Annotated in this window: 56 protein-coding genes (2 of these 56 cut by a window edge); 30 read left to right on the top strand and 26 right to left on the bottom strand. The window is 52.3% G+C overall.

Annotation, left to right across the window (positions count from 1 at the left end; translation table 11 throughout):
* The 9 genes from AJE_RS15020 to AJE_RS14980 form a co-directional block, all read right to left on the bottom strand.
* A protein-coding gene (locus tag AJE_RS15020; RefSeq protein ID WP_008951548.1) for a DUF2919 family protein crosses the window boundary here: on the bottom strand, window positions 1-269 show its 5' portion. It extends 199 nt beyond the left edge of the window; only the first 269 of its 468 coding nucleotides appear in the window; its start codon is at window positions 267-269; the stop codon falls past the left edge of the window.
* A 78-nt stretch (window positions 270-347) separates the two neighbouring features.
* Window positions 348-2,384 carry an NAD-dependent DNA ligase LigA gene (gene ligA, locus AJE_RS15015; RefSeq protein ID WP_420167175.1) on the bottom strand — a complete coding sequence of 679 codons (2,037 nt, stop codon included), beginning with the start codon at window positions 2,382-2,384 and terminating at the stop codon, window positions 348-350.
* 59 nt (window positions 2,385-2,443) lie between these two features.
* Window positions 2,444-3,331, bottom strand: a complete 888-nt coding sequence (gene zipA, locus AJE_RS15010) for a cell division protein ZipA (protein ID WP_008951546.1) — start codon at window positions 3,329-3,331, stop codon at window positions 2,444-2,446.
* A 20-nt stretch (window positions 3,332-3,351) separates the two neighbouring features.
* Complete coding sequence (gene smc, locus AJE_RS15005) at window positions 3,352-6,765, bottom strand: chromosome segregation protein SMC (protein ID WP_008951545.1); 3,414 nt, start codon at window positions 6,763-6,765, stop codon at window positions 3,352-3,354.
* Window positions 6,766-6,825: 60 nt separating this feature from the next.
* A complete protein-coding gene (locus AJE_RS15000; protein WP_237709373.1) occupies window positions 6,826-7,482 on the bottom strand; it encodes a mechanosensitive ion channel domain-containing protein in 657 nt (218 codons plus the stop codon).
* On the bottom strand, window positions 7,483-7,977 hold the full coding sequence (locus AJE_RS14995; protein ID WP_008951543.1) for a YcgN family cysteine cluster protein: 495 nt from the start codon (window positions 7,975-7,977) through the stop codon (window positions 7,483-7,485). It abuts the gene before it with no gap.
* Window positions 7,978-8,640, bottom strand: a complete 663-nt coding sequence (locus AJE_RS14990) for a fumarylacetoacetate hydrolase family protein (RefSeq protein WP_008607675.1) — start codon at window positions 8,638-8,640, stop codon at window positions 7,978-7,980.
* Entirely contained in the window at window positions 8,640-9,665 is a 1,026-nt protein-coding gene (locus AJE_RS14985) for a lytic murein transglycosylase (RefSeq protein WP_008951542.1), read from the bottom strand. Before AJE_RS14985 ends, AJE_RS14990 begins: the two co-directional genes overlap by 1 nt.
* Complete coding sequence (locus tag AJE_RS14980; protein ID WP_008951541.1) at window positions 9,662-9,961, bottom strand: YcgL domain-containing protein; 300 nt, start codon at window positions 9,959-9,961, stop codon at window positions 9,662-9,664. The genes AJE_RS14985 and AJE_RS14980 overlap by 4 nt, the downstream gene beginning before the upstream one ends.
* A gap of 146 nt (window positions 9,962-10,107) precedes the next feature.
* On the opposite strand from AJE_RS14980, the gene minC reads away from it, so the two are divergent.
* Genes minC through AJE_RS14960 form a run of 4 tightly spaced genes read left to right on the top strand, consistent with a single transcriptional unit; the run spans window position 10,108 to window position 13,673 of the window.
* Window positions 10,108-10,830 (top strand): septum site-determining protein MinC, encoded by a 723-nt coding sequence (gene minC, locus AJE_RS14975; RefSeq protein ID WP_008951540.1) that lies wholly within the window; start codon window positions 10,108-10,110, stop codon window positions 10,828-10,830.
* A gap of 11 nt (window positions 10,831-10,841) precedes the next feature.
* Window positions 10,842-11,651, top strand: coding sequence for a septum site-determining protein MinD (gene minD, locus AJE_RS14970; protein WP_008951539.1), 810 nt, complete (start codon window positions 10,842-10,844; stop codon window positions 11,649-11,651).
* Between the two features lie 3 nt (window positions 11,652-11,654).
* A complete protein-coding gene (minE, locus tag AJE_RS14965; protein ID WP_008607670.1) occupies window positions 11,655-11,915 on the top strand; it encodes a cell division topological specificity factor MinE in 261 nt (86 codons plus the stop codon).
* Window positions 11,916-11,954: 39 nt separating this feature from the next.
* Entirely contained in the window at window positions 11,955-13,673 is a 1,719-nt protein-coding gene (locus tag AJE_RS14960; RefSeq protein WP_008951538.1) for a hypothetical protein, read from the top strand.
* Window positions 13,674-13,714: 41 nt separating this feature from the next.
* Here AJE_RS14960 and rarD read toward each other — a convergent pair whose 3' ends face one another.
* A complete protein-coding gene (gene rarD, locus AJE_RS14955) occupies window positions 13,715-14,608 on the bottom strand; it encodes an EamA family transporter RarD (RefSeq protein ID WP_008951537.1) in 894 nt (297 codons plus the stop codon).
* A gap of 101 nt (window positions 14,609-14,709) precedes the next feature.
* Window positions 14,710-15,924: a DUF4397 domain-containing protein gene (locus AJE_RS14950; protein WP_237709372.1), complete on the bottom strand. Its 1,215-nt coding sequence runs from the start codon at window positions 15,922-15,924 to the stop codon at window positions 14,710-14,712.
* 37 nt (window positions 15,925-15,961) lie between these two features.
* Here AJE_RS14950 and AJE_RS18825 point away from each other — a divergent pair, with 37 nt between their 5' ends.
* Window positions 15,962-16,213, top strand: coding sequence for a hypothetical protein (locus tag AJE_RS18825; RefSeq protein WP_237709371.1), 252 nt, complete (start codon window positions 15,962-15,964; stop codon window positions 16,211-16,213).
* A gap of 11 nt (window positions 16,214-16,224) precedes the next feature.
* Here AJE_RS18825 and rnd read toward each other — a convergent pair whose 3' ends face one another.
* The 3 genes from rnd to AJE_RS14935 all read right to left on the bottom strand — a co-directional run bounded on the left by rnd (window position 16,225) and on the right by AJE_RS14935 (window position 20,063).
* Window positions 16,225-17,370 carry a ribonuclease D gene (gene rnd, locus AJE_RS14945; protein ID WP_008951536.1) on the bottom strand — a complete coding sequence of 382 codons (1,146 nt, stop codon included), beginning with the start codon at window positions 17,368-17,370 and terminating at the stop codon, window positions 16,225-16,227.
* A gap of 47 nt (window positions 17,371-17,417) precedes the next feature.
* Window positions 17,418-19,073, bottom strand: a complete 1,656-nt coding sequence (gene fadD, locus AJE_RS14940) for a long-chain-fatty-acid--CoA ligase FadD (RefSeq protein WP_008951535.1) — start codon at window positions 19,071-19,073, stop codon at window positions 17,418-17,420.
* Between the two features lie 135 nt (window positions 19,074-19,208).
* Window positions 19,209-20,063 carry a class I SAM-dependent methyltransferase gene (locus tag AJE_RS14935; protein ID WP_008951534.1) on the bottom strand — a complete coding sequence of 285 codons (855 nt, stop codon included), beginning with the start codon at window positions 20,061-20,063 and terminating at the stop codon, window positions 19,209-19,211.
* A gap of 188 nt (window positions 20,064-20,251) precedes the next feature.
* On the opposite strand from AJE_RS14935, the gene AJE_RS14930 reads away from it, so the two are divergent.
* On the top strand, window positions 20,252-21,565 hold the full coding sequence (locus AJE_RS14930; RefSeq protein ID WP_008951533.1) for an alkaline phosphatase: 1,314 nt from the start codon (window positions 20,252-20,254) through the stop codon (window positions 21,563-21,565).
* Between the two features lie 3 nt (window positions 21,566-21,568).
* Here the strand turns inward: AJE_RS14930 and AJE_RS14925 are convergent, their stop codons facing one another.
* From AJE_RS14925 to AJE_RS14915, 3 genes are read right to left on the bottom strand one after another with little or no spacing between them, the layout of a single operon-like run.
* The gene (locus tag AJE_RS14925; RefSeq protein WP_008951532.1) at window positions 21,569-22,069 is read right to left on the bottom strand and encodes a chalcone isomerase family protein; all 501 of its coding nucleotides are present in this window, start codon (window positions 22,067-22,069) and stop codon (window positions 21,569-21,571) included.
* Window positions 22,062-22,547, bottom strand: a complete 486-nt coding sequence (locus tag AJE_RS14920; protein WP_237709370.1) for a DUF2878 domain-containing protein — start codon at window positions 22,545-22,547, stop codon at window positions 22,062-22,064. Before AJE_RS14920 ends, AJE_RS14925 begins: the two co-directional genes overlap by 8 nt.
* An 8-nt stretch (window positions 22,548-22,555) precedes the next feature.
* Window positions 22,556-23,293 carry an SDR family NAD(P)-dependent oxidoreductase gene (locus AJE_RS14915; protein ID WP_008951530.1) on the bottom strand — a complete coding sequence of 246 codons (738 nt, stop codon included), beginning with the start codon at window positions 23,291-23,293 and terminating at the stop codon, window positions 22,556-22,558.
* A gap of 155 nt (window positions 23,294-23,448) precedes the next feature.
* Here AJE_RS14915 and AJE_RS14910 point away from each other — a divergent pair, with 155 nt between their 5' ends.
* Together AJE_RS14910 and AJE_RS14905 are read left to right on the top strand one after the other, a co-directional pair.
* On the top strand, window positions 23,449-23,700 hold the full coding sequence (locus AJE_RS14910; RefSeq protein ID WP_008951529.1) for a type II toxin-antitoxin system ParD family antitoxin: 252 nt from the start codon (window positions 23,449-23,451) through the stop codon (window positions 23,698-23,700).
* Complete coding sequence (locus AJE_RS14905) at window positions 23,697-24,008, top strand: type II toxin-antitoxin system RelE/ParE family toxin (RefSeq protein ID WP_008951528.1); 312 nt, start codon at window positions 23,697-23,699, stop codon at window positions 24,006-24,008. Before AJE_RS14910 ends, AJE_RS14905 begins: the two co-directional genes overlap by 4 nt.
* Before the next feature lie 14 nt (window positions 24,009-24,022).
* Here the strand turns inward: AJE_RS14905 and AJE_RS14900 are convergent, their stop codons facing one another.
* On the bottom strand, window positions 24,023-24,343 hold the full coding sequence (locus tag AJE_RS14900; protein ID WP_008951527.1) for a hypothetical protein: 321 nt from the start codon (window positions 24,341-24,343) through the stop codon (window positions 24,023-24,025).
* 262 nt (window positions 24,344-24,605) lie between these two features.
* Here AJE_RS14900 and AJE_RS14895 point away from each other — a divergent pair, with 262 nt between their 5' ends.
* Entirely contained in the window at window positions 24,606-25,946 is a 1,341-nt protein-coding gene (locus tag AJE_RS14895; protein WP_008951526.1) for a hypothetical protein, read from the top strand.
* A gap of 78 nt (window positions 25,947-26,024) precedes the next feature.
* On the opposite strand, the gene tsaB is transcribed toward AJE_RS14895, so the two are convergent.
* The 3 genes from tsaB to AJE_RS14880 form a co-directional block, all read right to left on the bottom strand.
* Complete coding sequence (tsaB, locus tag AJE_RS14890) at window positions 26,025-26,723, bottom strand: tRNA (adenosine(37)-N6)-threonylcarbamoyltransferase complex dimerization subunit type 1 TsaB (protein ID WP_008951525.1); 699 nt, start codon at window positions 26,721-26,723, stop codon at window positions 26,025-26,027.
* Entirely contained in the window at window positions 26,723-28,669 is a 1,947-nt protein-coding gene (locus AJE_RS14885; protein WP_008951524.1) for a DNA repair helicase YoaA, read from the bottom strand. The genes tsaB and AJE_RS14885 overlap by 1 nt, the downstream gene beginning before the upstream one ends.
* Window positions 28,670-28,780: 111 nt before the next feature.
* Window positions 28,781-29,029: a hypothetical protein gene (locus tag AJE_RS14880; RefSeq protein ID WP_237709369.1), complete on the bottom strand. Its 249-nt coding sequence runs from the start codon at window positions 29,027-29,029 to the stop codon at window positions 28,781-28,783.
* 484 nt (window positions 29,030-29,513) lie between these two features.
* Here AJE_RS14880 and hisG point away from each other — a divergent pair, with 484 nt between their 5' ends.
* The 10 genes from hisG (at window position 29,514) to AJE_RS14830 (ending at window position 41,343) form a co-directional block, all read left to right on the top strand.
* On the top strand, window positions 29,514-30,422 hold the full coding sequence (hisG, locus tag AJE_RS14875; RefSeq protein WP_008951522.1) for an ATP phosphoribosyltransferase: 909 nt from the start codon (window positions 29,514-29,516) through the stop codon (window positions 30,420-30,422).
* A 4-nt stretch (window positions 30,423-30,426) separates the two neighbouring features.
* On the top strand, window positions 30,427-31,752 hold the full coding sequence (gene hisD, locus AJE_RS14870) for a histidinol dehydrogenase (RefSeq protein ID WP_008951521.1): 1,326 nt from the start codon (window positions 30,427-30,429) through the stop codon (window positions 31,750-31,752).
* Window positions 31,753-31,766: 14 nt separating this feature from the next.
* Window positions 31,767-32,891, top strand: a complete 1,125-nt coding sequence (gene hisC, locus AJE_RS14865; RefSeq protein ID WP_008607634.1) for a histidinol-phosphate transaminase — start codon at window positions 31,767-31,769, stop codon at window positions 32,889-32,891.
* Window positions 32,888-33,958 (top strand): bifunctional histidinol-phosphatase/imidazoleglycerol-phosphate dehydratase HisB, encoded by a 1,071-nt coding sequence (hisB, locus tag AJE_RS14860; RefSeq protein WP_008951519.1) that lies wholly within the window; start codon window positions 32,888-32,890, stop codon window positions 33,956-33,958. Before hisC ends, hisB begins: the two co-directional genes overlap by 4 nt.
* Entirely contained in the window at window positions 33,958-34,554 is a 597-nt protein-coding gene (gene hisH, locus AJE_RS14855) for an imidazole glycerol phosphate synthase subunit HisH (protein WP_008951518.1), read from the top strand. Before hisB ends, hisH begins: the two co-directional genes overlap by 1 nt.
* Window positions 34,551-35,288, top strand: a complete 738-nt coding sequence (gene hisA, locus AJE_RS14850) for a 1-(5-phosphoribosyl)-5-[(5-phosphoribosylamino)methylideneamino]imidazole-4-carboxamide isomerase (protein ID WP_008951517.1) — start codon at window positions 34,551-34,553, stop codon at window positions 35,286-35,288. The genes hisH and hisA overlap by 4 nt, the downstream gene beginning before the upstream one ends.
* Window positions 35,270-36,043: an imidazole glycerol phosphate synthase subunit HisF gene (gene hisF / locus AJE_RS14845; protein ID WP_008951516.1), complete on the top strand. Its 774-nt coding sequence runs from the start codon at window positions 35,270-35,272 to the stop codon at window positions 36,041-36,043. The genes hisA and hisF overlap by 19 nt, the downstream gene beginning before the upstream one ends.
* Before the next feature lie 473 nt (window positions 36,044-36,516).
* On the top strand, window positions 36,517-37,131 hold the full coding sequence (gene hisIE / locus AJE_RS14840) for a bifunctional phosphoribosyl-AMP cyclohydrolase/phosphoribosyl-ATP diphosphatase HisIE (protein ID WP_008951515.1): 615 nt from the start codon (window positions 36,517-36,519) through the stop codon (window positions 37,129-37,131).
* 162 nt (window positions 37,132-37,293) lie between these two features.
* Window positions 37,294-38,988, top strand: a complete 1,695-nt coding sequence (locus AJE_RS14835; protein ID WP_008951514.1) for a PocR ligand-binding domain-containing protein — start codon at window positions 37,294-37,296, stop codon at window positions 38,986-38,988.
* A 198-nt stretch (window positions 38,989-39,186) separates the two neighbouring features.
* Complete coding sequence (locus tag AJE_RS14830; RefSeq protein ID WP_008951513.1) at window positions 39,187-41,343, top strand: S46 family peptidase; 2,157 nt, start codon at window positions 39,187-39,189, stop codon at window positions 41,341-41,343.
* A gap of 74 nt (window positions 41,344-41,417) precedes the next feature.
* Here the strand turns inward: AJE_RS14830 and AJE_RS14825 are convergent, their stop codons facing one another.
* A complete protein-coding gene (locus AJE_RS14825; protein WP_008951512.1) occupies window positions 41,418-41,849 on the bottom strand; it encodes a CBS domain-containing protein in 432 nt (143 codons plus the stop codon).
* Window positions 41,850-42,009: 160 nt separating this feature from the next.
* Between AJE_RS14825 and AJE_RS14820 the strand changes: the two genes are divergently transcribed.
* The 3 genes from AJE_RS14820 to AJE_RS14810 are packed head-to-tail and all read left to right on the top strand — an operon-like array spanning window position 42,010 to window position 47,034.
* The gene (locus AJE_RS14820) at window positions 42,010-42,765 is read left to right on the top strand and encodes a TetR/AcrR family transcriptional regulator (RefSeq protein ID WP_008951511.1); all 756 of its coding nucleotides are present in this window, start codon (window positions 42,010-42,012) and stop codon (window positions 42,763-42,765) included.
* Between the two features lie 50 nt (window positions 42,766-42,815).
* Entirely contained in the window at window positions 42,816-43,934 is a 1,119-nt protein-coding gene (locus AJE_RS14815; RefSeq protein WP_008951510.1) for an efflux RND transporter periplasmic adaptor subunit, read from the top strand.
* 10 nt (window positions 43,935-43,944) lie between these two features.
* Complete coding sequence (locus AJE_RS14810; protein WP_008951509.1) at window positions 43,945-47,034, top strand: efflux RND transporter permease subunit; 3,090 nt, start codon at window positions 43,945-43,947, stop codon at window positions 47,032-47,034.
* A 121-nt stretch (window positions 47,035-47,155) separates the two neighbouring features.
* Here AJE_RS14810 and AJE_RS14805 read toward each other — a convergent pair whose 3' ends face one another.
* Window positions 47,156-48,013 (bottom strand): EamA family transporter, encoded by an 858-nt coding sequence (locus AJE_RS14805; RefSeq protein WP_008951508.1) that lies wholly within the window; start codon window positions 48,011-48,013, stop codon window positions 47,156-47,158.
* 287 nt (window positions 48,014-48,300) lie between these two features.
* On the opposite strand from AJE_RS14805, the gene AJE_RS14800 reads away from it, so the two are divergent.
* Complete coding sequence (locus tag AJE_RS14800; RefSeq protein ID WP_008951507.1) at window positions 48,301-49,578, top strand: DUF3422 family protein; 1,278 nt, start codon at window positions 48,301-48,303, stop codon at window positions 49,576-49,578.
* Window positions 49,579-49,590: 12 nt separating this feature from the next.
* Window positions 49,591-50,265 (top strand): lytic transglycosylase domain-containing protein, encoded by a 675-nt coding sequence (locus AJE_RS14795; RefSeq protein ID WP_008951506.1) that lies wholly within the window; start codon window positions 49,591-49,593, stop codon window positions 50,263-50,265.
* On the opposite strand, the gene AJE_RS14790 is transcribed toward AJE_RS14795, so the two are convergent.
* Genes AJE_RS14790 through AJE_RS14780 form a run of 3 tightly spaced genes read right to left on the bottom strand, consistent with a single transcriptional unit; the run spans window position 50,250 to window position 52,882 of the window.
* On the bottom strand, window positions 50,250-50,690 hold the full coding sequence (locus AJE_RS14790; protein ID WP_008951505.1) for a CBS domain-containing protein: 441 nt from the start codon (window positions 50,688-50,690) through the stop codon (window positions 50,250-50,252). The genes AJE_RS14795 and AJE_RS14790 overlap by 16 nt on opposite strands.
* 12 nt (window positions 50,691-50,702) lie before the next feature.
* Entirely contained in the window at window positions 50,703-51,821 is a 1,119-nt protein-coding gene (locus AJE_RS14785; RefSeq protein WP_008607609.1) for a PilT/PilU family type 4a pilus ATPase, read from the bottom strand.
* A gap of 8 nt (window positions 51,822-51,829) precedes the next feature.
* Window positions 51,830-52,882, bottom strand: a complete 1,053-nt coding sequence (locus AJE_RS14780) for a type IV pilus twitching motility protein PilT (RefSeq protein WP_008607607.1) — start codon at window positions 52,880-52,882, stop codon at window positions 51,830-51,832.
* A gap of 29 nt (window positions 52,883-52,911) precedes the next feature.
* On the opposite strand from AJE_RS14780, the gene AJE_RS14775 reads away from it, so the two are divergent.
* The 6 genes in view from AJE_RS14775 to hemW are tightly spaced (at most 15 nt apart) and all read left to right on the top strand, a layout consistent with a single transcriptional unit that may run on beyond the window.
* On the top strand, window positions 52,912-53,607 hold the full coding sequence (locus tag AJE_RS14775; RefSeq protein ID WP_008951504.1) for a YggS family pyridoxal phosphate-dependent enzyme: 696 nt from the start codon (window positions 52,912-52,914) through the stop codon (window positions 53,605-53,607).
* Entirely contained in the window at window positions 53,600-54,415 is an 816-nt protein-coding gene (proC, locus tag AJE_RS14770) for a pyrroline-5-carboxylate reductase (protein WP_008607604.1), read from the top strand. The genes AJE_RS14775 and proC overlap by 8 nt, the downstream gene beginning before the upstream one ends.
* Window positions 54,416-54,430: 15 nt before the next feature.
* The gene (locus tag AJE_RS14765) at window positions 54,431-54,970 is read left to right on the top strand and encodes a YggT family protein (protein ID WP_008607603.1); all 540 of its coding nucleotides are present in this window, start codon (window positions 54,431-54,433) and stop codon (window positions 54,968-54,970) included.
* Window positions 54,971-54,983: 13 nt separating this feature from the next.
* A complete protein-coding gene (locus AJE_RS14760; protein WP_008607602.1) occupies window positions 54,984-55,415 on the top strand; it encodes a DUF4426 domain-containing protein in 432 nt (143 codons plus the stop codon).
* Between the two features lie 9 nt (window positions 55,416-55,424).
* Window positions 55,425-56,030 (top strand): RdgB/HAM1 family non-canonical purine NTP pyrophosphatase, encoded by a 606-nt coding sequence (rdgB, locus tag AJE_RS14755; RefSeq protein WP_008951503.1) that lies wholly within the window; start codon window positions 55,425-55,427, stop codon window positions 56,028-56,030.
* Window positions 56,027-56,935 carry the 5' portion of a radical SAM family heme chaperone HemW gene (gene hemW, locus AJE_RS14750; protein WP_008951502.1) on the top strand. The gene runs 234 nt beyond the window's last position, so only the first 909 of its 1,143 coding nucleotides appear in the window; it begins with the start codon at window positions 56,027-56,029; its stop codon lies off the right edge, out of view. The genes rdgB and hemW overlap by 4 nt, the downstream gene beginning before the upstream one ends.

Here is a 56,935-nt window from a genome sequence, read left to right as displayed (position 1 = left end):
CGCCAGATGGCGCGCCAGGCGGCGCTGCGTTTATCGCTACGTTGACTTAATGCCGCCACGACCAACAGTACCGGCAAGGCAATGACACAGGCGATCAAAAAGTCCTGCTGTTGTGGATAGAACAGTTTCAGTAAATCCTTTTGCTGCGGCGGCAAGGTCAGGACTAGTACCCAGCTTAAATAAGGGCGCAGCAGCAGCGCCAGCAACCAGTAAAAGCGTTGTGGTATCGGCGTCAGACCGTATTTATCCAGCAGAGGCCAGTCTTTCATGCCTGTCGCTTATTTTTTTCATCGCGCACATAGGGGCGAAACAAGGCGCCCCAGTCCAGTAATAAGCTAACTAACCAATCAGGCATCCGGGCTGACTCCATACTGCTTAAACAAATCCAACATCTGTTGCTCATCCCAGACCGGTACCTGTAATTCACTGGCTTTCGCCAGTTTCGAGCCGGCATTTTCGCCGGCAATGACGGCATGGGTTTTCGCTGACACCGAGCCGGAGACTTTGGCTCCCAGCCGCTGTAATAACGCCTTGGCTTCATCGCGGCCCATACTGCTCAAAGTACCGGTTAATACGATGGTCTGGCCGCTTAACGGCTGTTCAGTAACCTGTTGCTGTGCTATCGCCGGCCAATGCAGGCCCTGCGCCAGTAAGGCGCTGACCACCTGTTGGTTATGCGGCTCGCGGAAGAAATGATACAGATGCTCAGCAACGACAGTACCAACATCGCTAACCTCTAACAGCTGCTCGATACTGGCGGCCATCAGGGCATCCAGGCTGGCAAAATGATTAGCCAGATTCAGCGCCGTCGCCTCGCCCACTTCCCGGATCCCTAAGGCATAAATAAAGCGCGGCAAGGTGGTACTTTTCGCGGCTTTAATGGCATTTAACAACTTCAGTGCTGATTTTTCGCCCATCCGCTCCAGGCCAACTAAGGACGGCATATCCAGGTCAAAGATCGCATCCGGTGTTTTCACCAGTTGCTGCTCTACTAACTGCTCAACCAGCTTATCGCCCAGACCTTCAATATCCAGCGCCTTGCGCGAGACAAAGTGTTTTAGCGATTCTTTCAGCTGTGCCGCGCAATATAAACCGCCACTGCAGCGGGCCACTGCCTCACCACTCACCCGCTCCACCGCTGAACCACAGACCGGGCAGGCCTCGGGGAAGATTACCGGCTTTGTCTGTGCCGGGCGCTGCTCGGTAACGACGGCAACAATTTGTGGGATCACATCGCCGGCGCGGCGCACTATCACTTTATCGCCAATTTGTACGCCCAGCCGGTTTATTTCGTCCTGATTGTGCAGTGTGGCATTACTAACCATCACTCCGCCGACATTAACCGGCTCCAGCCGCGCGACCGGGGTGATAGCGCCGGTACGGCCGACCTGAAAATCCACGTCCAGTAAGGTGGTTAGCATTTCCTGTGCCGGGAATTTAAAGGCAATGGCCCAGCGCGGCGCGCGGGCGACAAAGCCCAGCGCCTGTTGCTGCGCCAGATTACTGACCTTAATAACGACACCGTCAATTTCATAAGGCAGCGCCGCGCGTTTGGCCAGGATCTGCTGATAGTAGCTCAGCGCTGCCGCTGTACCCTCAACCAGACGGATCTCCGGGCATACCGGCAAGCCCCAGTCTTTTAGCTGCTGCAGGCGCTGATAATGGCAGCGGTTATTAAGCCGTGACTCGGGATCATCTACTTGACCAACCGCATAGGCATAAAACATCAGCGGTCTTTTCGCGGTAACGGCCGGATCCAACTGCCGTAAACTGCCCGCGGCGGCGTTACGCGGGTTGGCAAAGACTTTTTCACCGCGTGCCTTGGCATCGTTGTTCAGCCGTTCAAAGCCAGAGAGCGGCATAAAGACTTCGCCGCGCACTTCCAGTACCGGCGGTACTTCACCGGTTAAGCGCAGCGGGATCGCCCGGATGGTGCGGATATTGGCGGTAATATCTTCGCCGGTGCTGCCATCGCCGCGGGTTGCCGCCTGCACTAACACGCCGTGTTCGTAACGGATACTGACCGCCAGGCCGTCTAACTTAGGCTCAGCACAAAAGCTAAAATCGCCGGCAAAATCCAGCCGATCCTGCATCCGTTTTACAAAGGCCTGAAAATCGCTGTCATCAAACGCATTGTCCAGCGATAACATCGGTACCTGATGGCTAACCTGGGAGAATTTGGCTAAGGGGGCGCCACCAACCCGCTGTGTTGGTGAGTCGGCGGTAATCAATTCTGGATGCTGCTGTTCCAGTTGTTGCAGCTCGCGGTACAGCCGATCGTATTCGGCATCCGGCACACTGGGAGCGTCTAACACATAGTATTGATAGTTATACTGTTCCAGCTGCCGGCGCAGCTGAGCGATTTGCTGTTCAGGAGACATCATTTGCAAACTCACCAACAAAAACGGCAGGATAATCCTGCCGTTAGATTAAAGCCTGGCAATCAACCGCGGATCAGTTGTTGCCGCTGAAACTCGCGGATCCGCTCGACATAATGCCGCACGGTTTGCACCGTCAGCACACTGCGCTGACCGTCTAACACCTGACCACCGAACTCTTCCGCCAGCTTTTTCGCAGCGTTATTCATCAGGTTAAAGTTTTGCAGCGGTTCACCCGGTCCGGGTAGTGTCATAAACAGGCTCAGACCACGGGTGCTTAGCTCGTCCATGCGCTCAATATCAAAGGTGCCGGGATTAAACATATTGGCCAGACTAAACAGCACCTCACCGGTACCGGCACTGTCCTGATGTCGGTGGAAGATGTCCATATCGCCGTATTTAAAGCCCAGCATGGTTAACACCGATAACAACTCCTGACCGCGGATTTCCTTCTGTTCAGGCAGTAGTACATAGAGGATCAGCACTTCTGAGGGGGCAGCAGCGGCGTCGTCTGCCGGCTCGTCGGCCGCCATCTCATCGTAACCGTAATCGGTATCTTCCGGCAGCAGTTCATCCTGCTCCGGAATACTCGGCTCATCTAAGGCCGAGAAATTAAACACCGGCTCTTTCGGCTCAGCAAATAAGTCGGTTTGCTCAGCCGGACGCTTAACATCAATTGGCCGGCTGGTGGGTTTGGTTGCAGTACGGCTTGGGTGCAGCTTGGTGCGCTGCTCGGCACTGCCTTTGCCGGCGCCCTTTACCACCCTAACCTGACCAATACCGTATTCGTCAAAACCTTCACCCGGACGCTCGTCTTTGCTGTCCTGCTCCGGATGATAGCGATGCTGTACCTTGTTACTGTTTTTTCGCACCGTCCACAGACCATGCAAAAACAAGCCGCCCAACACCAGGGCCCCGATAATAATTAATACCAAACGCAACTCGCTAGCCATTTGTTATACCTTTTGCTCTTTTAGGCTACTGCCAGTTTGACAGCATCATCCACATCTACTGCGACCACGCGGGACACACCGGGTTCCTGCATCGTCACCCCCATCAATTGCGCGGCCATTTCCATGGCAATTTTATTGTGGCTGATATAAATAAATTGTACGGTATCCGACATTTCCCGCACCAGATTACAGAAGCGCCCTACGTTGGCATCATCCAGCGGAGCGTCAACCTCATCCAGCATACAAAACGGTGCCGGGTTAAGTCTAAATATTGAAAACACTAATGATAAAGCGGTTAAGGCTTTTTCACCACCCGATAATAAATGAATTGTACTGTTTTTTTTACCCGGTGGTCTGGCCATAATACTGACCCCGGTTTCTAGCAGGTCATCATCGGTCAGATCCAGATAGGCACTGCCGCCACCAAACACCTTTGGAAACAGCTGTTTTAAGCCGTCATTCACCTGATCAAAGGTCTCTTTAAAGCGTTGCCGGGTTTCGCGATCGATCTTACGGATCGCGGTTTCCAGCGTGTCCAGCGCCGAAGTCAGATCCTGATGCTGGGCATCCAGATAGGCTTTGCGCTCGGCCTGTTGCTCATACTCTTCAATCGCTGCCAGGTTAATGGCGCCAAGCCGGCTAACTGCCTCCACGGTTTTATCAAGCTGTTGCTGCCACTGTGCTTCATCGGCATCGGCCGGCAATTCAGCCAGCACCTCTTTCATATTCACCTGCTGCTCACGCAACAATTCCAGCATATTATTGGCGCGGATCCGGTAGCCTTCCGCATCCAGCCGCAGATTTTCCAGCGCTTTTTGCTGGCTGCTTAAACGCTGGGTAATGCCGCTTTGTCCCTGCTCCAGCTCACGGATCTGTTGCTGGATGGCAGCCAACTGCTGATTAGCATTGGTTAGCGCCTGTTCGGCGTCACTGCGCTGCAGCAAGCTTTCCTGTAACTCCTCTTGCAGTTGCAGTGCCGGATCCTGTTGTTCGTCCAGCTGTAGCTGCAATTCGGCCAGTTGCTCCAGCCATTGCTGTTGTTGCAAAGCCGCGCGGCTTAAACTCAGTTCGACACTTTGCAATTGCTGCTGACAGAGCCGTTGCTGCATTTGCAGCTGGCTGTGCTGACCTTGCTGTTGTTGCAATTGCTGGCGCAACGTCTCTTCCTGCGCCCTGGCCTGTTGCTGGCGCTGCTGTAACTGCTGCTCCTGCGTTACCGCCTGCTGATACTCTTGCTCCGCCTCTGCAAGCTTAAGTTCGGTTTGCTCTGCACTTGCCGCCAGCGCCTGTTGCTGTAACTGTAATTCTGCTAACTGCTGCTGCAGCTGTGTGCTCTGTTGCCTTAATTGCTGCAGCGCCTGCTGTTTTAACTGCACCACCGTATGCTGTTGCTGCCGGGCTTGTTGCTGGCTGCTGAGTGCTGCATTAAGCTGGCTAAGTTGCTGCTGTGCCTGTTGTTGCAATTCAAGCTGTTGTTGCTCTGCTGCCGCAGCTGCTGCGAGCTCCTGCTCAACGACAGCTAACTCCTGCCCTAATTGTTGTAACCGCTCCTGGCGTAACAAACGGCTATCGGTCAGCGACGCCTGGCTTTGCTGGCCCCAGTTAGTGCCGAACCATTTACCCTTAGCACAGATCACCGATTGTCCGGGCTTAAGCTGTGTCAGCATCGTTAGCGCCTGCGCTTCATCCGCCGCCAATAAAATCTGCCGGAAATAATCCGGATATACCCCTGAGCGCACCACGCTGGCCAGGGTATTAGCCGGCGCCGCGTTGTCGCCAGCCGTTGCGATCACATACAGCGCTTTGCCCGCCGTATGAGCAGCCAGCTCAGCCTGTTGTAATGCGCCCAGTGCCAGCGTAACAGCCAGCGCCCAGCCATCTGCAATTTGCAGCTGCTCTGCCAGTAAAGGCCCGCTGCTGCTGGCTTGTTGCTGACTGTGGCTAAGACGTTGATGCTCTATTCTCAACACTTGCTGTTGGTTTTGCCACTGTTGGCGCTGCTGGGTTGCCTGCGCGCTCAGCTGTTGCTGCTGCGCCAGGGCGGCAGTAAGCTCAGCCTGCTCTAGCTGCAATGCGGCGACTTGCTCTGCCAGCTCCTGGTGCCGGGCTTCTGCCAGCGCCAGCTCTTGCTCTGCCTGCTCAGGCTCCAGCCGGGCCAGCTGTTCAGTTAACTTATGTTGCTGTGCGGCCAACTGATGTTGTTGCTGCGCCCAATGTTGCAGCTGCAGCCGCCACTGCTGCAGTTGCTCGCGGCGCTGATAATGCTGTTGTTGCCAGTCTTGCCAGTTAAGTTGTGTCTCGGCTGCCTGCTCCGTCGCTTCCAGCAATTGTGCCTGTAACTCTTCCTGCTGCTCAGTCAACAGTAGCAGTTCCGGTATCAGCTCTTCCAACTGCGCTTCAAGCTCGGCGCGTTGCAGCTGCTCCTGCTGCTGTTGCTCATGAAAACCGGCCAGACTCAGCTGCTTTTGCTGGATCTGCTGGCTAAGTAACTGTTGTTGCTGACGCTGGCCAACAATTTGCTGCTCCAGCGCACTGATCCTGTTACCCAACTGATAGTACTGCTGCTGACACTGCTCCTGCTGTTGCCGTGCAGTATTGGCTTGTTCACGTAATTCGGTCAGCACCCGCTCATCGCCCGCCTGCGCCGCCTGATATTTCTGCAGCTCGGTTTCCTGCTCGCGCAGCTGCTGTTCCAGCTTGTTTAGCGTGTCATTAAAACCCAGCCATTTAATCGTTGTCAGCTGGGCACGCAGTGTGCGCTCCTGCGCTTTCAGCTCTTTATAGCGCTGTGCGGTAGCCGCCTGTCGCTTGAGTTTGTCGATATTTTTACCCAGCTCTTCGCGCACGTCGGTCAGGCGATCCAGATTATCCCGGGTATGTTTAATGCGGTTTTCGGTTTCGCGCCGCCGCTCTTTATAGCGGGATATGCCGGCGGCCTCCTCAATAAAGACCCTCAGCTCCTGCGGTTTAGATTCGATCAGACGCGAGATCATGCCCTGTTCGATAATGGCATAGCTGCGGGGGCCCAGGCCGGTGCCAAGGAAAATATCGGTAATATCGCGGCGGCGGCACTTGCTGCCATTTAAGAAGTACAACGACTGGGCATCACGGGTCACGACGCGCTTGATTGCAATTTCACTGCGATCCGCCAGATTGCCGGCCAGCCGGCCCTGCGTATTTTCAAATACCAGCTCGACGGAGGCCTGCGACACCGGTTTGCGCTGCGCCGAGCCGTTAAAAATCACGTCGGTCATTGCATCACCGCGCAGGTTTTTCGCCGAGCTTTCGCCCAGCACCCAGCGCACCGCATCAATCACATTGGATTTGCCACAGCCGTTTGGCCCCACTATGGCCGTCATCGCTTGCGGAAACGGCACTGTAGTGGGGTCAACGAAGGATTTAAAACCTGCCAGTTTGATCTGTTTTAAGCGCATCCGGCTGTGCTGAGCTGATTAGAGTATTAACGACAAATCTACCGGCTTTGTCTGCCAGTGTCACTTGCTAATTCGATTAACGGGCTGACTTTGCAGATTTTTTTTACGCCAACGTTCGGCCTTTGCCAATACATCGATGTTTTTACGCACCGGCGCCGGGGCCGCACTGATAATCACCACCGGCCGCGATACAATCAGGTTATTCGGGTAGATCACCCGCTCCTGCTCTTTGGTGCGCAGCACGGTGTTAAACAAATGGATCTCGGCAATATCGCCTTCCAGTGCATTATTACCATCAATGATCCTGACCTTACTGCCTTCGGCAAAGTCCTTCTGCCCCAGCAGGATAAAGAAGGCAGTGACATTGCTGATCAGCGACCAGGACGCAAATAAGGCGACACCGGCTACCGCGATAATTGAGGAGGCCAGTACCAGCAAACCACGGATATCCACACCCCAGATAATGCTTAGCACTACCAGTAGCAACAGCATGAGCAGGATATGGAAAACCACTATGGCTCTTTTATTCATCTCCGGCCGCATCCGGCCACCGGCCAGCAAGGCATAGATCAGTGGCACCAGCCGGCGACTGACGATGATATAAGCCAGTACCGCTAGCAGTGACAAACCTAACTGCACCATCATTGGGCTCATATAACCGCTGAGTTGTTTCAGGATCTCACTGTCAGCAATGATCGATTGTTCCACACTCATCATTTAATCCAGATCATTTAACGGCCAACTAACGATATAGTCTTCAAAATCATCCAGATCCACCATATCCTCTGAGATGGTTTTGTTGCGTACCGACATTTGTTTTTTATGCATCAGGCTTTTCTTGCCGCCGTTTAATAGCGGATGCCAGGACGGCAAACCACGCCCTTCATGTAAGCGCCGATAGGCACAGCTGTTGGGCATAAAGAAGATGTCTTTCAGATTGTCTTTGGTCAGCTTAATGCAATCCGGCACCAACACAGTACGAAGACTATATTGGGTACATTCGCATTTATGGCTATTCAGATAGCGGCAGGCGATATTGGTAAAAACCACCTCTTCACCTTGTTTTAGCTCAGCGGTCGGGCCTTCTTCCTCGTCATCATCAATAAACTTGTTCAGACAGCATTTGGCGCAGCCATCACATAAGGCTTCCCACTCAGCGTCGTTCATCTCGCCTAGGCTTTTTTGCTCCCAGAAGCGTTCGGTCAGGCTCATTTATACCTCAACCCGGCTATCTATTTTCAGCAGATCGGCCAGGATCACACTTAGCTTATCGCCAGCCTGCAAAGGACCAACGCCAGCCGGCGTGCCAGTCAGCACCAGATCGCCGGGTAGCAGGGTAAAGTGCTGACTCATTTCACTGATCAGTTGGGTAATACCGCGGATCATATTGGCACTGTTACCCTGCTGGCGCAGCTCACCATTCACCAGCAAGCTAAAATCCAGCTGTTGCGGATGTTGTACTTGTGCTTTGGGCACCAGCGGTGACATCGGACAGGCGCCATCAAAACCTTTAGCAATTTCCCAGGGCCGCCCCAGTTGTTTTAAACGCCCCTGCACGTCGCGTAGCGTCAGGTCCAATGCCAGCCCATAGCCCCAGATGGCCTCAGTAACCTCAGCAAAGCCGGCATTTTTCAACGGTTTGGCGATCAATACCGCCAGCTCCAGCTCATTATGCACCTCACCGCGATCGGCTGGGATGCTAAAAGCCGGCGCCAGCGGCACCAGCGAGGTGGCCGGTTTGATAAAAAACAGCGCTTCGGGCGCCGTTTTACTTTGCATTTCGGCAATATGATCCTGGTAGTTTTGCCCGATACAAACAACCTTACCCAGCGGCAGCTCAAGCGCCTGCCCCTGCCAATCCTGATGCTGGTACATTAACTTTGCTCCGCCACAATAAGATCTGCCAGATAACCAACACTGGTGACAAAATAGTAAGAGCGGTTCCAGTGCATCAGGCTTTTATAGTTATCATACGCCAGGAAGGCACGGCCTTTCGGGCCATCCGGTAACACCAGAGCAGCGTTGATTTCGCGTTGCGGCAGCGCTTCACCATTTAAGCGCCGTACCCCCAGCTTGTGCCAGTCGGCCATACTACGGGCTGAAGCGTCCCAGCGGCTTAACCACTCATTACGCGCCAGGCTACCACGCTGAATCGCATGAGCGGCGTCAAAGCCGGCCGGCAATGTTACTTCGCGGCCCCAGGTCAGGCTGTTATTCCAGCCCTGGCGTTTCAGGTAATAGGCAATAGAGGCAAATACATCCAGCTCGTTAGTCCAGATATCTTTTTTACCATCACCGTCACCATCCTGGGCATAGGCGAGAAAGGAGCTTGGCATAAACTGGCTTTGCCCCATGGCGCCGGCCCAGGAACCTTTCATATTATCGAGTTCAATGTGCCCCTGCGCTAAAATATCCAGAGCATGGAAAAACTCAGTGCGGAAAAAGGCTTCACGCCGGCCTTCATAGGCTAGCGTTGCCAGCGCCGAGGGGATCGAATAGTTGCCCTGAATGCGACCAAAGCTACTCTCCAGGCCCCATAACGCTACGATAAAGCGCGGTTGCACGCCGTAGCGCTTACCAATTTCTTCCAGCTGTGGCTGATATTGCTGATAACGTTCGCGCGCCATGCGGATCCGGGTTTCACTGACCCGCTTCGGCAAATAGGTATCCAGCGTTTCGACTACTTCCGGTTGGCTGCGGTCAGCGCTGACCACCCGCTCATGAAATTGCAGGCTGCTAAACACGGCTTCCAGCAACGCCTGATCATAGCCGCGGCTCTGCGCTTCGGCTTTCAGGGCTGCGGTATAGCTTTGAAAATCCGGTTTTGCTTCTTCGGCCAAACTCTGACCATTGAACCAACCGGCTGCCAGCAGCAGGCTGGCAATAAGCTTCTTTTTCATTCTGACTCCTTGTTGCTGAGCGTCGTTTGCTGCAAAGCCGCACGATGCTCATCCAGCAGATTAGCTACTGGTGGGGGTAATTGCAGGTAAAAGCCTTGCTGCTGCAGCGCCGCTTTCACCTTTTGAATATCGGCGAGGGCTAAATGTTCCCGTTTGGCCAGATTTAACACTGTCACCAGCTGCGGTTGCCCGAACGTGTCCAGTAAGGGGGCGGGTACCTGGCTAAAGTCGTCCCGCTTTTCAATATACAGGTAGGTGCCCTCTTTTCGTGGGCTGCGATATACCGCACATAACATAGAATAAAACTACTTCATCAACTTGCCTAACAGATGGCAAGACTATAACATGAACCGCAGATCAAGCGTAACGACAGAGCTTGTCGGACGCAGAAAAATTCTCGCTGCGACAGCAGTAATAATAATAGTAAAAGCGCTGAACTTTTATGTCTGAACACTCCTTAGAATTAAAGGGCAGTTTATTCCCTTTATCCGTGTTACATTGCTCCGATCTTAGCATCAGCAGTCTGCAATCCCTGTTAACGGCTAAACTGGCGCAGGCGCCAGCATTCTTTTACCAGGCACCCATTGTTATTAACCTGCAAGATAACGACAGCAATCCTGACTTTATCGCACTAAAACAGTTATTTACCGAGTTAAAGCTGGTACTGGTCGGGGTAACAGGTGCCAATGCCGCACAAAAAGTGGCTGCCCAGCAAGCCGGTTTAGCGGTATTGCAGGCCGGCAAGAGCAATACTGCTAAAGCGGTAGAGCCCGCACCACAGAGCACCACGCCAGAGCGTTCAGCACCGGCACAGGTGGTGGTACAACACCAGGCAATGGATAGCAAGATTGTCGAGCAGAATGTTCGCTCCGGTCAGCAAATCTATGCCAAGGGCGCCGATTTAATTATTAAGGGTGCCGTTGGCGCCGGCGCAGAAGTGATTGCCGATGGCAATATTCATATTTATGGTTCGCTGCGTGGCAAAGCCATTGCCGGTGCCAGTGGCGACAGCAGCAAACGCATTTACTGTTACAACATGCAGGCCGAATTGGTCTCAATAGCCGGAAATTACTGGTTAAGCCATAGTCTGCAAGGCGAGTTTTGGGGTAAACCGGCCTGCATCCGCTGGCAGGGCGAAAGTTTAGTCATTTCAGAATTAGTGTAAGGAAAGTCACTATGGCAAAAATTATTGTGGTTACCTCTGGCAAGGGTGGTGTCGGTAAAACCACCTCCAGTGCCGCTATTGGTACGGGCCTGGCGTTAGCCGGCAAAAAAACTGTAATTGTCGATTTTGATATCGGCTTACGGAATCTGGACCTGATCATGGGCTGTGAACGCCGCGTGGTCTACGACTTCGTTAATGTGATTAATGGCGAAGCCAATTTGAAACAAACACTGATTAAAGATAAGCGGGTCGACAACCTGTTTATCCTGCCGGCCTCGCAAACCCGCGATAAAGACGCCCTGACCAAAGAAGGCGTAGAGCGGGTGTTAAATGAGCTGTCTGCTGAATTTGATTTTATTATCTGTGACTCACCGGCCGGTATCGAATCTGGCGCCATGATGGCACTGTATTTTGCCGATGAAGCCGTGGTTGTCACCAACCCTGAAGTGTCTTCAGTACGTGATTCAGACCGCATCCTGGGGATGCTGTCGAGCAAATCCCGCCGCGCTGAACAAGGCCTGGAAGGGATTAAAGAGCATTTACTGCTGACCCGTTATAACCCGGAGCGGGTGCTAAAAGGCGAAATGCTCAGTGTCGAAGACGTGAAAGAAATTCTGGCTATTGAGCTGGTGGGCGTGATTCCAGAGTCGCAAGCGGTGCTAAATGCCTCGAACTCAGGCCAGCCAGTTATTCTGGATGAAGAAAGTGACGCCGGCCAGGCCTATCTGGACACGGTAAAACGTCTGCTGGGTGAAGCAGTGCCATTCCGTTTTCTGACGGTGGAGAAAAAAGGATTTATTAAAAGGTTGTTTGGAGGCTAACTGATGTCGTTACTGGATTATTTTCGTTCAACTAAAAAAAATACCGCCAGCACTGCCAAAGAGCGCCTGCAAATTATTGTGGCCCATGAGCGGAAAAGACGCTCCGGGCCGGATTACCTGCCCCAGCTGGAGCGCGACATTCTGGAAGTGATCCGCAAATATGTGGATATTCCGGCCGACCAGGTCGCGGTATCACTGGAGCAACGTGGTGATGAGTTATCTGTACTGGAATTAAACATCACCTTCCCTGACGAAAAGCGCTAACAGGCGCTTTTCACTTTTTATCTGTCAAAGGAGCAGACAATGCGTAAGACCCTGATTGCCGCCGCCGTGGTTGCCGCCGGCGCCGCCGGTTATTATTTTCTGAGTAAACAGGACAGCCAGGCTTTTCATGCCGAGCTGGCCTATGTACCGGCTGATACGGTGCTGTTTTCCGGCCAGTTTAAAGCGCTGGATATGGTCAGTTATCTGGCTACCGTTGGCATTACACCGGACTACCTGAGTGGCGAAGACCTGCAACAGGGTTTAGCAGTGTTACAACAACAGGCCCCGGCCGCCGGTCAGTTTGCGCTGGCGTTGTTTGAAGGCTTTATTAATGCGCTGGGCAGCCCGGAGCAGTTTGAACGCGAAACCGGTATTGCCAATGCATCGCGCTCCTTATTCTATCTGGTTGGTGCAGCACCGGTGGTTCGGCTGGAACTGGCCAATGAACAGGCTTTTTTAAGCTTTTTGGATAATCTGGGGCAACGCAGCGGTCTGAGCTATCAGGACGCCAGTCTGAACGGCCATAGCTTCCGCCGTTACCGCCCTGACGACGCGCCAGAGGGTTTTGAATTACTGGTCAGTACAGAACGTGGCTGGGCGACCATTGCCCTGCACCACCATGCGCTATCAGACTCACACCGCCTGCAAAGTCTGGCACTGGAACAGCCGGCGAAAAATCTGGCGAACAGTGGCAAACTGGAAAACTATGTTAAGCAGTATCAACTGAAAACCGATGGTCTGGGTTTTTTGAGCACCGAACAGCTGGCATTGGCGCTGACCACTACTGACGGTAACCAACTGGCGCGTGATCTGCAACTGACCTTTAACGGTGAAATGCCAGAAGCTTTGCAAAGCTGGCAAACCCCGGCTTGCCGCACAGATATGCAGATGCTCGCCCAAACCTGGCCTGGTATGGTGATGGACAGCGAGCTGGTGACCCAGGCTAACGGCCAGTTCCATATCCGCAGCAAGATGCTGCTGCCAACCAGCAGCAAGGTCGCGTTAGAAGGCTTACAAGGCTTACAGGGCTTTATCCCTGCAGCTCTGAATGGCAAGGTGCACAGCTCGATGTTCTATCTGGCACTGGGAACCGAAATCAGCCAGTTAACCCCGTCCGTCAGCAAGATCTGGGCAGGTATGACGGATTTATCTGTCAGCTGTGAGCCACTGGTTGCCGTGCAGGAACAGATGAAAGCACAAAACCCACTGATGATGCTGGCGATGGCCGGGATGGCCGCCAACGGTTTACAGGGGTTCTCAGTCACTATTAACGGTTTTAGTCTGGATCCGGCGACCGGTCAGCCAAATCAGGCCGATGCATTGGTCACGGTTTCTGCTGATAATCCGCAAACGCTGGCAGCGAATGCTATCGCGATGGCGCCAATGTTAGCAGGTATCCAGTTACCGGCTGCAGGTGAAGAAATTTCCGTCAGCGAGGTATTCCCGCCAGCTGCTATGCTGGGTTTGGATCTGCGCTTAAAAGCCAGTGCCAATCATCTGATGTTGTATGTTGGGGATAAAGCTAAGGCTCAGGCCACTCAGCTGGCCAGCGAAAAACTGACCAAGAATGGCATTATGGCTGTAGGCGCCGACTATAAGCAGTTTTTCAGCGCCCTGTCTGATGCGGCAGCAATGTCCGGCCAACCGGTACCAGATGAGCTGAAGCGGATGATGGACAGCAATATGCAGCTGGGTTTTGGTTTTGGTATTGAACAGCACGGTATTGTATTTAATACCGAGCTGAAAACCAGCCGTTAACCGTACCTGGTCCGATAAAGCCAGCGTTAAGCTGGCTTTTTTTATGCCCGTTTTCTGACATTATGCCGCCAGGCATCCAGGCTGTAGCAGAGCAGTGCCAGCCAGATCAGACCAAAGGTAAATAGTCGCTCCACTGCAAAGGGCTCCCGGTATAACCAGACACCAAAGACAAACATCAGGGTTGGCCCGATATACTGAAAAAAGCCCATAGTAGATAACTGTAGGCGCCGGGCAGCAGCGATAAAGCACAGCAGCGGCACCGTTGTGACCAGGCCGGCAGCGACCAGATAAAGGTTTAGGCCGGCACTATTAGCCAGCAAATTAGCGGCCGGACTCTCGGCATAAGCCCACCAATACCAGAGCGCTAACGGCAACAATAATAAGGATTCGACAAAGAGCCCTTTAATCGCATCCACTGCCAGCTTCTTTCTGAGTAAACCATAAACAGCGAAGGAGCTGGCCAGCGCCAAGGCTATCCAGGGGACAGCACCATAACCAATGATTTGCCACAGTACACCAAGCGATGCCAGAACCACCGCCAACCACTGCAGCTTACGTAAACGCTCGCCTAAAAACAGCATGCCGAGCAATACATTCAGCAAAGGATTAATATAGTAGCCGAGACTGGCGTCTAACATATGGTTGTTATTGACAGCCCAGATAAAGAGCCCCCAGTTGCCGCCAAGCAGCACAGATGACAGCAGTAACCAGGCCACCAGCTTAGGCTTGGCAAAGACTGCCAGCGTGTCACGCCCCTGCTTTAACAGTAACAGGATCAACAGCAATAGCAGAAAAGCCCAGACAATACGGTGGATCAGAATTTCCGGTGCCGGAATAAAATCAATTTGTTTAAAATACAGCGGGGCTATGCCCCACAGGGTATAAGCGCTGGCGGCAAAGGCGCCACCTAATCGCTGTTCTCGTGTTAACGCCATAGCTACTCCGCCAGTTAGATGGCGGATTATACGCGGCTTTGTTTTTGATTGCGAAAAAGACAACAGCTGGCATAGCCAGCTGTTGTGGCAAAGCGCCAGCGTTAATCCTGAGTGACGAAGTCGTCCATCAAAATTAACCCAACATCTGCTGTCAGGCCTTCACCATCCCGGGCGATAGCGGTGTAGATTTTGTTTGCATCAAGATTGAGCGCTATCGGACCGATGGCTGCAGTTTTAGTACCAGTCGGCGTTACGGTTACGACATACTCACCGGCGTTCAGAGACACATAACCGGTTTCAGCTTTGAATGGCACATTACTAAATGCTGGGGTCGCTTCTGAGATATCGTTAGTTGCAGTAACATAGATATCTACTGCGCCCGCCAGAGTTGAACCGTGTACAATCCGAACCTGGGCTTCGGTAGCAATGCGACGCGGCGTATCCGCCAGCACCAGAGGTTCAATGCTGTTCTCGCCCAAAGCACCAACCGCCAATACGCTGTAGAAGGCACCTGCCTCCAACTCCAGATCTTCGTTAATTACGACGATACTGTTGTCCGCAGCGGCAGCTACCTTAACATTGTAAGTATCAGGCGCAACACCGACATAATCCGTGAAATCAGGAAATGCCAGCGCTTCTACTAGCTTCAACTCGTCGTTGACAATGATATCTACGGCAGGTGCATCTGATACGTTATGCACCACTCTTACTGAAGCAGTGGTATCCACATCTTTAATATCGATTTCGTCACCATTTGGTGTGACAGCCAACAGGGATACAGGTGAGGCACCTGAAAATCTGTTATTGATTGCAGCTACAACCAGATCGGTACCACCCGCCAGTTCAAGTGGACCAGAATCAAAGACCACTGTATTTTCACCAGGAAGCGTAATACGAACGCGATAATTACCGGCAGGAACATCCAGAGCATTAGTGGCGTCTTTAAAATCCAGAGTTGCCAACGCCGTCGATAAAGCAGCATCAGGCGCTGTGACATGAATATCAACTGTGGGTGCAGCTGATGCCGCATGCACCACTTGCAGCCGAACATTTCCTGCAGCTAAGTCCTTCACATCAGAGGTGACGATAAGCGGCTCCAGCGTTTCATCCGCAACCAAGCCAACAGCAAAAACCTTGTAATTGGTTGCCTCAGCTAAAGCCAGATCTACCGGGCCTATCACCGTTGCAGTCTCGTTACCGGGTAAAATAGCCTGTACCGCAACATTGTAAGTTGCCGGAGCGAGTTCAAAATTATCTGAACTCTGACCATAGGCCAAACCCTGTACAACGGGTTCGCCGCCCACCAGGATATTCACATCAGGCGCATCAAATGACGCATGGATAACCCGCAAGGTGGCATCGACTACAACCGGTGGTGGTGGTGGTGGCGGCGGAGGTGGTACCACTACTGGATCGCTGCTGCTGTTACAAGCACTTAGAGTCGCCAGAATTGCAGCGGCGACTGAGAGTGAGATGACTTTTTTCATTGTTCTAACCCTTCAGTTAATAGTTGCGAGGAAAACTTACGCCGGCAAAAAAACGCAGGATCAACTTTGCCCGGCGCAAAAAACTGAATGGTTTATTGAAAAAAATAATCTGATCTAAAAAGGTTAAAATTACGTAGCGGCTGTCCCATTAACATGAGCAGGTAGCCGCAAATGGCTTTGCAGCAGCGCTTGACGCCAGCTGCTAAGGAACTCCGGCAGAGGCAGCAGGGTGCGCTCGGCATCACTAACGCGCCAGCACCAGTTAAAATACTCGTGTAACTGACGCCGTGTTGCCAGAAAAGACGCCGGAATATCAGCGGCTGCGGCAGCATCCTTTACTGCCTGACCAATTTCCGCCAGCACCACTTTTTCACCGGAGAAACTTTGCAGATGATAAAAGCGTTGCGGACATTGCTCGGCGGGCAACTGCTTTGCCGTTTGAATCAGCTCGATCAAAATTTTCGCGTGGCGGCGCAGATCCTTGGCCAACATCCCCGGAATATTCAACAGGCTTTCAACCGAGCCAGGTTTGCGTTTAGCTAATTCAAATAGCTGCGCATCCTTTACCACCAGCCCCAGCGCCAAATCTTTTGCGCTGGCATATTGATAGCGCCAACTAACCAGCTCACGCAAAATCGCCAGCTCACGACTGTTAAGCTGACTGCTGTTTTTAATCTCCAGGTATTTGAACTCGGCAGGCAGTTGCTGCTGACGCCGGGCCAGTAATTGCTGCCCTTCGGCCAGTAACAGGGTCAATTTTTGCCCTGCACCAAGCTCCTGCAGCAATTTCTGGTACACCGGCAATAGAAACTTGACGTCATTGGCGGCATAGTCCAGCTGCTTCTGCGCCAGCGGCCTGGCTAGCCAGTCGGTACGGGATTCGCTTTTATCCAGCATAGCGCCGGTCAGTTGCTCAACTAAGCGCGCATAACCCATGCTACCGCCCCAGCCCAGGATCTCTGCCGCCAGCTGGGTATCGAATAACGGCTGAATACTCTGAATGCCGATCGTCGCCAACGCTTCCAAATCTTCAGTACAGGAGTGCAGGATCTTAGTCACATCAGGCGCGGCTAATAACTGCTGTAATGGCTGCCAATCGGTGATACACAGTGGGTCGACCAGTGCTAGCTGCTGCCCGTCGTAAAGCTGGATCAGCCCCAGCTTCGGATACAGCGTACTTTGCCGGATAAACTCGGTGTCCAGTGCCAGCAAGGGTTGTTGTAGGGCCTGCTGACAAAACTCCGCCAGTGCCTGATTGGTGCTAAGTAACGACATCTTGTGCTCTCTAAAACAAAAAAGCCGGCGGCTGCCGGCTTTTTTTATTATCCGCGAAGTTCGCGGCGTAGGATCTTACCTACGTTGGTTTTTGGCAGTTCAGTGCGGAATTCTACCAGCTTTGGTACCTTATAGCCGGTTAAATGTTGCTTACAGTGCGCAATCACTTCCTGCTCGGTTAATGACGGGTCTTTTTTCACCACAAAAACTTTTACCGCTTCACCGGTCGTCTCGTTGGGTACCCCGACAGCTGCAACTTCGAGTACCTTTTCACTCATTGCAACCACTTCTTCAATTTCGTTCGGGAACACGTTAAAGCCCGAGACCAGAATCATATCTTTCTTGCGATCCACGATATAGAAGAAGCCATCGGCGTCCATAGTGGCGATATCACCTGTGTATAACCAGCCGTCTTTGATGGTTTTGGCCGTTTCTTCCGGCCGATTCAGATAGCCCAGCATCACCTGTGGCCCTTGTACAATCATCTCACCGGCTTCACCCTGAGGTACATCGTTGCCGTTTTCGTCCACCAACCGGATATCGGTTGAAGGTGCCGGCAGGCCGATACTGCCATTAAAATCATCCAGATCAAAGGGGCTTAAGGTTACCAGTGGACAACACTCGGTCAGGCCATAGCCTTCCAGCAGTCGGGTTTTGGTGACTTTTTTCCAGCGCTCTGCTACCGGTCTTTGCACTGCCATACCACCGCCTAACGACAGCTTCAGCCGGCTAAAATCCAGCTCAGCAAAGCCCGGAGTATTTAGCAGACCATTAAACAGAGTGTTTACCCCGGTAATAGCAGTAAAGGGAAACTTAGCCAGTTCTTTGACAAAGTTGGGCATATCACGCGGATTGGTAATTAGCAGGTTAGTGCCACCGTGCTTAAAGAAAACAAAGAAGTTCGCCGTCAGCGCAAAGATATGATACAGCGGTAAGGCAGTAACCACATTTTCTTTGCCTTCATCGAGGAATTTATCGAGAAAGCCACTGGCCTGCTCCAGGTTTGCCACCATATTGCGGTGAGTAAGCATAGCGCCTTTAGAAACACCGGTAGTGCCGCCGGTATACTGCAAAAAGGCAATATCTGCACCACTCATTACTGGCTTTTGCCAGCTTAAAACAGCGCCGCGTTGCAGCACCTGCTTAAAGGGCACAAATTTTTGCAGCTGGTAGGCCGGGATCAGTTTTTTCAGGTGTTTTACCACCAGATTGACCAGGGTGCCCTTAACAGCGCCCAGCATATCGCCCATCTTTGTCAGAATAACATGCTCAACCTGGATGTTCTTTTCCACGGCCATCAGGGTATGGGCAAAGTTTTCAACGATAACAATGGCGCGGGCTTTGGAATCAGTTAACTGGTGTTGCAGCTCACGTGGTGTGTAAAGCGGATTGACGTTTACCACGCTGCAACCGGCACGCAGCACACCCATTAATGCTACCGGGTATTGTAGCAAGTTGGGCATCATAATGGCCACGGCATCGCCTTTTTTCAGGCCCAGCTCGTGTTGCAGATAGGCAGCAAAAGCCTGGCTTTGCCGATCTAATTCACGATAGGTGATGCTCTTGCCCATATTAACAAAGGCAACTTTGTCAGCGAATTTGGCAATGCTCTGCTCAAAAATATCTAACAAGGATGAATAATGATCGGCATTAATTTCCGCCGGTACACCTGAGGGGTAACGCTTTAACCAGACTCTATCCACCGTCTACTCCTTAATAATTGTTATACCGTGCCTGCCTGGAGCCCGACTGAACGGGACATCCGGCGACTTTATTGTTGTACAGCTTTGGAGCTTTTACTCTAGCTTAATCATCCCATAAAAGCCGGCAACACACAATCAGTGGCCCGCTTCTGGCTGCTCCGGTTTAATAAATTTCAGAGTCATGCGATCACTTTCACCAATACTCAGATAGTAATCGCGCTGCTCAAGTCCAAGCGCCAGAGTTGGTGGCAGAGTATAAACCCCTTTCGGATGGTTTTTAGTATCGCGCGGATTGGCATTAATCTCGCTGCTAGCCACCAGCTGAAACCCAACCCGCTCCGCCACGGCTATTAAATAGGCTTCGTCGGTGTAGCCTTCACTGGCGACACTGGTTAGCTCAGTAACTTTAGCGGCTCTGTGTTCCACCATCCCCAAAATACCACCGGGTTTTAACACCCGATATAATTGCTCCAGGGTCGCCAGTAAATGCCCCTCCTGGTTCCAGATATGCACATTACGAAAACTTAAAACCATATCAAATTGTCCGTCCGCAGGCGCAGGCAACAGCTGCGGTGGGTCGAGCACAATGCGGCGCACAGGTCCAAAGTGTTCGCTTTGTTCGTCAATCCGTTGCTCAAGTCTGCTACTGAGTCTGGCCCAGAATTGCATCTTGGCATCGGCTCTGTTACCCAGATCCTGCCGGAAGGTTGCAATCGTCAGTTGCCCCTGCTCTTTGACAAAGGGCGCCAGGATCTCGGTATACCAGCCGCGCACTGGCCAAAGCTCTAGTACCGACATCTGTGGCTCAATACCAAAAAACAGTAACGTCTCTACCGGATTACGATACTGATTGCGATGCAGATTTGCCGCACCACGTGCCGGATCTTCTGCCAGTTCAGTTAAACGGGCTCGCCATGGCTCAGCCTGGACCACTGTAGTAGTGGCTAAGAGACAGCAAGCGGTGAGGATGCTTGTTATTGTTTTTTTCATCACTACAACCTTTTAGAGACTTCAGTGAGTCTGCAACGCAGACCAGCTGAATTTAAGATAGCGTTGCTTTTGCCTAAAAGTCCAGCAAAACACGGTTTTTTGCCGCTTGACCGCAAGGCGCTTGGTTCAATAGCTTGGATCTCTTACACTGTTACAGGTTCCCTCCCTGTTTGCAAAAAGGTTATCTAATGCATTTTCGTTTGCTGTTAACTGTAAGTTGTTTCCTGGCCTTACCCGCTGTCGCTGCGCCAAAAAATATTATTTATATGATTGGTGATGGCATGGGCCCGGCCTATTTAACCGCCTATCGTTATTACCTGAACCAAGGCGAGCGGCCGGTACAGCAGACGATTTTTGATCAACTACTGGTTGGCGCCTCCAGTACCTATCCTGACGATGACACCCTGGTTACCGACTCTGCAGCAGGTGCCACCGCGCTGGCGACCGGTGTAAAAAGCTTTAATGGCGCGATTTCAGTAAACCGCCAGCATATTCCGATTGGCACCATGATGCAGCTGGCCAAGCGCTTAGGCAAAGCCAATGGTATCGTCGCCAGTTCGCAGGTGAACCATGCCACACCAGCGGCCTTTGTTGCCCATAACGTACATCGTCGTAATTACGAAGCTATTGCTGATATGTACCTGGATTACCGGATTAATGGCCAACCAGTGGCCGATGTGATTTTAGGTGGCGGCACCTCGTACTTTATTCGTGATGACCGCAATCTGGTTGCTGAATTTAAACAGCAAGGCTATCAGTATGCCGATAACTGGCAGGATCTAAACCAGCTGACCACTAAGCCAGCGCTGGCGCTGCTGGATCAAATCGGTCTGCCGGCTGCATTAAATTCAGAACATCCCAGTCAACTCGCCACCCTGACGCAAAAAGCGTTAGAACTATTAAGCCCGGCCGAGAAAGGCTTTGTATTAATGGTTGAAGGCAGCCAAATCGATTGGTGTGGTCATGATAATGATATCGCCTGCGCTATGGCCGAAATGCACGACTTTGCCAAGGCGGTAGCCGTGGCAAAAGCCTACGTAGATGCTAACCCGGATACCTTGTTAGTCATTACTGCAGATCATGAGACGGGTGGTATGTCTCTGGGTGCCGATGGTAAATATCTATGGTTACCCGAGGTGGTGCGCGGTGTTAAAGCAACCGGCCGCCGGATTGCCGATGAAATGAATGCGGCAGACAGCGAACAGGCAGCGCTGGCACGTTGGCAAGCCTTGACCGGTGTTAATATTACCGATGAAGAACAACAGCAGTTGCTGGCCGCTCGTGGTAAAGAACAAAAAGATCTACGTGACGTTGCGGTCAGACTGGTTGCCAAGTATTCCTATACCGGCTGGACCACCGGCGGCCACACCGGCGCCGATGTGCCGGTAATGGCCTATGGTAAATACAGCGAGGCTTTCCGCGGCTTTATGGATAATACCGATATCGCCAAACAGCTGATCCGCTATATCAGTACCAATCAAACCCCTAAAGCCAGCGAGTAAGTCTTACTCGCCGGCAATTAGCTGCGCCCGTAATTCGGGCGCGCTGGTGTTCTGGTGGAGCCAGATATTAAAAAATGCCGGCCCAAAATCTGGATCGGCCAACACACCAGTGCTCTGGCCGTTCAAATAGAACTCCACGCTATTATCCGCTAATAATACAGCGCCAAGGCTGTCTCCCTTGTTTACATCCCGCCATAAGTTTTTTAACTGCTCGGCCCACTGTTGCTGCTGCTCAGCGCTGCTTTGCCCCAATTTTTTCCACTCATCGACGGTGGCTTTAATAAACTGATCGCGGCTGATTTTGCGCTTATAAGTGAGCTCCAACAGCAAGGGGGTACTTTGCTGGTAATCGACAAAACGGCCATCGACCGTCGCCAGCCGCGCATCGTATAGCTGCCAGAATAAGTAGCGATAGCTACCCTCGCCTACTGTAGTGAGATCCGGTAAGGCCGCAGCCGGCATTGCCAGTCCCAGCAATAATGCAAATGCTGATACTCTAAACATAAAACCTCCTGCTTTGACCATAAAGGACGGCGAGACCGCCCCAAATCAACGCTAATACTCCATAAGAAAGGTAGCCTGCCGGGAAGCTAAGCACACCGCCACTCAAGGCGGCGCCGCCGATATAGGATAAAGGCCCGCCGGCTGCCCCCAATACAAAAGCTAACCAGGGCTTTTGTAAAAAATCGGCCAACAGCTCCACCACCGCCAGCGCAAAGATGCCCCACAGTAACCAGAACCACAGTGGCAGGCTGTCGCGCAGGGCAAAACTTAAAATATCCAGCTGGATTAGCGCTGAGTCAAGCGCGATACCCAGTAGCGCAATAATCACAACAGCCAGCCGTCGCCGCGTGCCAACAAGACGCCACAAGCCATAAAGCAGGTACGCCAGTACCGGCCAGAATGCCAGCTGCTGGAAATACACCAGCAAAAACCAGCACAGCTCAAAGCCGATAATAGCCCGCCAGTTAAGCTTAGACACGGCGGCGCTCATTGTTGTTTCATCCGGTTCGCCAATTTAATCCGCAGGCCATAAGGCAAAGCGCTTAACAGCTTGAGCATCAGGCTTAAGCGCCTTGGAAAGCGCAGCCGCGGTTTGCCGGCTGCGATACCCGCGTAAATGCGCTCCGCGGCCTGAGCGACCGGCATTAAAAACGGCATCGCAAAGTCATTTTTTTGGGTAAGTGGCGTATCGATAAAACCCGGTTCAATCAGGCAGATCTTAATCCCGGTTTCACCTAAATCGACCCGTAAGCTATCGGCGAAATAGCTAATTGCGGCTTTGCTGGCGCCATAAGCTTCAGCCCGGGTAAAGGGGAAGAAATGCGCCATCGAACTGACGATGGCTAGGGTACTGCCGGCGCTAAGCCGTGGCAGTGCCTCTTTTACCGCCCGCACCACAGCCAGCACATTGAGCGCAAAGGTCCGCTCAAAAGCGCTGATATCAAGGTTAGTCGCCTCTACATATTCGCAGTTACCGGCGTTAAGCAGCACCACATCGAACCGCAGCTCAGTCGGCAGCTTGGCGAACCAGCTGGTTAAGGCTGAGCTGTCTGTCAGATCCAGACTTACCGGCACAATCCGCTGCGGCGCCTCGGCTGAAAGTTCTGCTAACTTATCTGCAGAGCGCGCCACCGCATAAACCGTCCAGCCATTACGGGCATAATGCAGTGCGGTTTCGCGGCCAATGCCAGAGCTGGCACCGGTAATTAAAATCGTTGAGGTCATAAATACTCCATTTCAGTTGGAGCTTATACGTAAAGTATAGCGAACAGTTCAGTGGGGCTATGACGCAAAACAATTGAAAATAGCCAGGCTGCTTGTCATTTACACACTTCAAGATTATATTCATTATTATCACTTATGAATATAAGAGGCCTTATATGGCAACGACAAGTTTGAGTTTGGGCGAGCATTGGGAAACCTTTATCAGGAAGGAAATTGCAACCGGTCGCTACGGTTCGGCCAGTGAAGTGGTGCGTGATGCATTGAGAACGCTTGAAGAACGTAAGGCAAAACTTGAAGCCTTACGTGCACATTTAGCTCAGGGTGCCTTGCAAGCCAGAGAGGGACAGTTTGTTGAGGACTTTAGCGTCGACCAGCTAATTGCGGAATTGGATGCCAGCGCCGGATGAGCCAAACCAAGTCGGCATTGTACCGGGTTACGCCACGAGCCAAAGAAGATTTAATTAACATCGCCCGCTACACCGAAGCATCATGGGGGCGTGCTCAGCGTAACCTCTATCTAAAACAACTTGAGCAACGCTTTGCCTGGCTAGCGGCCAACCCGCATCTAGGTAAAGCCCGCCCGGAAATTGCTGATGGCTTTTACAGTTTTCCACAAGGTCAGCATATAATTTTTTATCTCATTAGTGGCCGTTGTATTGATGTAATCGGCGTACCACATCAAGAAATGGATATTGATGGCTATTTCAAAAATTAGTCAGAAGACAAAAGTTAGGCGTAGAGGTCAACACCCAGCATCGCCTGTACTTCACTGCGGCGCTGTTCATTTTGCAGGCTTTGGTAGGCGGCTATCGCCCGTTCATTACGGGGTTCGCTGCTATCGCGAAAGTTTTGCCGATTGCGCTCGGCCTCACGTTCATTATCCAAACGCTCAATCACTGCCCGTTCAACACGGATCCCTGCCGCTTGCTGCGTGCTTTGCGCCTCTGTAGCTTGGCGCTCAGGCGTAGTTTGCCGCACCGGCTGTGGACGATTCGTCGCCGGGTTCAGCAAACTGCTGGCATTGATATTATTGCTGGCGTTAATGCTCATATAAGCCGCTACATAGTAATAACTGGCCTAATTATAGGCAATTATTAGGCGCTAATGTCAACTTTCTATTGTTCACGTTGCAAATTATTACCGAACGGCAAAAAGCAAGACCTGACCCTGCATCCCTCTAAAGGGGCATTTAGTAACCCCATTAGTCTTTCTGTTGTTCGGTCATTTAGGTGATAATATGTGCTAATTTAGATATTAGTGCCAGAGCATCGCTCTAAAAATTGGAATTAACAAAAGCGTATAAGGATGACAAATGAATTACACCCGTGTTTTATGCAGCATAGTAGCAGCGACTTGCTTATCGGCTTGTGGCGGTGGCAGCGATGATAACAGCAATCCAGCACCACCAACCGGCAGTGGAGGCACCACCCAAACCTTCCAAGCAGTAGTGGTACAACAAACAGAGTGCGGCACAGAACGGGTTGCAACTCATGCTGAATTGCTAGTCCATGACCAAAACTGGCGTGTATTAAGCCGTCACAAAGCCGATTCTGCAGGGAGAATTTCGGCGACCATTAGCAATAGCTCGACGGCAAACGTCAGTGTTATCACTTTTAATAACGCAGCAAAAGCCTTCAATGTCAGCTCAATGGCACAGCATCCTATTCGTGACTTAGGTAAGTTTTATATTCCAGGACAAACGGCTGAAGGCTGCGAGTGCCAACTGGCTGATGTGCGTGTGTCATCGCCAATAGGTGAGCTGAATTCAGCCTCAGTGCAATTAACCGGGTATCAGAGCGCAGAACAACGGAAAAATCAGATTGCGTTTAACGAGGTACTTTTTGAGCAAGTCAGACTTTGCCGAGCACCGAATGGCAACTGGCCATTACTTACTGCCGTTGCAAATAGCGGCGGCATGAATGCAGCGGCAGGCAGCATCAGGCAATACTCTCCTGCAACGGAGATTGCCATAGCACTGAATCAGGGTGTCGCGGTTATCCCGGTAACCTTGAACAGCGGTAACGCGAGCCTAACGGAGTTGCATTACACAGAAACTGGTAGCTTTAACGCACGCTCGCGAGTTAACGGTAACGAAGTCTATTTATTTAACCAACTCGACGGCATTGACTTTGTAACAATTCGAGCTGCTGAGAATAAATTCCAAAGCACCAGTGACGGTACTATCTGGCATTCAGTTTCGCAACGAAATAACCTCTCACTGCCACAAACAAGTACCTTAGCACTCACGGTTCCTTTTAATGATGCTCATCAGGCGCTGGAAAAGTTCTTAAGTCAGGATCTGCTTGCTTCGCACACTAACTACAATTTAGGTAGCGTACAGGGCTTTAACACCTTTTATTTTTATGCACAGACAAGGCTCACTGATGGCACTCAGTACTTTCAATCTTTTCTTGGTCCGCTACAAGGAAACTATCCGGATGAGGTCGTGCCAAGCGACTACGGAATTGAAAGTAAATTCAGTGAAGATGCCCCCAGCACAGTGCATGTTGCCGTTATCCGCTACGGTGATAATCAATCCTACCAACAGTTCCTATTGGAGCAAATTGAACGCAGTAAACTGCCCTTTAAAGAACGCATGACGGGTAAATGGGCTAAATATACAACAGTAAGTATTCAAATTAGCACGCAGTAAACGCAGAAAATATATTGTTATCCACTGCACTCCGGTACCGGAAGGAGGTCTTACCGGTACCGGAGACGTGTAGCTAAGTTAGCGGCCGGGGAGTTTTTGCCAGGTGACTTCATCACGTACGTAGACCGGTTCGGCCTGTTCGGCGCTGACAAATAACTGTTGCTGCCAGGCTCGGCTGGCAAAGGGCAACATAAACTGCGCTGACGGGTACAGAATCGAATCAGCAATTAGCGCTGGCGCCAGCTGCTGCAGTGCCTGCGGATAAGTTTGCCAACCGGTACCCACCCCCAACACCTGAGAGGTAAAAGACAGTGAGGTCAAAACCTCAGGTAAAGCGGCCGGCTTAGCCGCGATTTCCGGCGTTATAGCTTGCATTAACCCTGCTTCATCTAACGCATAAGCTGCGATATACACTTCCGCCATTCTGGCATCAATAGCGGCAATCACCTCTGTGGCGTTTTGCTGTACTGCCGCCGCCTGTGCCATCGCAGCCAGGGTTGACACCCCAAATACCGGCAAATCTGCGCCAAAAGCCAGGCCCTGGGCAACGGACACGCCAATCCTGACACCGGTAAAACTGCCGGGGCCACGACCAAAGATAATACCGTCTAACTGATGAAGGCTGATGCCAGTATCAGCTAACAGCTGCTGTACCATCGGTAAAATGCGTTTGCTGTGTTGCTGCGGGCAAACTTCATCCAGCGCTAAGATCTGGCCATCCAGAGCTAAAGCGACTGAGCAGGCTTCGGTAGAGGTATCCAGGGCTAAAAACTTCATCATTTATCCTGTTGCATAGCATGTAAAAACTGACAGGCCTCAGCCAGATCGCGGCTGCGGCGCATCGGTGGCAGGCTCTTTAAAAACGTAGCGCCATAGGGCTTAGTCACCAGCCGGTTATCACAGATCACCAGCACACCGCGGTCGCTGACATCGCGAATTAGCCGCCCGACGCCCTGCTTTAACGTAATCACCGCCTGGGGTAACTGTACCTCGGCGAACGGATCTTTGCCGCGCATTGTACAGTCTTCACTGCGTGCCTGCAGCAAGGGATCGTCCGGCGAAGCGAAGGGCAGCTTGTCGATAATGACACAGCTTAAGGTATCGCCCCGGACATCCACCCCTTCCCAGAAACTGCCGGTACCCAATAACACCGCATTTTCCAGCTGCACAAACTGCTCCAGCAGCAAACGTTTACCGGTACTGCCCTGCACCAGCACCGGCTGGCGGATCTGCTCTGGCAAGGCGCCCGCCATCCACTGCAGCATACGATGGCTGGTAAACAGAAAGAAACAGCGGCCGTTATTCGCCTGGATCAGCTGAACAGCTAAACTGAGCAAAGCATGCGCCATCGCCGGCTCATGTGGCTCGGGTAAAAACCGTGGCACACAGAGCAGTGCCTGCTGCGCATAGTCAAAAGGGCTTTCCAGCAACAGCGTACGGGCACCGTCTAGGCCCATTTGCTGTTGATAATGAGCAAAGCCTTCATCTACTGACAGCGTGGCCGAGGTGAAGATCCAGCTGCGTTCAGCGGCAAATACCAGTTTTTGAAATTTATCGGCAATACTCAGCGGCGTTAAATGCAGCGTCACGTGCAAGCGGCTGGTTTCAAACCACAGACTGACGCCGCTTTGTTCGGTTTGCAGCAACTTCGGTAACTGACTTTTCAGCTGCGCCAGCCGCTCATAGCAGTTATCCAGCGCCTGACTGCGTCCAAGACTGCTTTTTACAATCTGATACAGCATCTCCAGCGCATCATTAATACGGATCACTGCCGTTTGCATGCTAGTTTGCTGATAGGCCTGCCGCCAGTTGCCACGCGCCGGATCGGCAGCAAACTGCAACCGCCAGTCGCGGGTCAGGCTGGAGAGTTTATCGGCGGCTTTACTCAGCTGGATCAGATCTTTCAGTTCGGTTTTGCCGATTTGCTCTAAGTCTTTACACAGATCCAGCAACACCCGGCTGGAGAAATGCTCACCAAAATAATCGCTGGCGATATCCGGGATCTGATGCGCTTCGTCGAAGATCACCACTTCCATGTCAGGTAACAGCTCACCAAAGCCGGTATCTTTCAGCGCCAGATCGGCAAAAAATAAATGATGATTGACTACCACCAGATCAGCTGCCTGTGCCTCTTTGCGCGCTTTTAGCAGATGGCAGTCTTCATACACCGGGCAGTCTTTACCCAGGCAGTTATCGGTGGTACTGGTGACATAAGGCAGCGCCCGCGAGTCTTCGGCGATATAACTGAGCTCACCGATATCACCGCTTTGCGTTTCCGCGGCCCATTTTTTGATCAGGCTTAGGTCATTAATCAGCTCAGGATCAGCACTGGGGATATGTTGATAATGCTGCTCTAAGCGAAACAGACATAAATAATTTGCGCGCCCTTTTAACAGCGCAGTCTTTACCGGCAGGGCCAGCGCCTGTAATACCGTTGGCAGATCGCGAAAGTACAGCTGCTCCTGCAGGTTTTTGGTGCCGGTTGATAAAATCACCTTTTTACCGGACAGTAGTGCCGGCACCAGATAGGCGTAAGTTTTACCGGTACCGGTACCCGCTTCCACCACCAAAACACCATTGGCCGAGATACTTTCTGCTATGGCCTGTGCCATCTCCAGCTGCGCCGCACGCGGCTTAAAGCCCGGGATCTGTTTTGCCAGGGTGCCCTGTTCGGCAAAGGCATGTTTGACCTTAGCCGACATCAGTACCTCGGGTAACGGCATCACAATAACGCAGCACAGCAGCTCCAGAATAGTAATAAGGCTTCAACCAGACGAAGAAAGAAGCAAAATACAAAGCAATTGCCGGCTATTATGCCTTGTCAGCGCCGAAAATCAGATAAAAATATCTACATGGCCATCTTTATCGACGTGCTGCTCTTCCTCTGGCGTGGTGTAGGGTGCTGGCGGAAAGTCATCTGACTGCGCTTTTTTGGCAAAGCGGCGCAGAATTAAAAACTTTTGCTCATTGCGTTTTAGCGGCTCCAGCCGGGCTTCTTTAAACACAGGCAGCACCTGCCGTGGATCCTGTTCGACAGGGGTTCCCGGGGTGCGTTGAATAAAGGGCATAAAAACGTCCATCATTCCTCCTGCCTGTGTTAAAAAGGTGGCCGCCGTAAAGTGTTAAGTTGCAATACCATACTGTTATCGACTGCATTAGCCTAAACTTTAATCAGCAATATTACCTATACAACCTGACCACAAAACAGGCAATTAGTTGCCAGTCTTGAACTTTAAACACTGATAAACTTTAATGCGAAACAAGCCGAAAAAATACAAATCACTGATTAATAAACAAATTAAAAAAAATTGCCGTATTTGCCACTGAAAATAATAGTTGCAACCAAGGCTTGCCAGGAGTAACTTGTATAGCATCTAACGTACAGGATTAACCCATGACACTGTTCACTGTATCACTGCACCATCATCATAGCACCTAGCCTTCCGGCTTAGGCGGAGGGCTATTGCTAAGGCCTCCGGTGGATACTGTCATATCAAACCCCGCAGGCCAGTGCCACGGGGTTTTTTGTTTTCAGGTTTTTTATTTTTCGACTATCAGGAGTGACTTATGAGTCCGGCCATTGAAAGTAAACGTTTACGTATCGCGATGCAAAAATCCGGGCGGCTGTCCGTGGACTCGCAAGCCTTGTTTAGCAGCTGTGGCTTAAAAATTAACTTACGTGAACAGCGCCTAATTGCCCATGTCGAAAATATGCCGATTGATATTCTGCGGGTGCGCGATGACGATATTCCGGGCTTAGTGATGGATGGCGTCTGTGATCTGGGTATTATCGGCGAAAACGTCTTGGAAGAAGTGTCGCTGCAGCGTCAGTTAGATCAGGAAAACTTCGACTATGAAGTGCTGGCACGACTGGATTTTGGCGGCTGCCGCTTATCGATTGCAGTACCACAGGAAGAAAACTACCAGGGTGTACAAAGCCTCGATGGCAAAACGATTGCCACTACTTACCCGCGCTTACTGGCACGCTTTTTAAAACAACAAGGCGTCAATGCCCGCATCGTGATGCTCACCGGCTCAGTAGAAGTGGCACCGCGTGCTGGCCTGGCCGATGCGATCTGTGACCTGGTCTCTACCGGCGCCACGCTGGAAGCCAATGGTTTAAAAGAGGCCGAAGTGATTTACCGCAGCAAAGCGGTATTGATTCAGCGCAAAGGTCTGACAGATGCCGGTCAGCTAAAACTGATTAGAAAACTGATGCCACGCATTCAGGGCGTGATGCAGGCAAATGAAAGCAAGTACATTATGCTGCACGCACCACGCTCCCGCTTAGATGAAGTGATTGCACTGTTACCTGGCGCCGAAAACCCAACACTGTTACCGCTGGCGGGGAATAACGATGTGGTCGCCATTCACGTGGTCAGTAGCGAAACCCTGTTCTGGGAAACCATGGAGCAGTTAAAAGCACTTGGCGCCAGCTCTATTCTGGTGCTGCCGATTGAGAAGATGATGGAGTAACATCATGCAGCGTATCGATTGGGCCACGTTAGACTCTTCTGCACAACAACAGGCATTAGCCCGCCCGGCGCTGCCGGATGCCGCAGCCCTGGCACCCCAGGTGCGCGAGATTATTGCTAAGGTACAAAGCGAAGGTGATGCCGCCTTACGGGCGTACAGTGCCAGCTTTGACAAACTGGATAATAATCCGCTGCAATTAAGCCTCGAAGCACAACAACGGCTGTTAAGTCAGCTGAGTCCGGAGCGCAAAGCTGCAATTGAACTGGCCTATGACAATATCCGCAAGTTTCACGCCGCCCAGCTGCCGCGCGATATCGAAGTTGAAACCAGCGCCGGCGTCATTTGCGAGCTAAAGAATCAGCCGATCCAAAGTGTTGGCCTCTATATTCCCGGCGGCAGCGCACCGCTGCCTTCCACGGTACTGATGCTTGGCGTACCGGCACAATTAGCGGCTTGTCCGCGTGCGGTGCTGGTCACTCCGCCGGGCAAACCGGCCGCGACGGATATTGCACCAGAAATTATCTATGCCGCTAACCTCTGTGGTATTACCGAGATCTATACTATCGGCGGCGCCCAGGCGATCGCCGCGCTGGCCTATGGCACTGAGACCATTGCCAAGGTCGATAAAATCTATGGCCCCGGCAATCGTTATGTGACAGAAGCCAAGCAGCAGGTAAGTCAGGATCCGCGTGGTGCAATGATTGATATGCCTGCCGGCCCGTCTGAAGTACTGGTGCTGGCCGATGCGCTGGCCAATCCGGCCTTTATTGCCGCCGACTTGTTATCGCAAGCCGAACATGGCCCGGATTCACAGGTCATTTTAGTCAGCGATAGCCAGAGCCTGATCGATCAGGTTGAGTTGCAGCTCTCAGCACAGCTGGCGGCCTTACCACGTAAAGAGATTGCCGCCAAGGCACTGGCGCACAGCCGCGCTATTTTAACGCCGGATCAGGCCACGGCAGTGGCCGTGACCAATGCCTATGCGCCGGAGCACTTAATTGTGCAAACCGCCAATGCCGAAGCCTTAACCGCGCAATTTACCAGCGCCGCCAGCATCTTTGTTGGTCAGTGGACGCCGGAGTCGGCCGGTGACTATGCCAGCGGCACCAACCATGTGCTGCCAACCTATGGCTATAGCCGTACCGTGTCGAGTTTGTCGCTAACTGATTTTTTCCGCCGCTACACAGTGCAGCGCTTGTCGGCAACCGGCATGCGCAATATTGGCCCGGCGATTGTTACGCTGGCCGAGGCAGAGAGCTTAGAAGCGCACGCCAATGCCGTACGGCTGCGCCTAGCGGCTTTAGAAAGCGCAGCACAAGACAAGAATTGAGGCAGAGCAGCATGATGAGCACAACAAATACGATCAATAGCACTAACACCAAAGACAGCAAAAATAACAGCGTCAGCGATCTGGCCCGGCAACTGGTACAGGACTTAGTGCCTTATGCCTCAGCCCGTAGCAGCATGAGTGGCGGTGCGGTTTGGCTTAATGCCAATGAAAATGCGCTGGCTCCGGCCTATCAGCTGGATGGCACTTTTAACCGTTATCCGTCCTGTCAGCCCAAAGCCGTCATTGATGCCTATGCCGCCTATGCCGGTGTCGCGCCAGAGCAGGTACTGGTCAGCCGGGGTGCCGATGAGGGCATTGAGCTGCTGATCCGCAGCTTTTGTGAACCCAAACAAGATAGCATTACCATTTGTCCGCCCACTTATGGCATGTATGCGATTAGCGCCGAGAGTAATCAAACCGCCGTCAACAAGGTATTGCTGGTGAATAACGAGCAGCTGGATCTGGCCGGTATCTTTGCCACCACGCCTAAGCTGGTATTTATCTGTAGCCCGAATAACCCGACCGGCGACCTGATCCCGCGCGAGCAAATTATCGCCGTGCTGGAACAGTTTCAGGGTAAGGCGCTGGTTGTCGTCGATGAAGCCTATATTGAATTTGCGCCCAGTGCTTCTGTGGTGCCACTGCTAAGCCGTTACCCGCATTTGGTAATACTGCGTACCCTGTCCAAAGCCTTTGGCCTGGCCGGGTTACGCTGTGGCTTTACCCTGGCCGCCCCTGAGGTAATTAACGCCCTGAAAAAGCTGATTGCGCCTTATCCTATCGCCGAGCCGGTTGCGCAAATCGCCGCTCAGGCTTTAGCTCCGGCGGGTATTGCACAAATGCAGCAAAGCGTGGCGACCATTAATCAGCTGCGCCAGGAGTTTTGCCAGTTTGCCCGAGGCTTAGAGGGTGTACAAAAAGTCTGGCCCAGCAATGCCAACTATGTGTTGTTGCAGGTGGCTGATGCCGCGGCCTGCGTCGCCGCATTAATTAACGAGGATATCCTGATCCGCAATCAATCCTCGCAGCTGGGTTTAAGCCAGGTGGTGCGGGTATCTATTGGCAACCCGGATGAGATGCAGCGCCTCAAGCAGGCAATGCTTAACTATTTTTCAGCGAATAAGAGAGTAAGCGCATGAGTGGCCAACCTATTTTATTTATCGACCGCGATGGCACCATGGTGGAAGAGCCGCCAATTGACAAGCAACTGGATAGTCTGGAAAAACTGGCTTATGAGCCAGGTCTGGTGCCGGCCTTGTTAAAATTGCAGGCGGCCGGTTACCGGCTGGTGATGGTGACCAATCAGGATGGTCTGGGTACCAGCAGCTTTCCGCGTGACACCTTCGATGCGCCGCACAATAAGATGATGCAGCTTTTAACCTCGCAAGGGATCCAGTTTGACGATGTGCTGATTTGTCCGCACTTTGACAGCGATAACTGCAGTTGCCGCAAGCCGAAACTGGGCCTGGTAAAAGACTATCTGCAACAAGGCAAAATCGACTTTACCAATTCCTATGTGATTGGCGATCGGCTGACCGATGTGCAGCTGGCCGAAAATATGGGTCTACCGTCGTTTCAATATAACCGCGACACGCTGGGCTGGGCCGAGATCACCAAACAACTGTTAAGCCGTGGCCGCAAAGCTGAAGTCAGCCGGGTGACGCGCGAAACCGATATCAAGGTGAAGGTTGATTTGGATAATAGCGGCAACAACAGCTTTAACACCGGCGTGGGTTTTTTTGATCATATGCTGGAGCAAATTGCCACCCATGGCGGCTTTTCGTTGCAGGTTGCGGTAAAAGGCGATTTGCATATTGATGATCACCACAGCGTGGAAGATACCGCCCTGGCGCTGGGTCAGGCATTAAGGCAAGCGCTGGGCAATAAGCGTGGTATTAACCGTTTTGGCTTTGTGCTGCCAATGGACGAGTGCCGGGCAGAATGTGTCATGGATTTATCCGGCCGGCCGCTGTTTGTCTTTAACGCCGAACTGGGCGAAGGCAGTGTCGGTGGTTTGAACCTTGAGATGGTACCGCACTTTTTCCGCTCACTGAGCGATGCGATGGCGATGTCGCTGCACCTGAGCATTACCCCGGGCAATAAGCATCATATGGTCGAAGGGTTATTTAAAGCCTTTGGCCGCGCCCTGCGTCAAGCCATTACCGTTAGCGGTGAAGCACTGCCAAGCTCAAAAGGAGTGCTGTAATGGCCAAGCTGGTTATTGTCGACACCGGCTGTGCCAATATCAGCTCGGTGTATTTTGCGGTAAAACGGTTAGGCGTAGAGCCGGTGATCAGCGCTGACGCTGCAATCATCAAACAAGCTAAACGGGTAATTTTACCCGGCGTCGGTACCGCTAAAGCGGCGATGCATAATCTGGCTGAGCGTGATTTAATCAGCACCTTACAAGGCTTACAACAGCCGGTACTGGGTATTTGTCTGGGTATGCAAATGCTGACCGCCCATAGTATGGAAGGTGATGTGGCTTGTTTGGGTTTAATTCCCGGCGAAGTTGCACCGCTTAACGCCGCCGGTTTACGCTTACCGCATATGGGCTGGAATACCTTGCATAGCATTAGCCAGCATCCGCTGTTAAAGGGCTTTACTGCGCAAGATTATCTGTATTTTGTGCACAGCTTTGCGGTGGTACCCAGCCAATACAGCTTAGCGCAGTGTCATTATGGCTCTGACTTTGCTGCGGTAATTGGCAAAGACAATGTCGCCGGTGCCCAGTTTCACCCGGAACGCTCAGGCAAGGTTGGGGCGCGTTTATTACAAAACTTTTTGGAGTGGCAGCTGTGATTATTCCGGCAATAGATCTTATTGATGGCAAGGTCGTCCGCCTGTATCAGGGCGCTTATGATAAAACCACCGAGTACGAATTTAGCCCCATTAGCCTGCGCGACAGCTACGCCGCAGCCGGCTCGCCGCTGTTACATGTGGTGGATTTATCCGGTGCCAAAGATGCCAGCAAACGTCAGCTTGGCTTGTTAACTGAATTGATGACCAAGTCGCCACTGCAAATTCAGGTCGGCGGCGGTGTGCGTACTGAGCAGGACGTAAAAGACTTACTGGCCGCCGGTGCCAGCCGCGTCGTGATTGGTAGCTTAGCCATTCGTGAACCGGCACTGGTACAAAGCTGGATCAAAACCTACGGCGGTGAACGGATCGTGCTGGCGCTGGATGTCGCCATTAATGCCAAAGGCGAAAAAACCCTGCCCAGCCATGGCTGGATTGAAGAGTCCGGTGTCACGCTGGAACAGGTTTTAGATGGCTATATCGCGGCCGGCGCTAAACATGTGCTGTGCACCGATATTAGCAAAGACGGTACCTTAAGTGGCTCTAATGTCGCCTTGTATCGTGAGCTGTGCAGCAAGTACCCGCAACTGGCGTGGCAGGCATCCGGCGGTATTGGCGCGCTTAGTGATATTCAGGCGCTGATTGGCTCCGGTGTGGCCGGCGTGATTTTAGGCCGCTCGCTGTTGGAAGGTAAATTTACACTGCAGGAGGCGATCGCATGCTGGCAAAACGGTTAATTCCCTGTTTAGATGTGCGCGATGGCAAGGTGGTCAAAGGCGTACAATTTCGTAACCATGAAATTATCGGCGATATCGTGCCGCTGGCGCAGCGCTACGCCGAAGCAGGTGCCGATGAGCTGGTGTTTTATGATATTACCGCCTCCAGTGATGGCCGGGTGGTCGATAAAAGCTGGGTCCGGCGCATAGCCGAGGTCATTGATATCCCGTTTTGCGTCGCAGGCGGTATTAAGTCGGTTGCCGATGCCGGCAAAATTCTGGAAATGGGCGCCGATAAGGTGTCGATTAATAGCCCAGCCCTGGCCAACCCACAGCTGATAGCCGAGCTGAATGCGACCTTTGGCCAGCAATGCGTTGTGGTCGGTATCGACAGCTTTTTTGATGTCGCCTCCGGCCAATATCAGGTATATCAGTTTACCGGTGATGAGAGCCGCACCCAAAAAACCCAGTGGCTGACCCGCGATTGGGTCGCCGAGGTGCAGCGCTTAGGTGCCGGTGAAATTGTGCTGAACTGTATGAATCAGGATGGCGTGCGGCAGGGTTATGATTTAGCGCAGCTAAAAAGTATCCGCGATATCTGCCGGGTACCGCTGATTGCCAGTGGCGGCGCCGGTACTATGCAGCATTTTACCGAGGTGTTTAGCACCGCAGATGTCGATGGCGCCCTGGCGGCCAGTGTGTTTCATAAAGGCATTATTCAGATCAGCGAGCTAAAAGCGAAGTTAATTGCCGATGGGATTAGTATTCGGCCTTGAGCGTTTGAACGAAGCAGCAAAACCCGAGCATAAACCGGTAAAAAGCTAAGGCGTATGTACTTTTTTCTGCGACCGTTGGAGGCTATGGATGGCCGGACAAATTCTTCAGGAAAGAATTTGGACAGCTTTGCTGGCCTGCAAGGTGAATGTCATGGATGACATTCACAATCGAGCCCCAAGGATGGTTTATGGCGTGTCGCAGAAAAAATGTACGGAGTCTTAGCGGGTAACGGAGCACAGAGCTTTGGCGTGGCTTTGAGACCTGACTACACGCAGAGACGCCGTAAATACATCCATGTAGGCTCCTCTTTGGCATCCATGCCAAAGACGCTCTGCTTAGCAGTCAGGTCTCGTCGCTTGATACTTTGGATGTAGCCTTCGCTCCTTTAAAAGCGAGTTAGCACTCATTTATGCTGAGCTCATAAATAGCTATTTATGAGCTCAGCAATAAGCAAACTATACGAGACAAGTAAATGAATCCTGAGCAAATCAACCAGCTAAGCTGGCCCGATAGCCAACTGTTACCGGCGATAGTGCAACATGCCATCTCCGGCAAGGTGCTAATGCAAGGCTATATGAATCCGGATGCGCTGCAGCATACGCTGCAAAGCGGCAATGTCACCTTCTTTAGCCGCAGCAAGCAGCGACTGTGGACCAAAGGCGAAAGCTCGGGTCATACCCTGCAGCTGGTCAGTATCGACAGCGATTGTGACAGTGACAGCCTGTTAGTACTGGCGCTGCCGCAAGGGCCAACCTGCCACGTTGGCACCGAAACCTGCTGGCATGATACTGATACCAATAGCCCACAGCTGGCGTTTTTATATGACTTAGAACAAGTGATTAAAAGCCGTGAGGGTGCTGATCCGAAAAGCAGCTATACCGCCAGTTTATTTGCCAAAGGCGTGAAACGTATCGCGCAAAAAGTCGGTGAAGAAGGCGTCGAATCGGCACTGGCAGCGATGGCTGGTGATCGCGAAGAGCTGAAAAACGAAGCCGCTGATCTGCTGTTCCACCTGCTGGTACTGCTACGCAGCCAACAGCTGGAGCTGGCCGATGTGATTGCGATTTTAAAGCAACGGCATCGTTAAGATGTCGGCCGACAGTAATCTCAGGCTAAGCGGAAAAAACAGCTGTTTTTCCGCCAAAAGAATTGATTTGTGCTATACCTTAAACACTGTAGTCCAATGTCGGCAGTTACATGCTGCCGACAAGGTGCAACAGCATAGCTTAGGCAACAGGTAACTCCTGAAATGGCAAATGCTGACCATAGCAGCGGTTCTGATAGCCCCATTACCGATCCGCTGATTATAAAATGGAACCTCTCCTTACCTGGTCAACCAGAAGTATCCGGCTTATCGTTAGAAAAAACGCTGGATTTACATCGTTTACATACCGTGTTCCAAAATTTCCAGCAGGCGCTGGGCGTGACCATAGCGCTGATTGATTTACAGGGTAAGGTACTGGCCTCATCAAACTGGCAGCAAGCCTGCCTGCATTTTCACCGGCAACAACCTGAAACCCTAAAAGGCTGTTTACAAAGCGATACCCAGCTCGCGACGCAACTACTAACCGAACAAAAACAGGCGATTTATCGCTGTCATAACGGCCTAACCGATTGCGCCGCACCGGTGCGGGTAAATGGCCGCTATCTGGCGAATATTTTTATTGGTCAGTTTTTTCAGGAAGCACCCGATCTAACCTATTTCCGACAACAGGCTAAAGCAAACCAGTTTGATGAAGACAGCTATCTGGCTGCGATTATGCAGCTGCCGATAATTCCGGCCGACAAGATCCCACCGATGCTGGCTTTAATCAGTTCAATGGCCGAACAAATTTCCGAGCTCAGTTATAACCAGTTTCTCAGCCAGCAACTGCTGGATCAGGTTGAACAACAGGTTAAACGCCGTACCCTTGAGCTACAAATGCAGAATCAAATCCTGAGCATGATTAGTCAGGGCGATCCGCTACACCAGGTACTGCAAGAGTTAGTGCTACAAATTGAGCAGCAGTATCCACAGCTGTTGTGCTCGATCCTGTTGCTTGACCAACAAAGCGGAGTGTTACGCCACGGCGCAGCACCTTCGTTACCTGAGGCCTATAATCAGGCGGTAGACGGGTTAAAGCCTGGTCCCTTTGCCGGCTCATGCGGCGCCGCGGCTTATAATGGCGAAATGCTGATCGCGGAGGATCTGCTAACTCACCCTAACTGGCAACAGTACCAACAGTTGGTTGCGCTGGCTGATGTGCGCTCTTGTTGGTCAATCCCGATAAAAACTGCCCATGGCCGGGTACTGGGTACCTTCGGTATTTATCAACGCCAGGTCGCCAGACCCGATGCGGAATTCACCCAAAAGATGCAAGCCTTTAGCAATCTGGCAGAACTGGCGATCAGCCGCTCATTGCTGGCAGAAAAGATCCGCCGTATGGCGTTTTATGATGAGTTGACGGGGCTGGCAAACCGCCGGCTATTGGATGAACGGATGCAGCAGGCGTTAGCGTTAAGTAAACGCAGCAACCGTTATGGCGCCCTGATGTTTCTGGATTTGAATAATTTTAAACCGGTGAACGATCTCTACGGCCATAAAACCGGTGATCTGCTGTTGCGGGCATTTGCTATAAGGTTACAAAGCCTGGTTAGACAAACCGATACCGTGGCCCGCCTGGGTGGCGATGAATTTATTGTTTTATTACCGGAATTACTTGCTGAATTTGCACAAGCAAGAGAACAAGCACAGCAACTGGCAGAAAAAATTACTGAGCAATTGGCATTACCCTTCACCCTGACCGACCAGAGCAATACCTGCTATCAGTGTACCTGCAGTATCGGCATGGTGTTGTTTCATGGTGAGCAGGATTTCGCTGACGAAATCCTGCGCCGGGCCGACAACGCCATGTACCAGGCTAAGCAGCAAAGCGGGCAGCAGCTTTGCTGGTATAGTGGCTAGATCTCAGATTTAGCTTTGACAGAAACCAGCGCGTGTTGACCTTCACAGTTCCTGACACACCTTGAAAACTGTAAACTCAAACATTCACCTATTTTAGCAGCGGGCATTTTGTAACAGAAAATGTCTGTCCCTTGACAAGGCGCGCTGGCAGAGCGGAAGATGGCGTGCTTTTTCCTCATAACCATAAAGAATAATTCTATGAAAAAAACCTTACTGTTACTGGCAATGACCAGCAGCCTGGCCTTTGCTGATGAAGGCATGTGGATGCCACAACAATTGCCAGAAATTGCCGGCCAATTAAAAGCGGCTGGTCTGGAACTGGATCCGGCTAACCTGACCAAACTAACCGAATTCCCAATGGCTGCCATCGTCAGTCTGGGCGGTTGCTCAGCCTCTTTTGTCTCACCACAGGGTCTGGTTGCCACTAACCATCACTGTGTCTATAACAGCATTGCGCATAATTCTACCGCTGAAAATGATCTGCTTAAAAATGGCTTTTTAGCCAAAACCCTGGCTGAAGAAGTACCAGCAGCACCGGGTAGCCGGATCTTTGTTACCAAGGCCGTAGATAACGTGACGGAGCGCGTTATCGATGCTAAGACCGCGAAATTAACCGGCAAAAAACGTCTTGATGCTATCGAAGCAAATCAGAAAGCCATCGTTGCTGACTGTGAGCAAGATGCTGGTCACCGCTGTACCGTGGCAGCATTCTATGGCTCACTGGAATACTACCTGATTAAGCAGCTGGAAATTAAAGATGTCCGCCTGGTGCATGCCCCGGCTGAAGGCGTTGGTAAATTCGGTGGCGATACCGACAACTGGATGTGGCCACGCCATACCGGCGATTACAGCTTCCTGCGCGCCTATGTCAGCCCGGATGGTAAGTCTGCCGACTTCCATAAAGATAACGTGCCTTACACCCCAGACTTCCACCTGAAACTGGCTAAAGACGGCTTAAAAGAAGGCGATTTTGTGATGGCACTGGGCTATCCCGGCCGCACCAACCGCCACCGCTTACCGTCAGAAGTTGCCGACACCTTTGACTGGAGCTACCCCACTACAGTGCAGTATCTGGGTGAGTTGTTAGAGATTATCGGCCGTGAAACCGCCAATGATCGCGATGCGGCGCTAAAATATGCCAGTCGGGTCGCTGGTTTAAATAACGTGCTGAAAAATCGCCAGGGTATGCTGGATAGCTATGCACAAAGCGACTTTTTACAGCGTAAGCAGGCCGAACATCAGGCGCTAAAAAACTGGGTCAACGGTGATCGTGCCAACAAGCAAGCCTATGCCAAAGATTTAGCCGCCATCGAAAAGCTGTTAGAGCAACAGCAAACGGAAGGCCGCAGTAATTTCTTACTGGCTAATGCCACGCCACGTTTGCTGGGCACAGCCCGCAGCCTTTACCGGCTGGCTAATGAGAGCACTAAACCAGACGCAGAACGTAAAGCAGGCTTCCAACAACGCGATCTGCCGCGCTTCCAGGCTTTTATGGCCGGTATGGACAGAACCTTTGACGTTAAGGTTGAAAAAGCCCTGGATCTGCATAACCTGAAAAAATATGCCGCCCAGCCGAAAAAGCAGCGTAATGCTGACTTTGATAAAGCTATGGGTATTCAGGACAATATGTCAGAAGCTGCCTTAATTGCGCTGATCGACAGCTGGTATGCCAATACTAAGCTGACCGACCAGGCTGAGCGACTGGCCCTGTTAAGCGCCAGCCCACAGGATTTTGCTGGCAAACAGGATCCTTTTGTTAAAGCTGCCGTGGCCTTGTATAAAGCGGATCTGAAACGTGAAGCCGAGCAGGAAGAGCTAGCCGGTAAGATCCAGCAAGCATACGCCAGCTATATGCGTGCAAAAATTGCCTTTATGCAATCGCAGGGCAAAGCCGTTTATCCGGATGCCAACAGCACCCTGCGGGTGACCTTTGGTAATGTTAAGGGCCGTGGTCATGGTAACGAAGATGGTAATGCCTGGACCGCCTTTACCACTTTGCGTGGTATTACCGCCAAAGCCACCGGCGAGGGCGAGTTTAATGCGCCACAAAATCAGCTGGATGCGATCAAAGCGAAAAACTATGGCGCTTATGGCAAAGACAGCCTGAACTCGGTACCGGTAAACTATCTGGCTACTTTGGATATTACCGGTGGTAACAGCGGCTCGGCGATCCTGAATAGCAAGGGTGAATTTGTTGGCTTAGCCTTTGATGGTACCCTGGATTCGATTATCTCAGATTGGGATTTCAACCCGGCAAATACCCGTTCAATCCAGGTCGATCTGCGCTTTATGTTGTGGCAGATGCAAATCGTCGACAAAGCCGACAATTTGCTGCAGGAAATGGGTGTACTATAAGCAAACACTCACCGCTCAGGCTAAGCCTGCTGCGCTAACTTAACAGTAAAACCTCTGCCGCGGCGGAGGTTTTTTTATGTGCGTTGTTCCAGCAATTCTGCGGCCAGGCGCACAAAATCCGACGACGTCAGAATACCGAGCAGTTTGTTATTGGCATTGACCACCGGTAAACACCCATGCCGATTTTGCACAAAGAAACTAGCCACCTGTTGCAGACTTTGCTCCGGGGTAACGGTGGCAAAATCAGTGAGCATTAATTCTGCTACTAACTGCTGCTTCTCCTTGCGCTCCAGCGCAGTAGCGCCATACTTCGCCAGCAGACTCATCACTGCGGCAATCATGACTTTTTGTGTCAACATACCAATCAATTCACCATTGCTATCAATCACCGGGATATGGCGAATATTTTTCTCCCGCATCAGATCGTGAGCATCTTTTAGGGTGGCATCCCGTTTTACCGATAACGGATCGGGCGTCATCAATTCAGCGACAGTGTTAATAGTCATTACTACTCCTTGGCTTGAACGTGTTGTTGATAGTTATAGCGAATTTTTCAGCTCTGGGTAGCAAGCTGGATCAACTTTTTACGCGGTAGATAATTTGAGCCTTGCTCATTTTTTGAATCAGGTTCATAATTCGAACCTGTTTATAAGAGCTACAGATCCTATGACGGTAAACGAACGTAAAGAACGCCAGCGCGCCGCCCGTGAACAATTGTTTTTGGATAAAGCCGCTGAGTTGATTGCCCGCGATGGTATTTTGCAACTGCAGATGGCGCCACTGGCGAAAGCCTGTGAATACGCGACCGGCACCCTGTATCAGCATTTCAGTTCGAAAGAAGATTTATTGCTGGCATTAGTGGCCCGCAACGGTTGCAACCAACTGCGGTTATTTGAACAGATAGCGGCACTGGCGATCCCACACCGCAACAAAATCCTGGCACTTTGTGTCGCAGAAGATTTGGCGCGCCAGTATCACCCCAGCCATGCCAGGCTGGAACAATATGTCTTTACCGAAGTGGTCTGGGAAAACGCCTCTGCTAGTCGCCGGCAGCTGATCCTGGATAATAGCAAGCCGCTGTCCGCGCTGGTAAGCGGCATAGTGCGCGCGGCCATTGACGCCGGTGAACTACCCGATCATCAGTGCTCAGCACTGGAACTGTCAATCGCGCCCTGGGCGCTCTGCTGTGGCAGTCACAATCTGGAACAAACCGCTGGCTTGTTTGAAGCCTTTGGCTTAAACAAAGATTCGTTGCAACGTTATCGCCATATGCATCTGCTATTAAATGGTATGCAGTGGCAACCCTTGTTGGATATTACCGATACAGCAACCTTGACCGCGCAAATTCAGGATTTAAAACAACGCGTTGAGCAGTTATTTCATCACCTGTGCCCGCTTAATGTGGACCCGCTCAATGTGTAACAGATTTTTAGTTTTAGTTAATCGGGCGCCTGCCCTTGTAAGGAGACATCATGCTTAAGCGTATGATTATTATGCTTGTCCTGGTAACAGTGCTGTTCGGCGGTATCTTTGGTTTTAAAGCCGTCGGTAATTATTTTATGAATCAATTCTTCGACAATATGCCGATGCCACCGGCTGCTATTACCGCAGCCACTGTTAGCCGTGATGCCTGGCAACCTGCCGTCAATGCCATCGGCAGCTTTGCTGCAGTTAACAGCACCGAGCTTACCACCGAAGCCAGTGGCATTATCCGCAGCATTCGCTTTGAGAATGGCGCCCTGATTAAAAAAGGTGAGCTGTTAGTGCAACTGGACGACAGTGTTGATCAGGCCGAGCTGGCAAGGTTAAAGGCCGCTGAGCAATTGGCAAAGCTGGAGCAAAGCCGTCTGGAACGGCTGTTCCGCGATAAAGGCGTCTCGGAGCTGGACCTGCGTCGGCGCGAAAGTGAAGCCGCTCAGGCGAGCGCTGCTGTCGCCTCACAGCAGGCACGGATTGCGCAAAAATCGCTGGTTGCGCCCTTTGATGGTGTGGCCGGTATTCGTCAGGTCAGTCTCGGACAGTTACTGACTGGCGGCACCCCTGTCGTCAGTTTGCAGTCGCTGGATCCTATCTATCTGAACTTTACCTTGCCCGAGCAGCAACTGGCGTTGATTGAAGTCGGTAAGCCGTTAACAGTGCGGGTGGATGCCTATGCTGAACAGGCATTTGTTGGTGAAATCACGGCGGTGGCACCAGGTATTCGCGAGTCAAGCCGCAGTATCGAAGTGCAGGCCACCTTTGCTAACCCAGAGCAGTTACTGCGCCCAGGTATGTTTGCCCGCGTTAGTATGACAACAGGTGAACCCAACACTGTTACCCTGATCCCACAAACAGCAGTGCAGTTTAATCCTTATGGCAACTCAGTGTTTGTGATTACCGAACAGGACGGTCAACAGGTAGCGCAACAGCGCTTTATCCGCACCGGCGAAGCCCGTGGTGATTTGATTGCCGTGACCGCAGGCCTGGAGCCTGGTGAACAGGTAGCGACCTCTGGCTTATTGAAGCTGCGCAATGGCGCCGCGGTAAATATTGTGGAAAACAGTTCGGCCGCGCCCAGCGCTGAATTAAACCCAACGCCGGCTAACCAGTAAGGATTGCAGTATGCGCTTTACCGATATCTTTATTAAAAAGCCGATCCTGGCCAGTGTGGTCAGTCTGCTGATCCTGCTGCTGGGCCTGCGCGCTATCTCAGAGATGAATGTGCGGCAGTTCCCGGAAATTAAAAATGCCGTCGTTACCGTCAGCACTGTCTATGTCGGCGCCGATGCCGATTTGATCCAGGGCTTTATTACCACGCCACTGGAACGGGAAATTGCTGCTGCCGAGGGCATTGATTATCTGGTTTCCACCTCGGTATCCGGCGTCAGTACTATTCAGGCCTTTTTACGGCTCGATTATGACCCGAACGAAGCCCTGACCCAGATCGCCGCCCAGGTGAATAAAATTCGCTCGGAACTGCCGGAAAACGCCCGCGACCCGGTGATTTCACTCAAAGTAGGCCAGAACGTGGCGGCAATGTATCTGTCGTTCTATTCCGAAGTGCTGGGTAATAACCAGATCACCGACTATCTGGTGCGGGTAGTGGAGCCCCAGTTGGCGACGATTCCGGGGGTGCAACGCGCCGAAATTCTGGGTGCCCGCACCTTTGCGATGCGGATTTGGCTGGATCCGGTGAAACTGGCCGCCTACAACCTGACCGGCTCGGATGTTAATGCTGCGCTGCGTGGTAACAATGTGCTGGCGGCGCTGGGTTCCACCAAAGGGCAGATGGTCGCCGTCGATCTGAATGCAGCAACTGATCTGCGCTCACCGGAAGAATTTAAACAGCTGATTATCAGCAGTGACGGTAAGGCGGTAGTACGATTAAGCGATGTCGCCACTGTCGAGCTGGGCGCGGAAAGTTATGACAGCTCCGTGAGTTTTAATGGTCTGGCCGCGACCTTTATGGGTATTGAGATTTCGCCGGATGCTAACGCCCTGGATGTGATTGCGGAGGTACGCAAGGTCTGGGATCGCGATATTATCCCGCAGCTGCCGCAGGGTCTGGACGCCGATATTCCGTATGACTCAACCGAGTATATTGAAAACGCCATTGACGAGGTGGTGATCTCTATCGTGCTGGCACTGGTGATAGTCGTACTGGTGATTTACGCCTTCTTAGGCTCGATCCGCAGCGTCATTATCCCCGCCGTGGCCATTCCGGTGTCATTGGTCGGCACCTTCTTCCTGATGTGGATCCTGGGTTTTTCGATTAACCTGCTGACGCTGCTGGCGATGGTATTAGCGATCGGTATCGTGGTCGATGATGCGATCATTATGCTGGAAAATATTCACCGCTTTATCGAAGAGGGCCACTCCCGCATCGACGCTGCCATTATGGGCGCGCGACAACTGGCCTGGCCGATTATCTCGATGTCTACCACGCTGGTGGCGGTATTCCTGCCGATAGGTTTTGTTGGCGGTTTAACCGGGGTGTTGTTTGTTGAGTTTGCCTTTACACTGGCCGCTTCGGTGATCCTCTCTGGCGTGGTGGCGCTGACGCTGTCACCGGTAATGTGTGCCTATATTCTGAAACCGCACAGCGCTGACGGTAAAAAAGAAAAATCCCTGGAAGCCTGGCTGGATGCGCGCTTTGAGCAGTTGCGCACCGCTTACCAGCGCCAGTTACACAACACACTGAATACGATGCCGGTGGTACTGACCTTTGCTGCCATAGTGCTGGTATCCTGCTACTTCCTGTTTGTTACCAGCCCGTCCGAGCTGGAACCGGCTGAAGATCAGGGTTTTGTGTTCTCGATTTTACAAGCGGACAGCTTTGCCACCCTGGATTATCTGGAGCGTAATACCGCTAAGCTGAATCAATTACCGGAGCAGGCACCGGAGATCCGCAACGTCTTTATCATTAACGGCATGGGCGGTACCAATACCGCTATCGCCGGCTTTGTACTGGCGCCCTGGGATCAGCGCGAGCGCACTACCGCTCAGGTACTGGAGCAGAATATTCAGCCGCATCTGGCCGGTATTCCGGGCCTGAATGCCTTTGCGTTGGTACCACCTTCGCTGCCCTCTTCCGGTGATGGTACCCCGATTGAATTTATTATTGGCTCGACCCAACCCTTTGCTGCGCTGCAGGAAGTGGTACAGGAAGTGCTGGGCCGGGCGATGGCGTCAGGTCGCTTTATCTTTGTCGATAGCGATTTAAAGATCGATAAACCGAAGCAAACCGTGCTGGTCGACCGGGAAAAGGCCGCTTTAATGGGTGTATCAATGCAGCAACTGGCGGCAGATTTGGGCTCGTTACTGGCCGGTGCCGACGCCGGCCGCTTTGCGCTGGATAACCGCTCGTACCGGGTTATTCCGCAAATTGAGCGCAGTGAGCGGCTAAATCCGGCGCAGTTAAAGGACTACTATACCCGTAACCAGCAAGGCGAACTGATCCCGTTATCGACGCTGGTAACCCTACAGGAATCGGTACAGCCGCAAGCCCTGCGCGGTTTTCAGCAGCTGAATGCGGTGAAAATCTCCGGGGTGCCGCGTCCTGGCGTGCCCCTGGGTGAGGCCTTAGCGGTGCTGGATAATATCGCGGCTGAAGTGATGCCGGCAGGTTTTAGCATTGATTACGCCGGCCAGTCGCGGCAGTACAAGCAGGAAGGCCAGCAACTGGTGATTACCTTCTTCTTTGCGCTGATAGTGATTTTCCTGGTACTGGCAGCCCAGTTCGAATCGTACAAAAATGCCATTATTATTATGGTAACAGTACCGATGAGTGTCTGTGGCGCCCTGATCTTTACCAGTCTGGGTTTTACCAGTATCAATATCTACACCCAGGTCGGTCTGCTGACACTGGTCGGTCTGATTGCCAAGCACGGGATCCTGATTGTTGAATTTGCCAACCAGCTGCAGCAGGAAGGCAAATCAAAACGCGATGCCATTGAGGAAGCGACTGCGCTGCGGCTACGTCCTATTCTGATGACCACAGCGGCAACAGTACTGGCCGTGATCCCGCTGTTGGTTGCCACCGGTGCCGGCGCCGCCTCGCGCTATGCAATGGGGGTGGTGATTGCCAGCGGTATGACCATTGGTACCTTCTTTACCCTCTATGTGGTACCGGCGATGTATTTGCTGTTGGCCCGTGACTACCGGCAACAACCGGATGCGGTCGTCGCCGCTGATCAGACCGCTGCGCAGTAAGTCGTAAACCATTCAACTCATTCGACTCATTCAACTAGGCGGCCCTCGGGCCGCTTTTTTATGCTAGCGCCTTAGCTCAGTTCAGCGATGCGCCACTGCAGCCTTAAAGTGGATAACGCGGTTAGCTCTCTTTCGTCTTACTTAAGGTGCTGCCCAAAGAGGCACTGATCACCAGTAAGATCGCTAACCACTGCGTGACACTGAGCAACTCCGCCAGCAATAAAAAACCAGCCAAGGCAGCGATCGCCGGCTCCATACTCATCAGTACACTAAAACTTTTGGCTGGCAGCGCCTTTAATGCCACCATCTCCAGACTATAGGGTAAGGCACTGGACAGCGCCGCTACGGCGATAGCCAGTGGGATCACCTGCCAGCTGAATAAACTGCTACCGGCACTGACCAGACCAATCGGCACTAAAAAGGCAGCGGCCACTGTCATGCCAAGGGCCACCGTAATGCCACCCGAGGCCAGATTACCGGCGCGCTGACCAAATAGAATATAACCGGCCCAGCAGGCACCGGCGGCAAGCGCTAACATCACACCAACCGGATCCAACGCATCGACACTGGTCATATCCGGTAACAGTAACAAAATACCGCCCAGCGCCAGCGCGACCCAAATTAAGTCTAATTTGCGCCGCGAGGTGAATAACGCCACCGCCAAAGGGCCGGTAAATTCCAGCGCCACACCAATCCCCAGTGGAATACGGGCAATCGCCAGGTAAAACAGCAGATTCATCCCGCCGAGGCAAGCGCCATAGACGATAACAGCGCGCCAATTGCGCCCCTGCGGTAACTGCCGCCAGGGCCGGAATACCAGCCACAGCATCAAGGCTGAAAAGCCGACCCGCAGCGCCGTCGTACCTGCCGGGCCAATCAGCGGAAACAGTTGTTTGGCAATTGAGGCCCCACTTTGAATGGTGACCATCGCCAATAATACGCTGGCGACTGCCAGCCAGATGGCCTTGTTGCTTTGCATAACTACCCTGTTTATTACCTGATTAGCATTATTTTACGCCATTCCCGGCACTGCGTGTTGAGCTTTGCCACGACGTGTTGACCAGATTGCACCGAAAACAGGCAAAATGCCTGCTTCTGGCGCAAGCAGGCATTAGCAAACCGGCTCTGAGTAAGGCGATTGTCTTGGCAAATTCATCGTTTTGTTAAGGCGTTGTCATCACCAAGCGTCAACATAGCCAAGCTGGCACAGTACCTGCTTCGATACCTACCGTTAAGCTAATGATCTCAGCCACAGCGGAGTGCACTATGGAAAGCTTATCCCGCCGTAATCATCCCTTACGCGATGTACTGGATAAAGAATTGCAGCAGCGAACCTTTGGCTCAGTTAGCGCCCCCTGCCGGCTGTGTCATTTTATGCTGACCGTTAGCCCGGCGCTACGTAGCCTGGAGCTGTCGCAAATGCAGCAACTGGCACAGCAGCAAGGTCAGCAGCTGAGTGACAATGCCCAGGATTTGACGCTGCCGCTGTACGGTCTATGGCTACGCTGGGAGCGGCATGGCGAGTTCTCCAGCTATACCTTTATCCGCCCCGGCATGGCCGACCCCTGGTTTGATGATCCACTTAGCTTTTTGCCCAGCCGCGACTGGTTCAGCGAGCTGCCCGGACAGATTTTCCGCATTGTGCAGCTTACTATTCTGACCGCAGAGCAGCCACCCGCTGAGAGCTTGATCCGGCAAAGTTTTAATGCCGATAACTGTATCAGCAGCGAGTTAGCGACTGGGCGGGCGCGGATCTGGACTGACTTTCAAAAGCATGCCGAAGGTGCCGGCCGGATGCTGCTATTAAGTAAAGGCTTAACCGGCGATGCCCTTGGCCGACTGGCACAACAGCTGTTTGATCTCGGCAATTACCGTAAGCTGTCACTGCTCGGCTGGCCGCTGGCCCGCCAGAGCCTGCAAAAATTAAGCGAACTGGAATTGCAGCTGGCAGGCCTAACTCAGAGTATCGAGTTGCAAAAACGCAGCGATGAACAGTTGCTGCATGATATCACCGGTTTGGCCGCCGCGACCGAGCGGCTGATCGCCGAGAACAGCAACCGCTTACAGGCTACCGCAGCCTATTATCAGCTGACGCAGGACAGGCTAAAGGCACTGCAGGAAAGCCCACTGCCGGATCATTTGTCATTGCAGGACTTTACCGAAAAACGCCTCACCCCGGCCTACCGTACCAGTGAGGCGGTGCAGCGCCGGCAACAACTGCTCTCCAGCCGCCTGGGGCGCTGTACTGAGTTGTTGCGCACCCGGCTGAATCTGAAGCTGGAGCAACAAAATCAGCAACTGCTAAGCTCAATGGAGCAAAAAGCCAAGCTGCAGCTAAAACTACAACAAATGGTGGAGGGCTTTTCGCTGGTTGCCATCAGTTATTACGCCGTGCAGTTGGCGGCTAAGCTGCTGAGCAGCTTGCAATATTGGTGGCCTGGGCTTAACGCCGAGCGCTGGCAAAGTCTCGCTATTCCTGTCATTATTATTGGCGTGGCGGTGCTGCTGCGCTATCAGGCGGCCCGCTTAAAACGGAGTCTTTAAGGAAAGGGTAGCTTGATTAGCAATCTGAAGTGGTCCCCTTTGCTGTTGGCACTGCTGGTGCAGCCATTAGCAGCAGATGACGCAAAACCGGTACAGCGGTTAAGTCCGCAAAGCACCGCTATGCCTGTTAGCAAGCCAACGGCGCCACAGATCTTGGTTTATAAAAGCCTACGTCAGGATGGGTCTGCCGTTTTTTCCGACCGGCCACCTGTTGATCAGCAGTATGAGCTACTGCGGTTTGATTGCTTTGCCTGTGCGGTGCGCTCGCCAATTAACTGGCATACCACGCCCTTGTTCCAGCGCCGCTTTACACGGGTGATTGAACAGGTTGCCGCCGAGTTGCTGCTAGAACCAGCCTTGATCCGGGCCGTGATCCATGCCGAGTCGGCCTTTAATCCGCAGGCCATTTCGCGGCGCGGCGCTCAGGGTTTAATGCAGCTGATGCCGGAAACCGCCGCTATGCTTGGGGTACAGGACCCCAGCCAGCCAGAGCAGAATATCCGTGGCGGCAGCTTATATCTGCAACAGTTACTGCAGAGCTTCGATGGCGATCTCAGACTGGCGCTGGCCGCCTACAATGCCGGACCAGGTGCAGTCCGGCGTTTTGGCGGTGTACCGCCCTACGCCGAAACGACCGCCTATATCGAACGGGTCATGATTTTAAAGCAGCGTTATGCCGGTGGCTGAGCCGGCTTTGGTTTAGCCAGTAAGGCGGCCTTCATCAGATCTTTCCAGGATACCAGCCCCAACAGGCGTTGCTGCGCATCGGTAACCAGTAAACAACTGATATTGCGCTCCACCAACGTGCTGGCCGCTTGCCTGATACTGGTTTCAGGTGCAACGGTAAACACCGGAGCCGACATCACCTGACTCACTTTACGGCTGCGCATCATTAAACCAATCGCCTGTTCGCTGGCCGCCTCCATCATCGGGCTTAACTCTTTAAAGTAGTCTTTAACGGACACTATGCCGACCACACGATCCATACTGTCCACCACTGGCACATGCTGGAAACGGGCCTGGCTAAAGACCGCCCGCAATGATGCCAGATTAGCCTCCCCGGTTGTCGTCACCAGTCTGGTTCTTGGGGTCATAATAGCCAGTAAAGACATCTGCTTACCTCACTATTCTTTATCCATCCCATCCAGCGTCACACCAGACAGGAAACCCGAACCCTTAACCTCGTTATTGCGCAGTTTAATCATCAAACGTAAATCGTTCGGAGAATCAGCATGGTGGATAGCGTCGGTGTAGCTAATGGTGCCGCGTTGATACAGGTCATACAGTGCCTGGTCAAAGGTTTGCATACCAAGCTCGCGTGACTTAGCCATCACGCTCTTAATCTCTCCGACTTCGCCCTTGCTAATTAAGTCCGCCACGAACGGCGAATTCAGTAACACCTCTATCGCCGCTACCCGGCCATGGCCGTCTGCAGTCGGTACCAGTTGCTGAGCAACGATAGCCCTAAGATTTAACGACAGGTCAAACAGTAGCTTATCGTGCATCTCTTTTGGAACCAGGTGCATAATACGGTCAATGGCCTGGTTCGCATTGTTGGCGTGCAGGGTTGCAATACAAAGATGGCCGGTTTCGGCGAAAGAGAGCGCAAACTCCATCGTTTCCTGCGAACGGATTTCACCGATCAGGATCACATCCGGCGCCTGACGCAGTGAGCTTTTCAGCGCAGCATCAAAGGATTCGGTATCAATACCCACTTCACGTTGCGTAATTAAACTGCGACCATGTTCGTGCACGAATTCTATCGGGTCTTCAATGGTCAGGATATGACCACGGGCATTTTTGTTGCGATAACCAATCAGGGCGGCCAGAGACGTCGACTTACCGGTACCGGTGCCGCCAACAAAGAGTACCAGGCCCCTTTTGGTCATGATCACTTCTTTCATGATCGGTGGCAGCCCCAGATCTTCGACATTGGGGATGGTGGTCACAATGCGCCGCATCACCATACCGGCCTTATCACGCTGCCAGAAAGCCGACACCCGGAAACGACCGGCATCGTTATGAATGGCAAAGTTACATTCTTTCTGCGTATTAAATTCGTGCTGCTGTTTTTCATTCATCGCTGACAACACCAGCGCCAGCGAGTCCATCTCGGTCAGCGCCTTGTCATCCAGCGGTGTCAGCTCGCCATTGATTTTGGCCGCCACCGGCATGCCTGCGGTAACAAAAAGGTCTGAAGCTTTCACTTCAACCATTTTTTTCAAATAATCAACTAGTTGCATACCTACCTCTAGATTCGGCCCATGGCGCCAAAGGTATTCTTATCCTGGGCTTTGGCCGCTGCGTCTTTCTGTGTGACCAAACCACGGTTTACCAGGTTTACCAAGCATTGATCCATGGTTTGCATGCCATGGGCGGCGCCGGTTTGAATCACCGAATACATCTGGGCAATTTTATCTTCACGGATCAGGTTGCGGATCGCCGGGACCCCAACCATAATTTCATGTGCCGCGATCCGACCGCCACCGACCTTTTTCAGCAGCGTCTGCGAAATAACGGCTCTTAATGATTCAGACAACATCGAGCGCACCATATCTTTCTCTTCACCAGGGAAGACGTCGATAATCCGGTCGATAGTTTTAGGCGCTGAGGTGGTGTGCAGAGTACCGAATACCAGGTGACCGGTTTCTGCTGCCGTCATTGCCAGACGAATGGTTTCCAGATCCCGCAACTCACCGACCAGGATCACATCCGGATCCTCGCGCAGCGCTGAGCGCAGGGCATTGCTAAAACTATGGGTATCGCGATGCACTTCACGCTGATTAATCAGGCTGAACTTGTTGCTATGTACGAATTCAATCGGATCTTCAATGGTCAGAATATGGTCAAAGCGAGTACTGTTGATATAGTCGATCATCGCCGCCAGGGTGGTACTTTTACCTGAGCCTGTGGGCCCGGTAACCAGCACCAGTCCGCGTGGATTCTCAGCAATGGTTTTAAAAATATCCGGCGCGCCCAAATCATCCAGCGTCAGGACTTCGCTGGGGATGGTGCGAAATACCGCCGCCGCACCGCGGTTTTGCACAAAAGCATTAACCCGGAAGCGGGCTAAATTGGGGATTTCAAATGAGAAATCCGCTTCCAGCCGTTCTTCGTATTCTTTACGCTGCTTGTCGGTCATAATTTCATAAACCAGCGCATGGACTTCTTTATGGGTTAGCGGTGGAATATTCAGTTTGCGCACATCGCCATCAACGCGGATCAACGGCGGTACACCGGCAGAAAGGTGCAAATCTGAGGCTTTATGTTCAACACTAAAGGCTAATAATTCGGTAATATCCACTACCAGGCTCTCCAATTTACCTATTTATGATGAATAACATAGCAGAACAACTGGCCCTCGCCTATCAGCAACTGCACAAATTCAGCGAAAGCCGGCCCAGCGAATGGCCGGCGCCAAAATTGATTGCGGTCAGTAAAACCAAGACTGCGGCAGATATTGAAGCGGCCTATGCTGCCGGTCAGCGGCGCTTTGGCGAAAATTATCCGCAGGAACTGGCCACTAAAGCCACTGCGCTTACCCATTTGGGTGAGCTGGAGTGGCACTTTATCGGACCGTTACAGTCAAATAAGACCAAACTGGTGGCAGAAACCGCCAGCTGGGTACACAGCCTTGAGCGCGAGAAAATCGCCCGCCGCCTGTCCGAGCAGCGCCCGGCGCATCTGCCGCCGTTAAAGGTGTTACTGCAAATTAATATCAGCGCCGCAGCCAGTAAAGCAGGTATCACTGCAGAGCAGATGCTGCCGCTGGCAGCTGTCGTCGCCACTCTGCCTGGCCTGACACTCAGTGGACTGATGGCGATTCCGGAGCCCGACCCGGCACGACTGGAAGCGGACTTTGCCCAAATGCAACAACTCTCGCGCTTATTGCAGCAGCACTATCCTCAAGCTGTTGAATTATCGATGGGAATGTCCGATGACTGGCCACTGGCTCTGCGATATGGCGCAACTATGATAAGATTAGGTACGGCTATTTTTGGCGCAAGGAATTATGACAAGCATGAATGACAACAGGGTCGCCTTTATCGGCGCAGGTAATATGGCACGTTGTGTCATCGCCGCTATGGTAAAAGCCGGCTATCCGGCGGAAAATATTCTGGCAGCCAATCGCAGTGAACCAAAGCTGACTGCGCTTAAGGCTGACTTTGCGATTGCCACCAGCCTCAGCAATATTGAGGCCGCCCGCTGGGCTGATGTGATAGTGCTGGCGGTCAAACCACAAATGATGCAGCAGGTGTGCGAACAACTGTTGGCCGAAGCACCAGAATGTCAGGAGAAGCTGTTTATCACCCTGGCGGCGGGTTTACCGGTAGCGCGCTATGAACAGTGGTTAGGTGATATCCGCCTGGTACGGGCGATGCCGAATACGCCGGCGCTGGTGAGCCTGGGCGTAACAGGGCTCTTCCCCAGTCGCTGCTCCAACTACGAGCGCGCCTTTGTTGACCATATTTTCAGCGGCACCGGTTTGCGGGTCTGGTTAGAGCACGAAGCACAGATTAATCATATTATCGCCGCAACCGGCAGTGCCCCGGCTTACTTTTTCTATTTTATGCAAGCTATGCAGCAAAAAGCCGAGCAACTCGGTTTTAGCAGCAGCGAGGCGAAAGCGATGATCGCTCAAACTGCGCTCGGTGCAGCCACCATGGCGCTACAAAGCGACCACAGCTTCGACGAATTACGGCAACAAGTGACGTCAAAAGGCGGTACCACGCATGAAGCCATTAGTAGCTTCAGCGCTGCCGGCTTAGAACAGATGGTCGCTGCGGCGATGCAGGCGGCAATTGACCGTGCAGAAGAAATGGCGAAAACGCTTTAAGCAGGGAGTGATCTGATGAATGCAGTAATTTTTCTTATTAATACCGCCTTTACGCTCTATCTGATGGTGGTAATGCTCCGCCTGTGGTTACAGCTGGCGCGGGCCGATTTTTATAATCCGTTTAGCCAGTTTGTGGTCAAGGCCACTAACCCGCTGGTATTGCCATTACGCAAGGTGATCCCCAGCCTCGGTCAGTTAGACACCGCCACCCTACTGCTAGCCTATCTGATTGCCACGGCCAAATTTATTGTGCTGCAACTGGTGTTTTCACCGTCACTTAATCTTGGCGTCAGCTTTGTGTTAGGCGGTCTGTTATTACTAAAAGAAGCCTTGAACCTGCTGTTTTGGGTGTTGGTGATCCGGGCCATTATGAGTTGGTTTAGTCAGGGCCGAAACCCGATGGAACGGGTGTTCCATCAGTTAACTGAACCCTTTTTAGCGCCGGTTCGTCGGATTATTCCGCCACTGGGCGGCCTGGATTTGTCAGTATTGGTGGTACTGGTCGCCCTGCAGTTTATTAATATTCTGCTCAGCGACTGGCTAAGATTTGTTTAACAGGAGTCCCATTATGCACCCATTACTTAAGCTGATTAGCGCTTTGCTGCTTGCTCTGCTGTTAACCCCAAACGCCCAGGCTGAACAAAAGAAACAGTTGGGTAACTGGGATGTGCATTATATCGCCTTTAACTCGACCTTCTTAACGCCGGAAGTGGCGCGGGCCGCCAATTTAAGCCGCAACAAAAGCAACGCCATTATTAATATTTCGGTACTGGATAGCCAAAGCCAGCAGGCACAGCAAGTGGTGATCAGTGGTATTGCCCGCAACTTACTCGGTCAGCAACGTGAATTGACCTTTCGCGAAATTAAAGATGGCGAGGCCATTTACTATATCGCCGTCATGCCATTTCGTAATGAAGAGCAGTTCCGCTTTAGCCTGGATATCCGCCAGGGTAATCAGCGTCAGCAACTGAACTTTGAACAAAAACTCTATACCGAATAGGACTTGCTGATGCAAAAAGTGGTATTGGCCACCGGTAATGCCGGTAAGGTCGCAGAACTGTCGGCAATGCTGGCGCCCTTTGCGCTGGACATTGTGCCACAAACCGCACTGGGCGTAAGCGATGCCGACGAAACCGGTTTGACCTTTGTTGAAAATGCCATCTTAAAAGCCCGCCATGCTGCCCGGATCACCGGCTTGCCGGCAATTGCCGACGATTCAGGCCTGGCGGTTGCGGCCCTGGGCGGCGCCCCCGGTATTTACTCTGCCCGCTATGCCGGTGTTGGCGCTGGCGATCAGGCCAACATCGACAAACTGCTGCAGGCAATGACCGGCATCACTGCCAGTGATCGGCAAGCTGCTTTTCATTGTGTTTTGGTGTATTTGCAACATGCTGCAGACCCGACACCGCTAATTTGCCACGGTAGCTGGCAAGGCGAAATTGCCTTGACGCAAAGCGGCAATGGCGGCTTTGGTTATGATCCGGTGTTTTATTTGCCTGAGCTTGGCAAAACCGCAGCCGAACTGACCAAAGCAGAAAAGCAACAGCTAAGCCATCGTGGGCAGGCACTGCGACAACTGGTGGCCGCGCTGCAGGTTAAGGAGCGCGCGCTTTGAGTTTAAGCCTGCCGCCGCTATCACTTTATATCCATATTCCCTGGTGTATTCAGAAATGTCCTTACTGTGATTTTAATTCCCATGCTGTGAAACAAGGGATCCCGGAGCAGGAATATATTGCGCACCTGCTGGCCGATTTAGATCAGGATCTGCCACTGGTCGCTGGCCGCCAACTTAGCAGCATTTTTATCGGCGGCGGCACCCCCAGTGTATTTAGCGCGGCCGGCATCACCCAAATTCTGGACGGGGTTAAACAGCGGCTCCCTGTCGCTGCGGATTTAGAAGTGACAATGGAGGCCAATCCGGGCACCTTTGAAGCGGAGCGCTTTGCCGGCTATGTCGCTGGCGGAGTGACGCGTTTTTCGATTGGGGTGCAGAGTTTTCAAACGCAGCAACTGAGCGCGCTGGGGCGCATTCATAATGCCGAAGAAGCCAAAGCCGCGGCGCGGCTGGCTGCGACCCTGCCACTGCAGAGCTTTAATCTGGATCTGATGCATGGTTTGCCTGGTCAGACACTGGCAGGCGCCCTGGCTGATTTGCAGCAAGCCATCGACCTTAACCCTCCGCATTTATCCTGGTATCAGCTGACGATTGAGCCGAATACTGCCTTTGCCAGCCGGCCACCAGTGTTACCTGAGGATGAGCTGTTATGGGATATTCAGCAGCACGGCGCTGAGCTGCTGGCTGCAGCCGGTTATCAACAATATGAAACCTCAGCCTACAGTAAAGCCGGCCATCAGTGCCGGCATAACCTGAATTACTGGCGCTATGGCGATTATTTGGGCATTGGCTGTGGTGCCCACGGTAAAATCACCCTGCCCAGCCGCAATAGTATTTTGCGTACAGTAAAGATTAAACATCCGAAGGGCTATATGGATTTAAGCCGCGGCTATCTGGACGAGCGT

It is taken from the genome of Alishewanella jeotgali KCTC 22429, assembly GCF_000245735.1.
Taxonomy (GTDB): Bacteria; Pseudomonadota; Gammaproteobacteria; order Enterobacterales; family Alteromonadaceae; genus Alishewanella; species Alishewanella jeotgali.
The sequence above is the reverse complement of the archived record's forward strand: the minus strand, read 5'-3'. Positions and strand labels throughout refer to the sequence as shown.

Excerpts from the sequence above, each read along its gene's own strand:
- ligA (WP_420167175.1), bottom strand. The coding sequence starts at position 2,384 with ATGATGTCTCCTGAACAGCAAATCGCTCAGCTGCGCCGGCAGCTGGAA.
- zipA (WP_008951546.1), bottom strand. The coding sequence starts at position 3,331 with ATGGCTAGCGAGTTGCGTTTGGTATTAATTATTATCGGGGCCCTGGTG.
- smc (WP_008951545.1), bottom strand. The coding sequence starts at position 6,765 with ATGCGCTTAAAACAGATCAAACTGGCAGGTTTTAAATCCTTCGTTGAC.
- AJE_RS15000 (WP_237709373.1), bottom strand. The coding sequence starts at position 7,482 with ATGATGAGTGTGGAACAATCGATCATTGCTGACAGTGAGATCCTGAAA.
- AJE_RS14995 (WP_008951543.1), bottom strand. The coding sequence starts at position 7,977 with ATGAGCCTGACCGAACGCTTCTGGGAGCAAAAAAGCCTAGGCGAGATG.
- AJE_RS14990 (WP_008607675.1), bottom strand. The coding sequence starts at position 8,640 with ATGTACCAGCATCAGGATTGGCAGGGGCAGGCGCTTGAGCTGCCGCTG.
- AJE_RS14985 (WP_008951542.1), bottom strand. The coding sequence starts at position 9,665 with ATGAAAAAGAAGCTTATTGCCAGCCTGCTGCTGGCAGCCGGTTGGTTC.
- AJE_RS14980 (WP_008951541.1), bottom strand. The coding sequence starts at position 9,961 with ATGTTATGTGCGGTATATCGCAGCCCACGAAAAGAGGGCACCTACCTG.
- minC (WP_008951540.1), top strand. The coding sequence starts at position 10,108 with ATGTCTGAACACTCCTTAGAATTAAAGGGCAGTTTATTCCCTTTATCC.
- minD (WP_008951539.1), top strand. The coding sequence starts at position 10,842 with ATGGCAAAAATTATTGTGGTTACCTCTGGCAAGGGTGGTGTCGGTAAA.
- minE (WP_008607670.1), top strand. The coding sequence starts at position 11,655 with ATGTCGTTACTGGATTATTTTCGTTCAACTAAAAAAAATACCGCCAGC.
- AJE_RS14960 (WP_008951538.1), top strand. The coding sequence starts at position 11,955 with ATGCGTAAGACCCTGATTGCCGCCGCCGTGGTTGCCGCCGGCGCCGCC.
- rarD (WP_008951537.1), bottom strand. The coding sequence starts at position 14,608 with ATGGCGTTAACACGAGAACAGCGATTAGGTGGCGCCTTTGCCGCCAGC.
- rnd (WP_008951536.1), bottom strand. The coding sequence starts at position 17,370 with ATGTCGTTACTTAGCACCAATCAGGCACTGGCGGAGTTTTGTCAGCAG.
- AJE_RS14935 (WP_008951534.1), bottom strand. The coding sequence starts at position 20,063 with ATGAAAAAAACAATAACAAGCATCCTCACCGCTTGCTGTCTCTTAGCC.
- AJE_RS14930 (WP_008951533.1), top strand. The coding sequence starts at position 20,252 with ATGCATTTTCGTTTGCTGTTAACTGTAAGTTGTTTCCTGGCCTTACCC.
- AJE_RS14925 (WP_008951532.1), bottom strand. The coding sequence starts at position 22,069 with ATGTTTAGAGTATCAGCATTTGCATTATTGCTGGGACTGGCAATGCCG.
- AJE_RS14915 (WP_008951530.1), bottom strand. The coding sequence starts at position 23,293 with ATGACCTCAACGATTTTAATTACCGGTGCCAGCTCTGGCATTGGCCGC.
- AJE_RS14910 (WP_008951529.1), top strand. The coding sequence starts at position 23,449 with ATGGCAACGACAAGTTTGAGTTTGGGCGAGCATTGGGAAACCTTTATC.
- AJE_RS14905 (WP_008951528.1), top strand. The coding sequence starts at position 23,697 with ATGAGCCAAACCAAGTCGGCATTGTACCGGGTTACGCCACGAGCCAAA.
- AJE_RS14900 (WP_008951527.1), bottom strand. The coding sequence starts at position 24,343 with ATGAGCATTAACGCCAGCAATAATATCAATGCCAGCAGTTTGCTGAAC.
- AJE_RS14895 (WP_008951526.1), top strand. The coding sequence starts at position 24,606 with ATGAATTACACCCGTGTTTTATGCAGCATAGTAGCAGCGACTTGCTTA.
- tsaB (WP_008951525.1), bottom strand. The coding sequence starts at position 26,723 with ATGAAGTTTTTAGCCCTGGATACCTCTACCGAAGCCTGCTCAGTCGCT.
- AJE_RS14885 (WP_008951524.1), bottom strand. The coding sequence starts at position 28,669 with ATGCCGTTACCCGAGGTACTGATGTCGGCTAAGGTCAAACATGCCTTT.
- AJE_RS14880 (WP_237709369.1), bottom strand. The coding sequence starts at position 29,029 with ATGATGGACGTTTTTATGCCCTTTATTCAACGCACCCCGGGAACCCCT.
- hisG (WP_008951522.1), top strand. The coding sequence starts at position 29,514 with ATGAGTCCGGCCATTGAAAGTAAACGTTTACGTATCGCGATGCAAAAA.
- hisD (WP_008951521.1), top strand. The coding sequence starts at position 30,427 with ATGCAGCGTATCGATTGGGCCACGTTAGACTCTTCTGCACAACAACAG.
- hisC (WP_008607634.1), top strand. The coding sequence starts at position 31,767 with ATGAGCACAACAAATACGATCAATAGCACTAACACCAAAGACAGCAAA.
- hisB (WP_008951519.1), top strand. The coding sequence starts at position 32,888 with ATGAGTGGCCAACCTATTTTATTTATCGACCGCGATGGCACCATGGTG.
- hisH (WP_008951518.1), top strand. The coding sequence starts at position 33,958 with ATGGCCAAGCTGGTTATTGTCGACACCGGCTGTGCCAATATCAGCTCG.
- hisF (WP_008951516.1), top strand. The coding sequence starts at position 35,270 with ATGCTGGCAAAACGGTTAATTCCCTGTTTAGATGTGCGCGATGGCAAG.
- hisIE (WP_008951515.1), top strand. The coding sequence starts at position 36,517 with ATGAATCCTGAGCAAATCAACCAGCTAAGCTGGCCCGATAGCCAACTG.
- AJE_RS14835 (WP_008951514.1), top strand. The coding sequence starts at position 37,294 with ATGGCAAATGCTGACCATAGCAGCGGTTCTGATAGCCCCATTACCGAT.
- AJE_RS14830 (WP_008951513.1), top strand. The coding sequence starts at position 39,187 with ATGAAAAAAACCTTACTGTTACTGGCAATGACCAGCAGCCTGGCCTTT.
- AJE_RS14825 (WP_008951512.1), bottom strand. The coding sequence starts at position 41,849 with ATGACTATTAACACTGTCGCTGAATTGATGACGCCCGATCCGTTATCG.
- AJE_RS14820 (WP_008951511.1), top strand. The coding sequence starts at position 42,010 with ATGACGGTAAACGAACGTAAAGAACGCCAGCGCGCCGCCCGTGAACAA.
- AJE_RS14815 (WP_008951510.1), top strand. The coding sequence starts at position 42,816 with ATGCTTAAGCGTATGATTATTATGCTTGTCCTGGTAACAGTGCTGTTC.
- AJE_RS14810 (WP_008951509.1), top strand. The coding sequence starts at position 43,945 with ATGCGCTTTACCGATATCTTTATTAAAAAGCCGATCCTGGCCAGTGTG.
- AJE_RS14805 (WP_008951508.1), bottom strand. The coding sequence starts at position 48,013 with ATGCAAAGCAACAAGGCCATCTGGCTGGCAGTCGCCAGCGTATTATTG.
- AJE_RS14800 (WP_008951507.1), top strand. The coding sequence starts at position 48,301 with ATGGAAAGCTTATCCCGCCGTAATCATCCCTTACGCGATGTACTGGAT.
- AJE_RS14790 (WP_008951505.1), bottom strand. The coding sequence starts at position 50,690 with ATGTCTTTACTGGCTATTATGACCCCAAGAACCAGACTGGTGACGACA.
- AJE_RS14785 (WP_008607609.1), bottom strand. The coding sequence starts at position 51,821 with ATGCAACTAGTTGATTATTTGAAAAAAATGGTTGAAGTGAAAGCTTCA.
- AJE_RS14775 (WP_008951504.1), top strand. The coding sequence starts at position 52,912 with ATGAATAACATAGCAGAACAACTGGCCCTCGCCTATCAGCAACTGCAC.
- proC (WP_008607604.1), top strand. The coding sequence starts at position 53,600 with ATGAATGACAACAGGGTCGCCTTTATCGGCGCAGGTAATATGGCACGT.
- AJE_RS14765 (WP_008607603.1), top strand. The coding sequence starts at position 54,431 with ATGAATGCAGTAATTTTTCTTATTAATACCGCCTTTACGCTCTATCTG.
- AJE_RS14760 (WP_008607602.1), top strand. The coding sequence starts at position 54,984 with ATGCACCCATTACTTAAGCTGATTAGCGCTTTGCTGCTTGCTCTGCTG.
- rdgB (WP_008951503.1), top strand. The coding sequence starts at position 55,425 with ATGCAAAAAGTGGTATTGGCCACCGGTAATGCCGGTAAGGTCGCAGAA.